Source organism: Neisseria weixii, assembly GCF_002327085.1.
GTDB classification, from domain to species: domain Bacteria; phylum Pseudomonadota; class Gammaproteobacteria; order Burkholderiales; family Neisseriaceae; genus Neisseria; species Neisseria weixii.
The window spans coordinates 576,713-634,383 of the sequence record NZ_CP023429.1 but is presented as its reverse complement, the minus strand read 5'-3'; the positions used below and the strand labels follow the sequence as shown (position 1 = coordinate 634,383).

Sequence of the window (57,671 nt, the reverse complement as noted above, 5' to 3'; positions counted from 1 at the left end):
TGCGCCGCAAACGCAAACCACCAGCCTGCCGCTGGCTCAATACGTTACCCCGAACGCTGGATTAACCGTCTGCCCGGTTTCAAAATCAGCGAAAAAAAAGCTGCCGCGCTATGGGATTTGGCCGGAAAAAGCGCGGACGGCCTAATCCTCGATAAAGCCCTACCCGCAGAATGGCAGCAATGGCGCAGTATTCCGGCCAATTTGTCGCTTTTAACAGTCATGCGGCAATTTTTACAACATATGCCGTCTGAAACCGATACAATAACGGAATCCCGCCCAAGCGGCCTGTCCGGCAAAACATTCGTCCTGACCGGCACACTGCCGACACTGAAACGCGACAAAGCACAAGCCATGATTGAAGCCGCCGGCGGCAAAGTCTCCGGCAGCGTGTCGAAAAAAACCGATTTCGTGGTTGCGGGCGAAGCGGCTGGCAGCAAGCTGGAAAAAGCCCATGCCTTAGGTGTGGCCGTTATCAGCGAAGCCGAATTGCTGACTTGGTTCAACCCGTAAAAAAAATGAATTTTTAGATATTGTCGGGTCAAACAGCCGAGACCCGAAATTTTAAACTGTGGAGACATCATGAAACCGATTAAAAAAGCCGTTTTCCCCGTTGCCGGTATGGGCACACGTTTTTTGCCCGCCACCAAAGCCAGTCCGAAAGAAATGCTGCCGATTGTCGATAAGCCTTTGATTCAATACGCGGTGGAAGAAGCCGTTGCCGCAGGCTGCACCGAAATGGTGTTTATTACCGGCCGCAAAAAACGCAGCATTGAAGACCATTTCGACAAAGCCTACGAGCTGGAAAACGAATTGGAGCAGCGCAACAAAGAAAAACTGCTGGCGCATGTTAAAGACATTCTGCCGCCTGAAATCACTTGTCTGTATATCCGCCAAGCCGAAGCCTTGGGCTTGGGTCATGCCGTGTTGTGCGCCCGTGCCGCCGTTGGAGAAGAGCCGTTTGCCGTAATTCTGGCCGACGACCTGATTGACGCACCGCAAGGCGCATTGAAACAGATGGTCGATATTTACAACCGAAGCGGCAACAGCGTATTAGGCGTTGAGACCGTCGATCCGTCGCAAACCGGTTCATACGGCATTGTCGAAGTGGAACAGCTCAAAAGCTTCCAGCGCATCACCAATATTGTGGAAAAACCAAAACCGGAAGAAGCCCCTTCCAACTTAGCCGTGGTTGGCCGCTACATTCTGACCCCGCGCATTTTTGATTTACTGACCAATCTCCCACGCGGTGCAGGCAATGAAATCCAACTTACCGACGCCATCGCCCGCCTGCTGGATCACGAATTCGTGTTGGCACACGCTTTTGAAGGCAAACGCTACGACTGCGGCAGTAAATTAGGTTATCTGGAGGCCACTTTGGCTTATGGTCTGAAGCACCCCGAAACCGCAAAAGACTTTGCCGAATTGTTGAAGCAATACGTTAAATAATCCGCTTAAAAGCAACAGGCCGTCTGAAAAATGATTTTCAGACGGCCTGTTTTATGCCAACACTTATTTCTTCCAATACGCGGGTGTAAACAGAATCAACACCGTGAAAATTTCCAAGCGCCCCAACAGCATCACGATCGTACACAACCACTTTTGCACATCATTCAAGCTGGCATAATTATGGGCCGGCCCGACTTCGCCCAAACCCGGACCCGCATTGGTGATACAGGCAATTACCGCCGTGAACGCGGAAACAAAATCCAAGCCGGTGACCATCATTAAGAAGCTGAACAAAACCACGGTCATAAAATACACAAAAATAAACGACATCACCGTCAGAGCCATACGCTCGGAAATGCTGCGGTTGTTGACCTTCACTGTGCGTACCGCACGCGGATGCAGCAGAATCATCATTTCGCGCAAGCTGAATTTGAACAGCACCAAACCACGCACGTTTTTAATACCGCCGCCCATCGAGCCGGAACATGCCAATACGTTAGACAAGAAAAACATCCATAGCGAAATCAGCAGCGGCCACTTAGCAAAATCGGTATTGGAAAAGCCGCTAGCCAAACCAATCGACATAAAGTTAAAGCTGACAAAGCGAAACGCATCAGCCAACGACGGATAAAATTCTTTGTGCCACAAATACAGGCTGGCCATGATGATGCTGCAGGTCATCACCAGTAATAGCACACGGCATTCTTCATCTTTCCAATACACTTTTAACGAACGCCCGCCCAGCGCAGCAAAGTGGCTGGCAAAATTAATGCCGCCGAACAAGGTGAAAAACATAATCGTCCATTCGATTTTCATCGAATTGAAATAAGCGATGCTGTCATCGTGTGTCGAAAACCCGCCCAAAGCCACCGACGACATCGCATGGCAAAGGGCATCAAACCAACTCATCCCCGCCCAATGCAAGGAAAAAAATGCCGCTACCGTGGTTAAAAGATAAGCGCCCACAACTTTTTGGCAACTTGCGAAATCCGCGGCGCCATCTTGCTTTCTTTATCCAAACCCGGAATTTCCGCCTTGAAAAGCTGCGTACCACCAACCCCCAACATAGGCAAAATCGCCACCGCCAACACGATAATACCCATACCGCCCAACCAGTTGAGCATGTGCCGCCAAAAATTGACCGACGGCGCCAAGGTATCCAAGCTGGTGATGACCGTTGCCCCCGTAGTGGTTAAACCCGACATTGCCTCAAAAAACGCATCGGTAAAACTCATGTGTGGCACATATAAATAAATCGGCACCGCCGCCACCACCGCAAACGCCAGCCACAGCATAATCACCAGCGTAAAACCGTCGCGCGGGCGCAACTCACGGTTATAGCGTAGCGTCAGCAGCCAGATGGTGCAGGAAGAAAACGTTGTCACCAGCGCGGTGCGTGCAAATGCCGGGAACGCACTGTCGAGAAAAAAATACGACATCAGCGTCGGCACCATCAGCAACAGCGAAAACAACACGCCGAGCTTAGACAGCACATGAATAATCGGTATGACTTTATACATATCAATCTTTTAAGCACAAGCCGTCCGAATACGGCCTGCAGAAACAATTCAAAAATTTCAGACGGCCTTGCTATTGATAAGGCCGTCTGAAAGCGTATTTTATCAAATTCTCTACAAATGGATATGGATATTTCCAGCCTACGCCGTCTGAAATGATAATAAATCTCAAAGTAAAACAGATGATTAGGCTTGATGCTGGAATTTTGGCCGATCACAAACTTGTCTTTTAGAAAAATAGGTATATAATGTTATACTATAACGTTTTTCTAGTAAGCTTATGAAACCCGATATTCACCCCGATAATTACCGCACCGTTTTATTCTACGACAGCGGTACCAACGAAGGCTGGCTCATCAGTTCATGCGCCAATACCCACGGTAAAACCATGGTTTGGAAAGACGGTAACGAATACCCATTATTTTCTTTGGATACGTCTTCCGCTTCCCACCCTATTTATACCGGAAAACAGCGCAACGTAACGACCGAAGGTCGCGCCAGCAAGTTCCATCAACGTTTCCAATCGATGATGGGTTCTTTAAGAAAGGATAAATAATGCAGGTTTTATCTTCCCTGAAAACAGCTAAGAAACGCCACAGCGACTGCCAAATCGTACGCCGTAAAGGTAAAATGTATGTGATTTGCAAAAGCAACCCGCGTTTTAAAGCACGTCAACGTTAACCTTTTTGCTGTGATTTTTTATGTAACTCTCTCTGGCTATTGAGATTTGGCCGCACCATTTCCTATCGGTGCGGCATTTTTTTTTATTTTTCATGAGTGCCATTCAAATAATGACAAGGCCATCTGAATATTTCAGACGGCCTTGATGCTAGGCTGTTGGAAATAGCCAACCGATCTGTCAGACAGCCTCAGTCAATGCGGCAATAGTCGACCGATAAAATCTCAATTTCTTCACCACCTTCCGGCCCATAAAGCACCACTTCATCGCCTTCGCGTGCTTTAATCAGACAACGTGCCAAGGGAGAAACCCACGAAATTTTGTTTTTTGCGGCATCAATTTCATCAACACCAACGATTTTCACGGTTTGTTCACTGCCATCGCCACGCAATAACCCGACTGTAGCACCGAAAAATATTTGATCCGTCGCTTCACGTGCTTCCGGATCGACCACTACCGCCGCTTCCAAACGTTTGGTTAGGAAACGGATGCGGCGGTCGATTTCACGCATGCGGCGTTTGCCGTAAAGGTAATCGCCGTTTTCACTGCGGTCACCGTTGCTCGCTGCCCAGTTGACGATTTGTACGATTTCGGGGCGCTCTTTGTTGACGAGGTGATAAAGCTCGTCTTTTAACGCCTGCCAGCCGGCGGGTGTGATGTAATTTTTGATTTCTGCTGTCATGATGAATCCTTTGTGGGCTTTATTGCCACGAAATCAAAAGGCCAAGACCTCTGTAAAACTCCTTGAAAAGCCAGTGCACAACAAACCGAAGTCATTACCGCGTAGGCAGGAATGTATTTTTACAACGATAAACGATTGAATAAAATATTTATATTAAACAATAAGATACATTAAAACTTACGAAGAAATGACGGCTATTTGGAGTATGTTGGTGGTTTATGGGGTTTTGCAAAGCTCTAAGCCGTCTGAAAACTTTTTTAGTTTTCAGACGGCCTTTTCTTCCTAACTTATTCTTCGTCGCTGCTGCTGATGGTAATGCTGTGTTCCATTTTGCTTGGCATGACTTTCAAGCCGCCGCAACCGGTTTTACCTTCCGATAAACGCTGCAAATAGGCTTCATCGATGTCACCGGTCAGATAAATGCCGTTAAAGCAAGAAGAATCAAAGCCTTCGATTTTCGGATTTAAGGCTTTGACGACGGCTTCCAAGTCGTTCAAATCTTGAAATACGATGCCGTCGGCACTAATTTCCTGTGCGATTTCAACCGGTGTGCGGCCATTGGCAATCAGTTCTTCACGCGTCGGCATGTCGATGCCGTACACATTCGGGAAGCGTACTTCCGGCGCGGCAGATGCAATATAGACTTTGCGTGCCCCCGAAGCACGAACCATTTCAACGATTTCACGGCTGGTGGTGCCGCGCACGATGGAGTCATCCACCAACAACACACTTTTGCCTTTGAATTCGGTTTCCATCGGGCTCAATTTTTGGCGAACGGATTTTTTGCGCGTCGCCTGCCCCGGCATAATAAAGGTGCGGCCGATGTAGCGGTTTTTAATCAAGCCTTCGCGGTAAGGTTTGTTCAAGTGCATGGCCAATTCCATCGCGCTCGGGCGGCTGGTATCGGGAATCGGCATAATTACGTCGATGTCGTCAACCGGCAATTCGCGCTTGATTTTTTCTGCCAGCGACACACCCATATCCAAACGCGCCTGATACACAGATACTTCGTCAATCACCGAGTCCGGACGGGCAAAATAAACGTATTCAAACAAACATGGTTTCAGTTGTGATGCGCTGCATTGGCGTGAGAAAAACTGGCCGTCGAAGCTGATGAACACCGCCTCACCCGGCTCAATATCGCGTTCCAAATCGTATTCCAAAGCATTGAAGGCCACCGATTCGGAAGCCACGGCATAGGACTTGAAGCCGTTTTCATCGGTTTTCGACCCCAACACCAGCGGACGGATACCGTACGGATCGCGGAAAGCCACCATACCGTAACCGGCAATCATCGCCACCACACCATACGCACCACGCACCAATTCATGTACGGCTTTAACGGCGGTAAATACATTGTCGGTGCTCAACACTTTATCGCTATTTTTCGAGACTTCATGGCGCAGCTCATGCGCAAACACATTCAACAGCACTTCCGAATCGGAGCTGGTATTAATGTGGCGCAGGTGCTTGTGGCACACGTTTTCATACAATTCGGCGGTATTGGTCAAATTACCGTTGTGCGCCAACACGATGCCGAAAGGCGAGCTGACGTAAAACGGCTGCGCTTCGGCGCTGCTGCCTGCGTTGCCTGCTGTCGGGTAACGCACATGTGCAATGCCGGAATGGCCGATTAAATCGCGCATATTGCGGGTGCGGAACACTTCGCGCACCATGCCTTTGCCTTTGTGCATGTGGAACATGCTGCCTTCCGCCGTCACAATGCCCGCCGCATCCTGACCGCGATGCTGCAGCATTTGTAAACCGTCATACAAAAGCTGATTGACCGGTTCGTTACTCACCAACCCTAATACACCACACATTTGTGTTCTCCGAATAAAAGAATTAACCCAATGAAATAAAATAAGATTAAACCGGTTTCAGACGGCCTGTATCAAAAGGCCGTCTGAAACCGGTTGTGTTATGAAGGAATGCCCGTATCGTTTAATCTGTTGCCAATCGTCGGCAAATAAGGCATCACCACATCATGCGCCAAGGTTTCGAAATAAGGAATGCTGCGTGAGACTTGCCAGCCTTCCGTTTCCGGTAAATCGGTGTAGGAGCAAACCATCACCGCCAAGGTCACCAGCAGCACGCCTTTGGCTGCGCCGAATACACCGCCGAGCAAGCGGTTGACACTACCCAACCCAATGGCTGACACACCGGCGGTCAGCAACGAGCGCAGGAAGCGCTGCACCAGCCATGCCGCAAGAAACAGCATGATAAAGGACAATGCTACACCCAAGGCTTGCGGTTCGAAAGATTTAAAAGCAATGTCAGCGAACGGTACAGCAAACCACTTGGCAATCAAAAACGCCACAATCCAAGTAATCAGCGAGCTGATTTCGGCAATCACACCACGTATGAGCGACATGATAATACATGCCGCAATCACGCCGAAAACCAACAAATCCGCCAAAGGAATATTACTCATTCACAATCTGTCCTGCGATGCCGTTTTTAGAACGCAATTTTTCCAAATCTTTCGCAGCTTCTTGGCGACTCTTATATGAGTTTGATTTCACACGGTAAACCACGCCTTTGTCGGTTTTGATTTCGCTGACGGTGGCATTGATACCGGCAGCTTTCATTTTGCGTTGCAGGCTTTGTGCGCGTTCTTTATCGGAATAACCGGCCTGAATGGCGGCTTTTTGACCTTTGGAACCATTATCGGCTGCTTTTTCGGTCGGCTTAGGCTTAGCCGGTTCCGCTTTTTTAGCGGCAGCTTTTTTCTCGGTTTCTTTAGATTTGGCCGCAGCTGCTTTTTTGTCGGCTTCTACTTTGGCTTTGGCCGCAGCTGCTTTTTTCTCTTCAGCTTGTTTGGCTTTACGCTCGGCAGCGTCTTTTTCTGCCTGCTTGCGTTCGGCTTCTGCGCTCCGCTCTGATTTTTCAGCTTTGGCTGCCGCAACGCGTTTCTTAGCTGCTTCTTTTTCTGCCGCTAAACGCTTCTCTTCGGCACGTTTGGCCGCACGCTGCTCTTCCAAACGTTGGTGACGTGCTTCGGCTTTCTGCTCTTCCGCTGCACGCTTTTCTTCTTCGGCCTTGCGAATGCGCTCCGACTCCTCCAAACCTTTGATATCGCTGTCAACCAATTTATCGTTAATCAACACCAATGGCGCACCGATATCTTGCGGCGGTGTAGCGGCAGCAGGTCTCAACACTTCCACCGGTTGCTCAGGCTCACTGCTCTGTGCGGCTGCTTGCTCTTGTGCGGCCGCTTGTGCTTCTTCCTTATTACTCGGCTCCAATACGGTGGCATTGGCGGCATCACCTTGCGCATCATTTTGCGCCACCGCGGCCGTTGGTACGGCTGTTTTTTCTTCGTCGTCGCTGCCTGTACTCAATACGGAAGCCAACAGAATACCGGCAACCACAACCAATCCTGACGTCATCACCAAGCGGCGGCGGTTACGGCGCTTGAGCTGCTCATAACCGGTTAAAACTTCTTTTTGCTTATCGTCAGACATGAAATTTCCTATTTACAACGTCGCCATCACATCGGCAACAGTATGAAACGAACCGAAAACGACAATTCTATCATTTTCAGAAGCTTTCGCCAAAGCTGCTTGGTAAGCGCTTTGAACATGGTCGAATACTTTGATTTTATCGATGCCGTGCCCCACCAGTTTGTCTTGCAAAGCATCAATCGTCATGCCGCGCGGCATATCCAAGGGCGCGATATACCATTCGTCAAACTGGTCTTTCACTATATCCAACACGCCGTCGATATCTTTATCGGCCAACATGCTGAACACGGCAATGCGGTTTTGCGCAAACGCCAGATTAATCAGGCTGAGGCGCAAGGCTCGGGCGGCATGCGGATTGTGGCCGACATCCAAAATGGTGAGCGGACGCCCCGGCAACACTTGGAAGCGTCCCGGATTTTCCACCAGCAGCAAGCCGCGCTTAATCGCACCGATATCAATCGGCAGCTTGTCGGCCAAACATTCCAACACCGTCAGCGCCACGGCGGCATTGCCGGTTTGGTACGCACCGCGCAAAGCTGGGAACGGCAAAGCATTGCGGCGTTTGGGTAAGAGGCCGTCTGAAACTTTCGGATGGAACTGATAATTCCATTGTACATTTTCCAAGGTGTTGAAATCAAAATCTTCTTTAACCAACAGCAAATGCGCGCCGATTTTTTCAGCGTGTTGGCGCAACGATTCCGGCGGCGGATTCTGACCGCAAATCGCCGGTTTGCCACTGCGGAACACACCCGCTTTTTCAAAACCCACCTGCTCGACCGTATCCCCAAAAATGCCTGATGGTCCAAATCCACGCTGGTGACCACGGCGCAATCGGCATCAAACACGTTTACCGCGTCCAAACGCCCGCCCAAGCCGACTTCCAACACCATCACATCCACTTCGGCGCGTATGAAAATATCCACCGCGGCCAAAGTGTTGAATTCAAAATAAGTCAGCGAAACATCACCGCGCGCCGCTTCAATACGCTCAAACGCCTCCACGATGGTTGCATCGCCAACCGGTTCGGCATTCACGGCAATGCGTTCGTTAAAACGCAAAATATGCGGGCTGGTCAGCGTGCCGACTTTAAAACCGGCCTGCTTGTAAATTTGCGATAAATAGGCACACACCGAACCCTTGCCGTTGGTGCCCGCCGCCACCACCACAGGACATTGCGGCGTCAAGCCCATGCGGTTTTTCACTTCGCCCACACGTTCCAAGCCCATGTCGATGAGCCCGGTGCTGTGGGCGGTTTCTAAATAAGAGAGCCAGTCTTGCAGTGTTTTCATTATTTTTCAGGTAATTATTATTCAAGGCCGTCTGAAACAGACAGCATTTTATGATGCTCAATGCACATCAGATTTTTTGTTTAAACGGATTTTGCTCCGCCTGACACCAACGCGCCCATACGCGTAAACGGCGATGCGCTTCCTTATCCAGCATATCAGGCAACACCAATTGCCAAATAGTGCGGCTGCCGGTGTGCCATTGCAGAAAGAGCACATGACGTGTCACCAACGAGGCGCCACCCAATACCGCTTCAAAAGCGGTCTGCTCGCGCCCGATAAAAATGGCAGCCTGCTGCAAACGGTTTACCGCAATCTGCTTTACCGTTTGATGGCCTCTTAAATCGGCATGATACCAAGCGAAAACCGAGCTTAGCGCCAGACCAAACAAACCCAGCCCAAACATCGCGCCGTAAAACCACACCGCACACATCACCGCTGCCAGTAAGTGTAAAGCCAACACCATGATTTTCAGGCTGCGCGAAGGTTTCAAGGCCGTCTGAAATGCACGCATGGCTTACATCATATTATCGAACACGGGGCTGACATTTAAATCCGCGTCTTCCATGTCCAAAACCATGTCATGGATTTCAATTTCAAAAAATTCCCAAAACGCCTTCAAACTCATATCTTGCGGCCATTTGGCTTTATCCACGTCCCAACCGGCGATTTCTGCTTCAAAAATCTGCTGGTAACGCTCGTCAAAATACGAAATCACCGCTTCCGGTTCATCAAATTCCGGCACCAGAAATATCGAGCAATTGATGCGGATTTGCTCCACCGTCAAATCCGGCATATTTTCATCCGCCGATTTCAGCCATTCCAAAAAACGCGCGGTCGGTTTCAACACCACGGCGGTGCGGTCAACAAAATACATGATTATCCTTTGGTTTCCATTGTATTTCTCATGCCGTCTGAACGCTTTTCAGACGGCCTATCACATTGATTAATGCGTCATCACCTGCTGTAAAAACTGCTTGGCGCGCTCGTGTTTCGGATTGGTAAAAAATTCTTCCGGCGTGGCTTCTTCGATGATTTGGCCGTGATCGACAAAAATCACACGGTCGGCCACTTCGCGGGCAAAACCCATCTCATGCGTCACGCACATCATGGTCATGCCGCTCATCGCCAAGTCTTTCATCACGCGCAAGACTTCGCCGACCATTTCCGGATCCAGCGCGGAAGTCGGTTCGTCAAACAGCATCACGCGCGGCTCCATCGCCAAGCCGCGGGCAATTGCCACACGCTGTTGCTGACCGCCGGACAATTGGCTCGGCAGGGCATCTTTTTTGTGCGCCAAACCCACGCGCTCCAGCAATTCCATCGCCTTGGCTTCGGCTTGGGCACGGCTCTGCCCTTTTACTTTCATCGGCGACAAAACAATATTTTCCAACACGCTCAAATGCGGATAGAGATTGAAACTTTGAAACACAAAGCCCACTTCTTCGCGTACTTTGTTTAGATTGGTTTTCGGATCGGCCACATTTATACCGTCCACCCAGATTTCACCGCTCTCGATGCTTTCAAGTTGGTTGACGGTACGGATCAAGGTCGATTTACCGCTGCCCGACGGGCCGCAAACCACCACCACTTCACCTTGCTTGACTTCCAGATTCACACCGTTAATCACGTGCAAATCTTTAAAGTGTTTGTGTACGTTTTTGAATTTAATCATGTTTTACTTTCAGACGGCCTTATTCACCAAATAATTGCTCAAGGCGACATATTTTTCCGGCGCGATGTGTTCGGCACGGTCTTGCGGGTTGATGCCCACGGCCTGCAAATCTTCATCGGCGGCAATGTCTTTCAGATTATTGCGTATGGTTTTGCGGCGCTGGGCAAACGCCTGTTTGACCAGTTTGGCAAAATATCCGAAATCATCGGTCTTGCCGATGCGGTGTTTCGCCGGAATCATGCGCACCACGGCAGAGTCGACTTTCGGTACCGGGTCGAACGACTTAGGCGGCACGTCAATCAGGGATTCCATCTCGAAAAAATATTGCAGCATCACGCCCAAGCGGCCGTAGTCGTTGGTTTTCGGTTGAGCCACCATACGCTCGACCACTTCTTTTTGCAGCATAAAGTGCATATCAATCACGTCATCGGCTACTTCGGCCAATTTAAACAGCAGCGGCGTGGAAATATTATAAGGCAGGTTGCCCACGATTTTCTTTTTGCCCGCAATACTGTTGAAATCAAATTGCAGCACATCGCCTTCGTGTATCACCAATTTTTCGGCAAACGGCAGCGTTTTCAAGCGCTTGACAATATCACGGTCGATTTCGCAAACGTGCAGTCGGTTGAGTTTTTTCGCCAGCGGCTCGGTAATCGCGGCCAAACCCGGGCCGATTTCGATAACGATATCATCGGCTTCGGGGCGAACGGCATTGACAATATCGCTGATGATGCGCGTGTCTTGCAAAAAGTTTTGCCCAAAGCGTTTGCGGGCTTTGTGTTCTTTCATACGGCGTCTTTAATTCGGGGATTTTTCAAGAACGTATTGTAACTGAAAATATACGCCGGTTGAGAAAATGCCCTCTGAAAACGGAATTTTTTTGCGGCACATTCAGACGGCCTATGTTTTTTTCGGAAACGGCGGCACAGCCAAACCGAATTGCGCCAAAAGTTCGATTGTTTCAAATACAGGCAGCCCCATTACGCCGGTAAAACTGCCGTGCAAATGCGTGACAAACACGCCGCCCAAACCTTGAATACCATACGCACCGGCCTTATCCATCGGTTCGCCGCTGGCAATATACGCCGCGATTTCCGCCGCACTCATGGCTTTAAAGGCCACATCGCTCTGTTGCAGCAGCGTGCGCGTTTTACCCTGCCAATACACGCTTACGGCAGTATAGACCTGATGTGTGTTAGCGGATAATTGCGCCAACATTTCCGCCGCATGCTCTTCGTTTTCGGGTTTACCCAAAATTTGGTTTTGATAGGCGACGGTGGTGTCGGCGGTGAGAATCGGGAATTCGGGTGGTTCGTTATGCGTGACGCGCCATTGCGCTACTGCACCGGCATTTTTCTCACGAGCCAATCTTTGAACATAATCAGCCGCTTTTTCTTGCGGATACGGTGTTTCGTCTATTTCGGCATACAAACGCTGCACCGTATAGCCTAAATTTTCTAAAATTTCGCGGCGGCGCGGGCTGCCGGAAGCGAGATAAATGTGGTTCAAAATATTTCCTTTTTTATTTGTATTCAGCCTAAAATATTACAAATACCAAAAATCGAATTATAGTTAATGGCATAGCAATTAATAAATAATCAAATAACATTTAATAAAATTAACTTTTTTATGATTTAAATTACAAAAAAACTGATACAGAAAAAAATTGTCCACTAAAACAGTAGGCAGACTGAAGCCTACTTTTTTCTTTATCTTTACTAGGAGTTAACTATGAAAACATTATCTATGAATCAATTGCATCAAATTTCAGGTGGTTTTGACTTTTAAAAAACCATCGTATCAGATGTATGCGGTTATACAGGCATTGGTGCCGGCGCTTTGGCAGGAGGTTTCACAGGTGCTGCCTTAGGTGCAATCGGAGGCCCCGGCGGCATGGTAGTAGGTGCCAAGGTGGATATGGCTGTCGGCAGGTATTTGGGACAGAAGTTAGGCCACCTGCAGCCGAACGCTCATTCGGCTATTAAGCCATCGTTTAATAATTCCGCACCTGCCAAACATATTTGGCCGGGTACGGATTCTCATCAATGCTTCAAAAGGATTATGATGATGCCCATGAAAAATTTTTGGGAAAATTATAAAAAGAATTTCTCATTATTAATAAAGTTTATGAAAAAACATTGGAAAGCATTAGCCATTATCTATGTTTTATGCGGTTTTGCCGTATACACAGTTAATTTTATTTTAAGTTTTTACCTTATAGCTCCTACCATCTTGGAAATAGTCATTTTATCCCTGATTTCGTTGTCGTCATTTTTATACTCTTGCTGACCGAGTTTTTCTTTATGAAATATATTAAGAAAAAGAACCGATAGCTTGATTTTTTATTAAATCAACATTATTTTTAGACAACTTTAGATATTTACTTGTATTCCTGTGCGAGATTAATATAATTTACAGCCGATTGCACTAAAAACGCTTTTTCTTCATCGGTTAAAGGGCGCACCTGCTTGACAGGTGAGCCAAGATACAGAAAACCGCTTTGTAGGCGTTTGCCCGGCGGCACCACACTGCCTGCGCCGACCATCACGTCATCGTCAATCACCGTATCGTCCAAAACAATCGCACCCGTGCCCACCAACACGCGGTTGCCGATGGTGCAGCCGTGCAGAATCACTTTATGGCCGATGGTTACGTCTTCACCGACAATTAAAGGCGAACCTTCCGGCTTCTGCAAACGCGCGCCGGTAACGTGCAACACACTGCCGTCTTGAATATTGGTACGTGCGCCAATCCGTATATGATTTACATCCCCACGCATCACCACCAGCGGCCATACGCTGACCTGCTCGGCAAGACTGATTTGGCCGATTACCACGGCGGTATCGTCGATAAAACAAGTTCCGTGAATATCGGGGGTATGGTAGGTATAAGGTCGAATCGGCATGGCGTATTCTTTTTTTAGTTAGTAGAAAGGGATTTATAACATAATCAAGGCCGTCTGAAAAAGCGGTAATTTTTTCAGACGGCCTTGGATTGCATGATTTTTGTCAAGCTCCGACAAAGCCGCCTGAAAATCACCTCATCTATGTTCAGACGGCCTCATTCTGGGTAAACTGTTCTTTTATTTCATAAAGCCCGCTATTCTACAAGGAAAGCCCATGCCCAACCGCCTGACCCAATTGCTCGGCTGCCGCTTGCCCGTCATTCAGGCACCGATGGCCGGCGTGCAAAACAGTCGCCTGACTATTGCTGCCTGCCGTGCCGGTGCGCTCGGTTCGCTGCCTGCCGCCATGCTCTCGCCCGAGCAATTGCATGCCGAAATCTTGGCAATCCGCGCTGCCGTCGATGCGCCGTTTAATGTCAATTTTTTTGCACACCGCCAACCTGAAACCGATACCGACAAAATGCAACAATGGCTTGCCAAGCTGGCACCTTATTATCGCGAACTCGGTATCGATGCCGACAATATTGCGCAAGGTAACGGAAGACAGCCTTTCGGTGCGGCACAAGCGGAAATTATTGCCGAACTCAAACCTGCAGTAGTCAGCTTCCATTTCGGCTTACCGGAAGCAGGTTTGCTTCAGCAGGTGAAACAAAGCGGCACAAAAATCCTGGCTTCCGCCACAACGGTTGACGAAGCACGCTGGTTGGCAGAAAAAGGGGTTGATGCGGTGATTGCGCAAGGCTTGGAAGCAGGCGGGCACCGATCGATGTTCCGCAGCCAAGTGCATGAGCAAGTCGGTACTTTTGCACTGTTGCCGCAAATCCGTGCGGCGCTAAATGTACCGGTGATTGCGGCAGGCGGCATCAGCAATGCTGCCACCGCACACGCCGCGCAAACATTGGGCGCAGACGGCATTCAAATCGGCACGGCTTTATTGCTGGCCGATGAAGCCGACACCAGCCCCCTGCACCGCACTGCTTTGCAAAACCCGTGCGCGCAAACCACTGCTTTAACCAATCTATTCTCCGGCGGCTTGGCGCGCGGCATCGTCAACCGCTTTATGCGTGAAAACGGCTGCATTCACCCTGATGTCCCTCCGTTCCCACTTGCCCAAAACGTATCCGCACCATTACGCAGCGCCGCTGAAAAACAAGGCAGCGATGAATTTTCGCCCTTGTGGGCTGGACAAAATGCACCGCTTGCCCGCAGCGGCAGCGCAGCGGACATTATTATGGAAACCGCAAGCGGGTTTATGGCATAGCTTGAAAGAATTTATTCTGTTTTAGGGTCTGTTGACAATTGACCGGCGAAGCGGTTTTTTGAGGCAAAACCCGTGTATGCAAGGCAAAAAGCGCAGCAAAGTTGGACACCTTGCGGGCATTTTTAACGCCGCAGACAGGGATTTTTGACCAAAAACACCGCCGTTGCGTTAATTGTCAACAGACCCTAGCAAACAAATATGAAATAGGCCGTCTGAAAGCAATATCCTTTCAGGCGGCCTGAGACCTTTGCAATCAGAACAACTTATTCAGCCAACAATTTTTTCCAACGTGCGGCTTGGAAGCGCACTTGCTCCGGCGCGGTGCCGCCTAAGTGGTTGCGGGCATTCAAGCTGCCTTCCGGCGTGAGCACTTCATAAACATCCTCAGCCACCAAATCGGAAAAGCCTTGCAATACGTCTAACGGCAAACCGCTCAAATCCACGCCTTTTTCGTCGGCATGGCGCACGGCTTTTGCCACCACTTCATGCGAATCGCGGAACGGCATGCCTTTTTTCACCAGATAGTCGGCCAAATCGGTGGCGGTGGCGAAACCCTGCATCACGGCGGCGCGCATGTTTTCCGGTTTCACGGTCACGCCGCGCATCATGTCGGCGTAAATACGCAAGGTGTCAATCAAGGTGTCAACCGTATCAAACAGCGGTTCTTTGTCTTCCTGATTGTCTTTGTTATACGCCAAAGGCTGCGATTTCATCAGCATAATCAGGCCGGTGAGATGGCCGATTACGCGTCCGGATTTGCCGCGTACCAGCTCCGGCACGTCGGGGTTTTTCTTCTGCGGCATGATGCTTGAACCAGTGCAGAAACGGTCAGCAATATCGATAAAACCGAAACGCGGACTCATCCATAAAATCAGTTCTTCACTCAAGCGGCTCAAATGAATCATCACCAAAGACGCAGCGGCAGTAAATTCGATGGCGAAATCGCGGTCGGACACGGCATCGAGTGAGTTTTGGCAGATTTGTTCAAAACCCAGCAGTTCGGCGGTAATTTCGCGCTGAATCGGATAAGTGGTGCCGGCCAGCGCCGCCGCGCCCAAAGGCATGCGGTTGACACGCTTGCGGCAGTCGGCCATGCGCTCGAAATCGCGGCCGAGCATTTCGACATAAGCCAACATGTGGTGGCCGAAGCTCACCGGCTGGGCAACCTGCAAATGGGTAAAACCGGGCATCACCACTTCGGCATTGGCTTCGGCCAATTCCACCAAGGCCGTCTGAAGATCTTGAATCAGCGTTTGAATGTCGGTGATTTGGTCGCGCAACCATAAGCGGATGTCGGTAGCCACTTGGTCGTTGCGGCTGCGGCCGGTATGAAGACGCTTGCCGGCATCACCGATTTTATCGGTCAGGCGGCGCTCGATGTTCATGTGTACATCTTCCAAATCCAGCGACCATTCCACTTTGCCGGCTTCAATTTCTGTTATAATCTCGGTCATACCTTGCCGGATGGCAGATAAATCATCGGCACTCAATACCCCGCTTTGCTGCAGCATTTGCGCGTGTGCCAGAGAGCCTTGAATATCCCACTTGGCCAGACGCTTATCGAAGCCGATCGAACCGGTGTATTTTTTCACTAATTCGGACACCGGCTCGTTAAAACGGCCCGACCAGGTTTTATCATTACCCATTACACTGTTCCTCAGATATAAAACAAAAAGTTAACCGCAAAAATCAGGTTAACATTATAAAAAACGAAAACGGCTAAGGTTCACATATGTCCATTATACGTCAATTGTCCCAGAAAATATCCCATACTTTCGCCGTACCCAATTTGCGCAATTCAGCCACTATGGCCCGCCTGCTGATTATTGTGATTTTATCGCTGCTGTTGTTTCCATTAATCAGCGAATCTTCGTTGGGCTATACCGAAGAAATCTATCACCATCTGCTTTGGGTGGCGCCGGTGCTTTTTTTGATTTTGCTGAAAGCTTTTTTTGTGAGTAGTTTTCTGCCCTCGCTGCAACATACAAAATATGCTTTCTTCATTTCTTATATTATCAACTTGTTGATTTTTCTGTTTGTTGAGCTGGTGCTGCTGAATAATTTCAACTATCTGGATTCTTTTCTTCAGCATTTTTGCTTATTTAATATTTTCGTACTCGGCTTTATGTTCACCGAAGCTTCGCGTCTCAACAGCTTGGCACCATCGGTTTCCGAAGCCCGCTTGAGTGCACTTACTGCCCGCATTCGCCCGCATTTTCTGTTCAACAGCCTTAATGCCGCCATCAGCTTAATCCGCTTGCGTCCGTATGATGCTGAGGTGTTACTGGAAAATCTGGCCAATTTGTTCCGCGCCCAATTACGTGACGGCAGCCAAAGCAGTACGCTCGGTCAGGAAATCGAATGGGCGCAGGAATATATCGCCATTGAACAAATCCGCATGGGGCATGTGCGCGTGCAAGTGATGTGGCAACATCAAGCACCTGACGACGCGGAAACGCCACATCTTTTGCTGCAACCTCTATTGGAAAACGCCGTTTTTCACGGTGTCGAATCCACCCACCGTCCGGGTATGATTACAGTATTAACCAAATTGAACAAATCATCGATTTATATCCGTATTGAAAATCCATACGCCCCGCCCGATAGTGGTGAAAACCTGAAACCGCATAAAGGCAACTCAATGGCGCTACGTAACCTGAAAGAGCGCTTGGCCTTGATGTACGACAACGATGCCAAAATACAAAGCCGTGAGCTGGACGGCATATTCCGAGTCGATATCCGTCTGCCTTACCGCAAGAAAACATCTGATGTAAACCGTTTATTCGGCGGTTAACAATCAATCTTAACCAAAAAGCCGTCTGAATAGTTTCAGACGGCTTTTTGGTTAAATGTGAAACCGATGTCCAGAACAGCTTAAAACCCTTTTGCTACCCATAAGGCCGTCTGAAAATCCTATTCAATATTCTGTACCTGCTCGCGCATTTGCTCGATTAACACCTTTAATTCTACGGAAGCCTGTGTACTTTCGGCGGCGATGGCTTTGCTGCCCAAGGTATTGGCTTCGCGATTGAGCTCTTGCATCAAAAAATCCAAACGCTTGCCGACGCTGCCTTTGCTTTCGGTCACAATACGGCGCACTTCGCCGATGTGGGTGCGCAGGCGGCTGAATTCTTCATCGACATCGGATTTTTGAATAAACAGGGCAAACTCTTGCTGCAAACGGTCATTGTCGATGTTTGCCACAGCATCGGCCAAGCGTGTACGCACTTTTTCCATATGCGCTTCCAGCAGGTTTGGGAACAATTCGCTCAAAGCATCGACAATGCCTTCCATTTTTTCCAAACGGTCGAGCAGGTGGTCGGCCAGTTTTTTACCTTCTCGTTTGCGGGCGGCGGCAAACTCTTTTAAAGCCTGTTTCAACAAATCCTGCACGGTTTGCGCAAAAGCCTCTGAATCTTCGCTTTGGCTGGCCAATACACCCGGAAACTTCAAAATATCCGCCACGGTCAGTTTGCCTAAGCCGTCAAACTCATCACGCCATTTCTCATTTAAGTCGGCCAGTTGCGCCACTAATTCCTGATTCACTTCCAAGCCTTGCGTACCTTGGGCGATGTCTTGGATTTGAATGCGGCACTCCAATTTACCGCGCACGGCTTCGGCCGCAATCTGCTCGCGCAACGCGCCTTCCAAATGGCGCAAATCATCAGGCATGCGGAATTGCACGTCTAAATAGCGGTGGTTCACCGCACGGATTTCCAAATTAATGCGTTTGCTGCCACATTCACCGGCGGCGTTGGCAAAGCCGGTCATACTGCGAATGGCCATGGTTTTACTCCGTTTCTATATGAATTACGAGTGAAAGTGGTTTCAATATACCATAGCGACCCGGCAGATGATAGGCCGTCTGAAAGAAGCTGCTATAATCGCCCTATAGTTTTAATTAAGGAATGTTTCTATGACCCACCCTATCCGCACCAACCGCGCCGCCGACAGCCTGCGCAACATCCGCATCACACCGAATTTTCTGCCGCACGCCGACGGCTCGGTGCTTATTGAATGCGGCAACACCAAAGTGATCTGTACCGCCTCAATTGATGAGAACGTACCGCCGTTTCTGCGTGGCAAAGAACAAGGCTGGGTAACGGCGGAATACGGCATGCTGCCCGCTTCCACTGCTTCGCGTATGCGCCGTGAAGCGGCTTCGGGCAAACAATCGGGCCGCACACAGGAAATTCAGCGTTTAATCGGCCGCTCGCTTCGTGCGGTGGTGGACATGAAAAAACTGGGCGAGCGCCAAATCCTAATCGATTGTGACGTCATTCAAGCCGATGGCGGCACGCGTACCGCTTCGATTACCGGCGCATATGTCGCGCTGCAAATGGCAGTGAACAAATTACTTTCAGACGGCCTGATTTGCGAAACACCAATTCTCGAAGCGGTAGCTGCCGTATCTGTGGGCGTGGTGGCAGGGGTACCGCTGTTGGATTTGGATTATCCCGAAGACTCCGGTTGCGACAGCGATGTGAACATCGTGATGACTGCTTCAGGTAAAATCATCGAAATCCAAGGAACAGCAGAAGGTGCGCCGTTTACGCTTGATGAATTGGGCAAATTGATTGCCTTAGGCCAAAAAGGCATTGCCGAATTGGTACAACACCAGCTAGCTGCTTTACAGGCTTAATTCAGATAACAAAGCCGTCTGAAACTGTTTCAGACGGCCTCTTTATATATTTTTTACAATCAATGGATATTTTTCATTCACTTTTTGCGCAATACCAAGGTGTCGCTGCCGAACTGGTTGCATTGGAACTGGTCGCCGTAATCTTCGGTATGGTCAGCGTGTGGCTAATCCGCAATGGCAGCGTGTGGGGTTTTCCGGTCGGCATTGTCAGTACCGCGGGGTTTGTGTGGCTGCTGTGGGTTTATGCTCTCTACGGCGATATGCTGATTAATGCTTATTACACGGTTTTAAGTGTGTATGGCTGGATAAACTGGTCGAAGCGGCAGCAGGCAGATAAAACCTTCCGCATCTCCCCTTTTGTACACAAAGACTGGTTGGTCTGCATGGCTTTGAGCCTCTTCAGTGTGCTGTTTGTCGGCTTGGTTTACTGGTTCAAGCCCTACATCAACAATAGTTTTTCCTGGCAGGGTGTCAGCGCAGGATTTGCGCATTTCACATGGCCGGATTACACCGATATTTTCACGACCGCGCTGTTTCTGGTGGCCATGTGGCTGATGGCGGAAGGCAAAATCGCCCACTGGATTTTATGGATCATTGCCGATGCCGTATCGGTGCCGCTTTATTTCCATAAAGGGCTGACCTTCAGCGCCTTTCAATATATCGTGTTTACCCTCATCGCCATCAGCGGATATGTCTCATGGAAAAAAATCTCAGCCAAACAAACACAAGCCTCCACCGCGTTGCCGTAATCGGGCCGGAATCAACAGGCAAAACCACGTTATCGCAAGCATTGGCAGCGCATTTCCAAACCCATTGGGTACCGGAATACATGCGCGGCTACTGCCAAATTTTGTGGGATGAATCACGGCAAATCTGCCGCCAAGAAGATTTACTGCCGATTGCGCAAGGTCAAATAGAATCTGAAAACCGGCTGGCACAAATCACGCGTGATGTACTGATTTGTGATACTTGCCTGTGGGAATTGGTGGTATATGCCTATCTCTATTTTGGTGAATGTCCGCCCGATTTGGAAGCTGCCGCACTGTCTTCACATTACGACACTGTTTTACTGACCGATATTGATGTGCCGTGGGTAGCCGACGATTTACGCGATAAGCCGCAAGAACGCGAAAAAATATTGGCTTTATTCCAAGACTTCCTTAAGCGCAACCATATCGCGTTTACCCTCTTGAGTGGTTCGCATGAGCAGCGTTTGCAACAAGCCGTCGATCTGATTGAAAATGCTTTAATCAAATAAGTCATCAAAGGCCGTCTGAACATCATTTTTCAGACGGCCTTTGATGACTTTCCAGCCGCTATCATTCACACAAAAACAAATACTAACATTGTCAACAATGTTATGAAACTGCCCCATTTCACAAAGGGTTAGGCCATGAAGCTGAATTAATCTGGTTGCAATCTTGAATTTTATGTAAAAAATAGTAATAATAACCGAACTTTTCTCACCAACGCAGCAACAAACCGCTGCCCCAACTTCCAAAGAAAGCACGAAAAAAATGGCGTTAATCGTACAAAAATACGGCGGCACCTCAGTCGGTTCCGCCGAACGCATTAAAAACGTAGCCAACCGTGTTGCCAAAGCCCGCGCCGATGGCCATGACGTTGTTGTCGTGGTATCGGCCATGAGCGGCGAAACCAACCGCTTGGCCGCCTTGGCACACGAAATGCAAGACACGCCCGACCCGCGCGAGTTAGACGTCGTATTGTCCACCGGCGAACAAGTCACCATAGGTTTGCTGGCCATGGCCTTGAAAAACATCGGCGTGGATGCCAAGAGCTACACCGGCTGGCAAGTTGCTTTGAAAACCGACACCGCCCACACCAAAGCCCGCATCGAAAGCATTGATGACGAAAAAATGCGTGCCGACTTAGATGCCGGCCGCGTGGTGATTGTGGCCGGTTTCCAAGGCATCAGCAACGAAGGCAATATTTCCACCCTGGGCCGCGGCGGTTCGGATACTTCTGCCGTTGCCTTGGCTGCTGCTTTGAAAGCAGACGAATGCCAAATCTATACCGATGTAGACGGCGTGTACACCACCGACCCTCGAGTGGTGCCTGAAGCACGCCGCTTGGATACCATTACTTTTGAAGAAATGTTGGAACTGGCCAGCTTGGGTTCGAAAGTTTTGCAAATCCGCTCCGTAGAATTCGCCGGAAAATACAAAGTACGCCTGCGCGTATTGAGCAGCCTGCAAGATGGCGGTAACGGCACCTTAATTACCTTTGAAGAGGACGACAACATGGAAAGAGCTGCCGTAACCGGTATCGCCACCGACAAAAACCAAGCCCGCATCAACGTGCGCGGCGTACCTGACAAACCGGGCGTAGCCTACCAAATCTTGGGCGCGGTAGCCGATGCCAACATCGAAGTCGACATGATTATCCAAAATGTCGGCTCGGAGGGCACCACCGACTTCTCATTTACCGTTCCGCGCGGCGATTATAAAGCCATACTGAGCCTGCTGAACAACTTGAAGGACAGCATCGGCGCAGCGGATATCGATGGCGACGACACCGTATGCAAAGTTTCCGTAGTAGGCATGGGTATGCGTTCCCACGTCGGCGTGGCAGCAAAAATCTTCCGCACTTTGGCTGAAGAAGGTATCAATATCCAAATGATTTCGACTTCGGAAATCAAAGTATCAGTATTGATTGACGAAAAATACATGGAACTGGCTACCCGCATTCTACACAAAGCCTTTGAATTGGAAAAATAATTTTTCTGATTAAATAAAAGGCCGTCTGAAAGATTCATCTTTCAGACGGCCTTTTAGCATTGAATCAAACTATTATTTTTTCAAACGTGCCGTTGCTGTTTTATCCAATAAGCAACCGCGGGTCACGATTTGATCGACCACTTCGGCTTTGCCGTTGACTTGAGTCGTGCCACGGATTGTCAGCATACCGCCGTCAACTTTATCCACGTTGGCTGGTGTTGCTTTTTCGGCAAACCAAGCTACGTTTTCGCCCCAAAAGATATTCTGGTCGTTGGCACCGATTACGCGGAACAGATTCGGTGTCAGCTCGTTTTTAAAGCGAACTTGTGCCGCTACCAACTGATTGTTTTTCACACCATACATCACGGTCAGTTTCTCTTCACCTTTAGCGCCGCATTTATAGGCAACTTCTTTAGTTGAATCAATAGAATCCACTTTAACCGTTTGCGGGCCACTCGCAGCTTGTGCTTGCTGTTGCGCCGGTTGGGCTTGGGTTTGAGCCGGCTGCTTGGCAGGGGTCGGTTTGGTGCCGGTGCTACTACATGCCGACAAAGCCACAGTAGCCGCAAGAGCCGAAGCGATCCATTTCAAATTTGCATTCATGTGTTTACTCCTATTAATATGATTCTGATTAATGTGCCTGTCACCTTAGCAGAAAAAGCCGTATTTGTATTTGGATTTGAATGAAAATATCCAAACCTTGTCCCCACAAAACCAATTGGGCCAGCTACCATAAGAAAAATAAAACCACGAAAACAAGCCTCTAAACCAAGAATTTACATACGAAAAACTTAATTAATTTTAGTAAAGGTATATTTTACATAAATCATTTGACCCTAAGCTGCCTAAAAAAAGCTGAATTCAGACGATTTGGTAAAACAGTATGACATTAAAAATCATGTATGTATGCCTGTATTTAAAGATGTTTTTTCATGCAGTCTAAAAACCGGATTGACTAAAATGCATCGCTACAGCCTGAAAGAAATACAAAAAATTAAAGCCTTGCTGAAATCAGTAAGGCTTTAATCAAAATCTGGCACGCCCACGGGGAATCGAACCCCGGTTACCGCCGTGAAAGGGCGATGTCCTAACCGCTAGACGATGGGCGCGGAATAAAGGATTTTTCTTAGCTGGCGCACCCGGAGCGATTCGAACGCCCGACCCTCTGGTTCGTAGCCAGATACTCTATCCAACTGAGCTACGGGTGCGCTGCAAGAAAGATTTAAATTATAGGGATACGCTCAAAATCTGTCAAGCATTCAACTGGAAAAAAATCTCAAAAAGTGTAGAATGCGCGTTTGTTTGTTGAATTTACAGGAAAAGAAGAATGGCGCACGCTTCGCGTTGGCCGCGGTTGGCTGCTGCTTTTTCCCGCATAGGGTTGCCGGTGGCGGTGGTGGATTTGGAAACGACCGGCGGCAATCTCTACCAAGACCGTGTGACGGAAGTGGCGGTATTAAGTTTTGATAACGGCCAAGTCAAGCGTTATGAGTGGCTGGTCAATCCGCAGCAGCCGATTTCAAGCTTTATTACCCGCTTAACCGGCATTGATAATGAGTTGGTCAAAGATGCGCCGTTTTTCGGTCAAATTGCGGCCGATTTGCTGCCGCTTTTGCGTGGTACGCTGCTGCTGGCACACAACAGCCGCTTTGACTATTCTTTTTTACGGCATGAATTTCAACGCATAGGCATCGATTTTGCGGCACCGGCTTTGTGCACGGTGCAATTGTCGCGCCGCCTGTATCCGCAATTTCACAAACACAATCTCGACAGCATCATCGAACGTATGGGGATTTCGGTGGAAAACCGCCACCGTGCCATGACCGATGTTTTGGCTTTGGTGGATTTTTTGGAAAGAAGCTTGGAGGAAAAAGGCGAAGAAGAATGGCTCAATCACAGTCGTGCATTACTGAATCCGAAAATGCTTCCGACTTGGCTGCCGGATACATTGGCCGAACAGATCTACGCCCTACCCGACAGCGAAGGCGTGTTGGTATGGCTGGATAAATACGGTCAAGCACAAGCGCTGCAATCGCATACGCGCGCTTATTTTGAAGTGGCGGCCATGTTAAACGGCAAAAAAATTCCGAGTTTTGTACAAAGCGCGGTTTCGATTCATTTTATGCCGGCCATCGGGCCTGTGCATGCTTTGTGGTTGAAAGCGCAAGCCATGGTGCAATTTAATCTCAGCCCGTCGGAAACTTTTCGCACGTTTACCACGGTGCAATTTTCACCGGACGAACACGGCGTATTGCAGGCTCGATTAGTGCCGATGAGCAACGGCATTCACCCTCATCGCCCTTATGGTTTTTTCCTGCACAGAAAAGGCGCCAAACGCGCTTTGGCCGCATGGGCGCAGGAACACGGCCTTTGTCCCGATTCGCTGAATATCCTGCCGGAAACCCATGCCAAAAACGAACCTTGCCCGATTCAGGCCATCGGCCAATGCGACGGCTCATGCCAAAATGCCAACGGTGTATCGCAGCAAAACCGCCGGATCCTCTCGCTCGCGCCCTTGCTGCCGGTGGCCGATTGGGGCAGAGCGCACGAAATCGATATTCGCGAAACAGACAAATTATCCGGCCAAACGCTGACTTTCCGCTGCACTGCCAATGCCGTCGCCCTGCCCGACGGCCGCTGGTATTTCGATGACACACTGCCCGCTATTATCAAAGCCAAATTCAAACAAGGCAAAACCGTCATCAAGATTCTAAATTGAGTTTCAGACGGCCTTGGACGATGGTTTGAAAAACCCATCAATCTTTTCCCGTCCATAATATCGTCAAATGCAAGGAGTGTTATACAATAGGCCGTCTGAAACCATTTCCCCACGGCCTTTTCCCATGCAAAATCCCAAAATCGTTTTTTTCGATATCGACGACACCATTTACCGCAAATACACCGATACCCTACGCCCATCGGTCGGCGAAGCCTTGGCCGCCTTGAAACAGCGCGGTATCCTGACCGCCATTGCCACCGGCCGCCCGCCCGTTGCTATTCCTGCCAAGGTCAAAGCCTTGATTCAAGAAGCCGGCATCGATATGCTGGTGACCATCAATGGCCAATATATTGAGTTTCAAGGAAAAACCTTGCAACATTATCCGATAGCAGCCGCTGAAGCAGCCGCGGTGTGCGACTTTTTGGCTCAGCAAAACATCGCTTATGCGTTTGTAAACAATGCCGAAATCTCCGTTTCTGAAGAAACCGGATGGGCCAGAGAAGCTTTATCAAGAATTGTCTCGTCTTATCAAGTTGATGCCCATTATTACCGCCGGCAACCGGTGTATCAATTATTGGCTTTTTACACACAGGAACATGACTCGCCAATCGATGCCGCCGTTGCACAAATGGGTTTCAAAACCGTTCGCTGGCACGAAAACGCGGTGGATATTCTGCGTCAGGAAGGCTCCAAGGCGCGCGGCATTGGCCATGCGATTGGTAAGCTCGGCATAGACATGAAAGACGTCATGGCCTTCGGCGACAGCTTCAACGATGTGGAAATGATGCAGGCCGTCGGTTTTGGCGTGGCGATGGGCAACGGCGAAGAAAGCGTGAAGGCATTGGCCGATTATGTCTGTCCGAGCGTGGATGAAGACGGCGTGTTGCGCGGCTTGCAGGATTTGGGTGTCATTTAACCATATAGATTAATGCCGAACCCAAGATCCGGCTCCTTTGCTACCCGCCCTTTTCTCTCCGCCACTACCTACTAAAGTAGGTAGTGGCATTTTTATTTGTGATTGAACAACATTTTGTCCAATCACAGCTTTCAGACGGCTTTTTGTTGATTTTTCGCTGTTTAGCACGCTTTTTCTTTTAAACATAACTTTCATATTCACAATTCATTTGGAATAGCAAGCCATTTTTTATTCCTGACCATACCGCCGAAAGTCGGTTTTGGCTACCACTGTTTTATACCTTCCTCTCATGCTTTAAGCGCGTGGCGGTCTTTTACCTCACGATTTATATTGTTAATCGACAATAAAACATCCGGCAATCATCGCCAGTGAGGACACGACCATGAGCCATTTCTTAGACCGATTGAAATTTTTCACCCAAAAGCACGAAACGTTTGCCAACGGCCACGGCGCCGTGACCACGGAAGACCGTAAGTGGGAAAATGCCTACCGCAGCCGCTGGGCGCACGATAAGGAAGTGCGCTCCACCCACGGCGTGAACTGTACCGGTTCATGCTCGTGGAAAATTTTCGTGAAAAACGGTTTGATTACTTGGGAAGTTCAGCAAACCGACTATCCGCGCACCCGCCCCGACCTGCCTAACCACGAACCGCGCGGATGCCCGCGTGGCGCTTCGTACAGCTGGTATGTGTATTCCGCCCAACGCGTGAAATATCCGATGCTGCGCGGTGTTTTGGCACAAATGTGGCGCGATGCCCGTCAAACCATGCCGCCGGTAGAAGCATGGGCATCGATTGTGGAAGACCCTGCCCGCGCCAAAGCCTATAAAACCCAACGCGGCTTGGGCGGTTTTGTGCGGTCGACTTGGGACGAAGCCTACGAATTGGTGGCCGCGGCCAATGCCTACACCATCAAGAACTATGGTCCCGACCGCGTAATCGGTTTCTCACCGATTCCGGCCATGTCGATGGTGAGCTATGCCGCCGGTGCGCGTTATCTGGGTTTAATCGGCGGTGTGCCGCTGTCTTTCTACGACTGGTATTGCGACTTACCGCCGGCCAGCCCGCAAACTTGGGGCGAACAAACCGACGTGGCCGAATCGGCCGATTGGTACAACGCCAACTATCTTTTGGTGTGGGGCTCCAACGTGCCGATGACGCGTACACCTGATGCCCACTTCTACACCGAAGTCCGCTACAAAGGTACCAAAACCGTGGCCGTGTCTTCCGATTACGGCGAAATGGCCAAGTTCGGCGACATCTGGCTGGCGCCGAAGCAAGGCACTGATGCGGCCTTGGCGATGGCGATGGGTCATGTGATTTTGAAAGAATTCCATGTCGACAAGCCGTCTGAATATTTCCAAGACTATGTCCGCCGCCTGACCGACATGCCGATGCTGGTGCGCCTGAAAGAAGACGGCCGAGGCTTCCAGCCGGAATATTTCCTGCGCGCTTCCGCCCTTGACGATAATTTCGGTGAACAAGAAAACCCCGATTGGAAAGTATTGGCTTGGGACGAACTTTCAGACGGCCTGATGGCACCCAACGGTTCGGTCGGCTTCCGCTGGGACGGCAGTCAAAAATGGAATCTGGAAACACGTGCGCAAGGTCAAGACGTAAAAGCCGCCCTGAGCCTGAAAGAGCGTGCCGATGAAGTGGTCAATGTCGGTTTTACCTATTTCGGCAGCGACAACGACGAGCTGATTTACCGCAAAGTGCCGGCCAAACGCATTCAATTGGCCGACGGCGGCAGCGCCTTGGTGGCGACCGTGTTCGACCTGATGATTGCCAACTACGGTGTCGATCACGGCTTGGATGACCCGAATGCCGCCAAAGATTACAGCGAAGACAAACCATACACCCCTGCTTGGCAGCAAAAACACACCGGCGTCGATCCGAAACTGGTGATTCAAGTGGCGCGCGAGTTTGCCCAAAACGCACACGATACCGAAGGCCGCTCGATGGTGATTCTCGGCGCGGGTCTGAACCACTGGTACCACATGGACATGAGCTACCGCGGCATCATCAACATGCTGATGATGTGCGGCTCGATCGGTAAATCCGGCGGTGGCTGGTGTCACTACGTGGGTCAGGAAAAACTGCGTCCGCAATCCGGCTGGACACCGCTGACTTTTGCCCTCGACTGGCAGCGTCCGGCCCGTCAGATGAACGGTACCTCTTTCTTCTATGCCCACACCAGCCAATGGCGGCATGAGAAATTGGGCGTGAACGAAATTCTGGCACCGGGCTTCAGCGACAGCATGCCGAATATGTCGATGATTGATTACAACGCCAAAGCCGAACGCATGGGCTGGCTGCCTTCTGCGCCGCAACTGACGCAAAACCCGCTCGATGTGGTGGATGCCGCCGAAGCTGCGGGCGTGAATCCGGCCGATTATGTGGTCAACGGCCTGAAAGACGGCAGCATCGACATGGCTTGTAACGATCCCGACAACCCGCTGAACTTCCCGCGCAACCTGTTTGTGTGGCGTTCGAATATTTTAGGCTCGTCCGGCAAAGGCCACGAGTATTTCCTGAAATACCTGCTCGGCACGCAAAACGCAGTATTGAGCGACGAAGAAGGCTGCATCACGCCGTCTGAAATCACCGTGCGCCCTGCTGCGGAAGGCAAACTCGATTTGCTGACCCTGCTCGATTTCCGCATGAACACGACTTGCCTCTACGCCGATGTGATTTTCCCAACGGCTACTTGGTATGAAAAAGACGATCTGAATACCTCCGACATGCACCCGTTCATCCATCCGCTGACCGAAGCGGTGCAGCCTTTGTGGCAAAGCAAATCCGACTGGGAAATCTACAAAGGTTTGGCGAAAAAATTCAGCGAAATAGCCAAAGATTATCTGGGTGTGCGCAAAGACATCGTGCTGACCCCGCTCATGCACGACAGCCCGCAGGAAATGGGGCAGCCGTTTGACCCGAAAGATTGGAAACACGGCGAATGCGAACCGATTCCGGGCAAAACCATGCCGGCCATGACCGTGATCGAGCGCGATTACGGTGCGGTATATGACAAATTCACCTCTATCGGTCCGTTGCTGGAAAAAATCAACAACAACGGTAAAGGTTTGGCATGGCAAACCGGCCATGAAGTGGAATTCCTGCGCAAACTCAACGGTACACGCAGCGAAGGCGTGGGCAAAGGCCAGCCGAAATTGGAAACCGCCATCGATGCCGCCGAAATGATTCTGACCTTGGCACCGGAAACCAACGGCCATGTATCGATGAAAGCTTGGCAGGCTCTGGGCAAAGCCACCGGACGCGACCACACGCATTTGATTGCGGCGAGCGAGCATACGCAAATCCGTTTCCGCGACATCGTCGCCCAGCCGCGCAAGATTGTGTCCTCACCGATTTGGTCGGGCGTGGAAAGCGAAGAAGTCTGCTACAACGCCGGTTACACCAATGTGCACGAACTGATTCCGTGGCGCACCATTACCGGCCGCCAACAGTTCTACCAAGACCATCATTGGATGCGTGCGTTTGGCGAGCATTTATGTGTGTACAAACCGCCGGTGGATTTCAAAACCACGCAGAAACTGTTGGGCAAATACCCCAACGGCAATCCGGAAATCACGCTTAATTTCCTGACACCGCACCAAAAATGGGGCATCCACTCCACCTATTCGGAAAACATCCGCATGTTGACGCTCTCGCGCGGCGGCCCGCATGTTTGGGTATCTGAAGCCGATGCCAAACGCGCCGGTTTGGTGGATAACGACTGGGTGGAAGTGTTCAACGCCAACGGCACCATCGCTTGCCGCGTGGTCGTGAGCCAGCGGATTCCGGAAACCATGATTCTGATGTATCACGCGCAGGAAAAAATCGTGCATACCCCTGCGGGCGAAGTATCGAAAAAGCGTGGCGGCATCCACAATTCCGTGACCCGCACCGTGTTGAAACCGACCCACATGATCGGCGGCTACGCCCAACAAGCTTACGGATTCAACTACTACGGCACCGTCGGCTCCAACCGCGATGAATGGGTGATTGTGCGCAAGATGAACAAAGTAGATTGGATGGACGATCCGGCCTGAGTTTCAGACGGCCTTAAACCAAGCTTCAAGGCCGTCTGAACACACTTCCTGCACGCAAACATACCCATAAAAAATCTTTCAGACGGCCTCTGAAAAGGCCGTCTGAAACATAAAACACAAGGAACACCATTATGAAAATCCGAGCGCAAATCGGCATGGTTTTGAATCTCGACAAATGTATCGGCTGCCACACCTGCTCCGTAACCTGCAAAAACGTCTGGACTTCACGCGACGGCGTCGAATACGCATGGTTCAACAACGTGGAAACCAAGCCCGGTATCGGCTTTCCGAAAAACTGGGAAGATCAGGAAAAATGGAACGGCGGCTGGGTGCGCAAACCCGACGGCAAACTGGTACCCAAACAAGGCGGCAAGCTGAAGATTCTGGCCAATATTTTCGCCAACCCGAACATGCCGCAAATCGACGATTACTACGAGCCGTTTACCTACGACTACGAGCATCTGCAAAATGCGCCGAAAATGAAAACGCCACCGACCGCACGCCCTGTTTCCGTGCTGACCGGCAAGAAAATGGACAAAGTCGAATGGGGCCCCAATTGGGAAGACGACTTGGGCGGCGAATTTGAAAAACGTGCCAAAGACGTATTGTTCGAAGGCATTCAAAAAGACATGCACGCCGCATTCGAGCAAACCTTCATGATGTATCTGCCGCGCCTGTGCGAACACTGCCTGAACCCGACCTGCGTGGCCTCCTGCCCGTCGGGCAGCATCTACAAGCGCGAAGACGACGGTATCGTATTAATCGACCAAGACAAATGCCGCGGCTGGCGCATGTGCGTGTCCGGCTGTCCGTACAAAAAAATCTACTACAACTGGACCAGCGGCAAAGCGGAAAAATGCACTTTCTGCTACCCGCGCATCGAAAACGGCCAACCGACCGTCTGCTCGGAAAGCTGTGTCGGCCGTATCCGCTATTTGGGTGTGCTGCTGTATGACGCCGACAAAATCGAACAAGCTGCTTCAGTAGAAAACCCTCAGGATTTGTATGAATCACAACTGGGTGTATTCCTGAATCCGAACGATCCCGAAGTGCAACGCCAAGCACTGGAACAAGGCATCAGCCAAAGCTGGCTTGACGCAGCCAAACGCTCGCCGGTGTACAAAATGGCGATGGAATGGAAAATCGCCTTCCCGCTGCACCCCGAGTACCGCACCCTGCCGATGGTTTGGTATGTACCGCCTTTGTCACCGATCCAATCAGCCATCGAAAACGGCTTGGTCGGCGAAAACGGCATTATTCCGAGCGTGGACGAAATGCGTATCCCGCTGCGCTATCTGGCCAACCTGCTCACTGCGGGCAAAATCGAGCCGATTAAAGATGCGCTCGAACGCATGATTGCCATGCGCCGCTTCAAACGCGGCCAAGTCGTGCACGGCGAAACGCTGGAGCAAACCTTAGACGGTACCGGCCTGACTCCTGCCCAAGTGGAAGAAATGTATCAAGTGATGGCGATTGCCAACTATGAAGACCGTTTCGTGATTCCGACCAGCCACAAAGAAATGGTGGAAGAAACCTTCAACGAAAAAGGCTGCGGCTTTACCTTCGGCAACGGCTGCTCGGGAGGCGAAAGCAACGAAAGCCTGTTCGGTAAACGCAAAGCCGCACCGATTGTGTTCCACGGTTTGCGCAAAGACAACGAGAAAAACCGGGAAGAAGGAGTGCACTGATGAGCAACCCTTTGGTTTACAAATGGCTTTCGTCCTTGATGTGTTACCCCGAGCAAGAACTGATTGATTTCCTGCCCGAGTTTCAGACGGCCTTGAACGAATGGCCTGAATTAAATCCGAAACGCGAAGCATTACAAGCCTTTTTGGATTATCTGGGCAACACGCCTTTGCGCGAATTGCAGGAATATTATGTGCTGAACTTCGACCGCAACCGCCATCAGGCGCTCTATCTCTTCGAACATGTGTATGGTGAAGACCGCGACCGCGGCAGCGCGATGGTGGATTTAATCGAAGAATACCGCCGCCACGGCTTTGAATTGGGCGATGAAGAATTGCCGGACTACCTGCCTGCGGTGTTGGAATTTCTGTCGTTTATTCCGGAAGCGGAAGCACAAAAAATCCTCGGCGATGCGGTACACGTGATTGCGCATATTGCCGGCAAACTCGAAACCGCCGATTCGCCTTATGCAGCGCTGCTGCAAGCCGCAGTGGCGCTGACGCCGGTCGAACCGAAAGCCTTAATCGAACCGCCGGTGCGCGACATGGACGAAGCCATGGAAATGTTCGGCCCCGATATGGCCGGCATTGAGCCTTTGTTGAAACCGGCCATCGAAACCGTACAGTTTTACCCCAAGGGCAGCCTTGGCGCATACCCTTAAAGGAGGATAAATCATGAATACCTTCAATCAATTTTTCTTCGGCATTTACCCGTATATCTGTCTGGCGGTATTTTTCCTGGGCAGCTTGGTCCGCTTTGACCGCGAGCAATATTCGTGGAAAAGCGATTCCAGCCAATTGCTGTTTCACGGCCAATTGCGCTTGGGCAGCATTTTGATGCACGTCGGCATTTTGGCAGTATTTTTCGGCCACTTGTTCGGCCTGCTGACCCCTCTATGGTTTTGGGATGCCATCGGTGTGAGCCACGGCGCAAAACAGGTGTTTGCGATGGTGATGGGCGGCGTGTTCGGGTAATGGCGCTGGTCGGCCTGATTTTATTGATTTTGCGCCGTTTCAAAATCGACCGCATCAACGCCAACAGTTCTTGGCAGGATAAATTGGTGCTGGTTTGGCTCTTGATTACCTTGGTATTGGGCTTATGCACCATCTTTGTCAGCATGGGCCATCTCGACGGTCATGAAATGGTGAAACTCATGCACTGGGCGCAACACATCGTCACCTTCCGCGGTGATGCGGCGGCCTATCTGGCAGACGTGAATTTCCTCTTTAAGCTGCATATCTTCATGGGCATGACCTTCTTCTTCATTTTCCCGTTCACCCGTATGGTGCACGTTTGGAGCGGTTTTGCCAGCGTAGCTTATATCGGACGCGCATGGCAGTTGGTGCGCCGCCGTTAATCCCATCTTTCAGACGGCCTGTTTTGTGGTATGAGTTCAAGGATCAGGCCTCTTTGCAAGACTCGTATATTGCCGGAAACCTGCAATCCGTCATTCCCGCCTAGGCGAAAATCCGGATTCATCAGTTTCAGAAATACAGAGTTTATAAAGACAAAGCTCCGAATTCCCACCTACGCGGGAATGACGTGGATAGAGTTCTTGGTTTAAATTGGGGATTACCAAGATCTTTAGGCCGTCTGAAAACCAAATCTGAATTTGTATCAAACACTAAGAAAGGCAGGGGGACAATGGCCTCCGAAACGTATAAACGCTATTCCGTGCTGATTAGCAGCACTTTCGCATTCACCGTCTGCTTCATGATTTGGATGATGATGGCGGTGGTCGGCATTCCGGTAAAAAACGAATTGGGCTTGTCGGAAACCGAATTCGGTATTTTGGCGGCATTGCCAGTATTATCCGGCTCACTGATTCGCGTGCCGTTAGGCATTTGGACCGACCGTTACGGCGGCCGTATTGTGATGTTTGTGCTGATGATGTTGAGCGTGCCGGCTATTTTCCTGATGAAGTACGCCGATGCCTACTGGCAGTTTCTGATTATCGGCCTGATGATGGGTTTGGCCGGCGGTTCGTTTTCGGTCGGCACACCTTATGTCGCACGTTGGTTCCCGAAAGACCAGCAAGGCTTGGCAATGGGCGTGTTCGGTGCGGGTAATGCCGGTGCCGCGGTCAACAAATTCCTCGCTCCTGCCCTCATCGCTTACGGCACGTGGCATTTCGTGCCGACCGTTTACTCGGCAGTGATGCTGGGTACGGCGATTTTGTTCTGGTTCACCAGTTACCACGATCCGAAACATTTGGTGTCTTCCAACACCAGCCTCAAACAGCAATTGCTGCTGCTGAAAGATCCGGGCGTATTGCGTTACAGCCAATATTATTCGGTGGTATTCGGCGGTTATGTCGGTTTGTCGCTGTGGATGACCAAATACTACATCGACGAATACGGTTTGAGTATTCAGACGGCTGCGTTTTTAGCTGCCTGCTTCTCGCTGCCGGGTGGTGTGCTGCGCGCGTTGGGCGGGTATCTTTCCGACAAATACGGTGCCTATAAGGTGACTTGGGGCGTGATGTGGGTATTATGGGTATGTTTTTTCATCTTGTCTTACCCACAAACCGAAATGGTGATTCAGACGGCCAATGGCCCGATAAGCATGAGCATAGGTTTAAATGTAACCATATTTACCCTATTGATGTTTGCTGCCGGCATTGCGATGGCGGTGGGTAAAGCATCGGTATTCAAATTCGTGGCTAATGACTACCCCGACAACATCGGCGCAGTTTCCGGCGCGGTCGGCTTGGCCGGCGGCATGGGCGGTTTCTTACTGCCTATTATGTTCGGCGCGCTTTTAGATTTGACGGGTATCCGCTCGACAGCGTTCATGCTGCTTTACGGTACGGTGTGTATTTCGCTGATTTGGATGCACTTCTCGTTCAAAGGCAAACGCCAAGAATAAACCTTTTAAGTAAGGCCGTCTGAACGATTATCTTCTCTTTCAGACGGCCTTTGTCAAAATATCATAAGGAGCAACGCGATGTCGCGTTTAATTCAAGACTGGCGGCCGGAAGATTCTGATTTCTGGCAAAACAGCGGCAAGAAAACCGCTTCCCGCAATTTATGGATTTCCATTCCTGCGCTGATGCTGGCATTTGCCATTTGGCAGGTGTGGAGCGTGGCGGTGATTAATCTGCCGTCTATCGGTTTCCAATTCAATGAAAACCAACTCTTCTGGCTGGCGGCCATGCCGGCTTTGTCGGGCGCGACCTTGCGCATTTTTTACTCGTTTTTAGTGCCGATTTTCGGTGGCCGCCGTTGGACGGCGATTTCCACCGCCAGCCTGCTCTTGCCCGCCGTCGGTTTGGGGCTGGCCGTACAAAATCCCGACACCAGCTACACCACCATGCTGATTTTGGCTTTACTGTGCGGCTTTGGCGGCGGCAATTTCTCATCCAGCATGGCCAATATCAGTTTCTTCTACCCGAAAGCGGAAAAAGGCACGGCCATGGGTTTAAACGCAGGTTTGGGCAACTTGGGCGTATCAGTGGCGCAGTTTCTCGTGCCGCTGGTGATTACCGCCGCGTTGTTCGGCAACTTGGGCGGCGAACCGCAGACCTGGGTCAAAGACGGCGTAACCAAACAGATCTGGCTGCAAAACGCGGGCTTCGTCTGGGTACCGTTTATTATCTTGTCGACCATAGTCGCCTGGTTCGGCATGAACGATTTGGCCAGCGCGAAAGCCAGCTTCAAAGATCAGGCGGTGATTTTCAAGCGCAAACACAACTGGATTATGTGCATCATTTATTTGGGCACGTTCGGCTCGTTTTTGGGCTTTGCCGCCGGTTTCCCGCTCTTGACCAAAAGCCAGTTTACCGGCGTCGATCCGGTGAAATACGCCTTTATCGGCCCTTTGGTCGGCGCGCTGGTGCGGCCTTTCGGCGGCTGGTTGTCGGATAAAATCCAAAGCGGCGCGAAAATCACACAATGGGTGTTTGTCGGCATGATTATCGCCGTATTCGGAGTATTGTTTTTCCTGCCCGTCAACGGACAGGGCGGCAATTTCTGGGGCTTCTTCGCCTGCTTCATCGCCCTCTTTGCGCTGACCGGCATCGGCAACGGCTCAACCTTCATGCAGATTCCGATTATCTTCTTGATTCAGCAGCAGCGTTTGGCCGAACAAGGTATCATCAGCCGCGAACAAGCCTTAATCAACGCGGGTAAAGAAGGCGCGGCGGTGGCCGGTTTTACCGGTGCGTTTGCGGCTTACGGCGGCTTTTTCATCCCCAAAAGCTACGGCACATCCATCGCGCTTACCGGCAGCGTCAACATGGCTTTATACGGATTTATCGCGTTTTACGTCATTTGTCTGTTGCTGAATTGGTGGTATTACACCCGTGCGCAAGCGGAAGTGAAATGCTAGTCCAGTCATGTTTTTCAGACGGCCTTATGCACAGGCCGTCTGAAAATGATAAGATAGTGGGAAGTATCTGATCAATGACGAAATATGTTCCCACAACGCCTTTCCACCCGTTTGAAATTGTTGACGCTGCTGTGGCTGGTTGCAGCTACCGCGTCAATTGTATTGACGCTGGTTTTGTCGTGGCGTTTGGAAGGCGGTGCCGCCGCCATCAACGACACCGGCAGTCTGCGTATGCAGACTTACCGTTTGGGTCTGCTGCTGGAAAGCCGTGCACCGCAATCGAAAATCGACCGTTACATTGAAGATTTCGACCAAACACTTGCCAATTTGAGCAACGGCGTGCCCGAACGGCCGCTGTTTCTGCCTAATGACAAAGACGTGCAAGCCAATCTGGCTACTTTGAAGCACACTTGGGCTAACGATATCAAACCGTGGTTTCAAACCATTTCAGCTGAACGTTTGGCTTTCAATCGCAGTAAAATCCCACCTTTTATCCAATCCATCGATACTTTGGCTAAGTCGATTGAAATCGTCAACAACCAATACATCAATAAATTACGCCTTTTCCAATTAATGTTGCTGTGCATGGTATGCATAAGCTCGATCATTATGGTTTTACTGCTTTACCGCTGGATTATTCTCCCGCTGACCCATCTTCAAAACGGCGTGACTGCCATTCACGACGGCCAATTCGGCAAGCAAGTACCGATTGAAAATGTGACCGAATTTGCCGAAGTCGACCACGGCTTCAACCAAATGAGCACCCGTCTGCACAACCTTTACCAAAACTTAGAACAGCAGGTCGCGGATAAAACCCGCGATTTAGCACAGAAAAACCATACACTGGAAACGCTTTACTATTTCAGCCATTTATTGAGCCAAGCGCAGACCGTTGCCGAAGCTTCGGAAGGCTTCCTGAATAAAATCATGGATATGATTCCCGCCCAAGCAGGCAGCATCCGTCTGATTGATTTCCAGCGCAAACGCATGGATTTGATTACCCACCGCGGCCTACCGGAAAACCTCCAAACCGCCGAAGCCTGCCGCAAATTGGAAAAATGCACCTGCGGCGAAGCTGTAAACCAATCCGGCCGTCAAACGGTCAACTTCTACAAAACGCCGCCGCAAAATCACGAGGTGGCCGAGCCATTGTGCAGCCAATCGGGTTTTCACTTTTTACGCGTATTTAAAATCAGCAGCAACGGTGTGGATTTGGGCATGATGACGCTATACTTCAATCATGCCGGCGCAGACAACGGCGATGATCATTTGCTCGAATCCCTTTGCCAACAATTGGGCATCACCGTGAGCAATTTACGTTTGGGTATTGAAAATCGCCAATTGGCCGTTTTGCAAGAGCGTAATCTGATTGCGCAAGGGCTGCACGACAGCATTGCCCAAACACTGACCTTTTTAAACCTGCAAATCCAAATGCTCGACAAAGCCTTGAAAAAATCCGGCTTGAATCAAGATGCCAGGGTCAATGAAAAGCTGCAATTCATCAAAGAAGGCGTGCGGGAATGCTATGAAGACGTACGTGAATTATTATTAAACTTCCGCACTAAAATCACCACAACGAATTCAACGATGCAGTTGAACGTTTGATTGCCCGCTTCCGACAGCAAACACAAATCGACACCGTCACCGACTGGCAGGACAACGGCCCGCTGTTGACCTCCGAGCAGCAATTGCAGTTTATCTTCATTTTGCAGGAAAGCCTGTCGAATATCCGCAAACACGCGCAGGCGACACAGGTCAACGTTTCATTCCATAATCAAGACGATTTTGAAATGAAAATCGAAGACAACGGCTGCGGCTTTGATACCGCCGATTTAAATGATTTTGCCGAAAACGGACACGTCGGGCTAAATATCATGTTTGAGCGCGCGCAACGTATCCATGCTGATTTAAATGTAGCGTCCCAACCCGGCAATACCGCGATTTCACTGCTACTACCGAAAAAGAAAGAATTTTAGAATGAGTACAAGCATTGTTTTAATTGACGATCACACGCTGTTTCGACGCGGTATCAAATCCGTGTTGGGTGAAGCGGATTTTGAAATCATCGGTGAGGCCGAAGACGGTTTGAGCGGTGTGAAATTGGTTGAACAGGTTCACCCCGATGTGGTGCTGTTGGATTTGGATATGCCGGTGATGAACGGCCGCGAAGCGCTCGGTCAAATCCTCAGCAGCAACCCGTCACAAAAAGTGGTGATGCTCACCGTGTCGGAAGACAGCGACGATTTAATCGAATGTATGAAATTGGGTGCGCAAGGCTTTTTACTGAAAAACATCGATGCCGACTTTCTCATCAGTGCCATCACCAAAGCCGCCAACGGCGACAGCGTGTTCTCACCAGAAATGACCGCACATCTGGTACAATCACTCATCAATCCGGCGCAGGCAAATACCCCTAATGCACTTGAGTCCCTCACTCCGCGTGAATTGGAAACCTTAAAATATCTCGCCATCGGCCACAGTAATAAAGTTATTGCCAAGCATTTGAATCTGGCCGAGTCCACCATCAAGGCTTATGTGCAAAGCATCTTGAGAAAACTTAATTTAAACAGCCGAGTTCAAGCCGCCGTTTATGCCACACAGCATAATTTGGTTTCCGAAACCGATAAACAGCATAAAGACCGAAGCCTTTGCAAAACTTCATGACCCACCAATAAAAACCAAAGCACCGTCATTCCCGCGCAGGCGGGAAGCCATTTTTGAGCATGGCAAACTATTGAATAAAATAAGTTTCTGAAATTTTAAGATGGATTCCCGCCTGCGCGGGAATGACGTCGGTTCTTTGTTCAGTGGCTTTTCAGGGAGTTTTTTTTGGGGGGTGGGGGCGTAGAAAACCCTAGCGTTGTTGACACTTTTGTTTTCTTGCTTAAAGACCCATTTCGGAATTTTTGAGTGCTGCCAAGAATGCCGACAGGCACGGCAACGCCATATGGTTCTTGATAATGCTCAAAAATCCTAAAACAATCATTCGGGCAAAAAATAAAAGCTGTTTTGCATAAAAAGTGTAAACAATGCGGCTATTTCTTACATCAAAGGCCGTCTGAATATTCAGACGGCCTTTGCCTATATTGAATCTACAGTATTAATAACGTGCAGGAATGGTACCCATACGGCGTTTCAATGAAGTTTCTGGCTCATTAAACAATGACGCATAGTAAGTCGCATTGGTCATCACTTTTTCACATAATCGCGCGTTTCACTGAAGGGAATGGTTTCAGCGTAAATCGCGCCTTCCAGAGGCGTTGAAGCCTGCCATCTGCGTGCCCGGCTCGGGCCGGCGTTATAACCGGCGGTTGCCAATACTTCGTTGTTTTGCAGATTGCGGCGGGCATCGGCCATGTACCATGTACCCATGCGTATGTTGCCGTCCATGGTGTAGAGTTCGCTGCTGCTCATGCCGATTTTACCGGCGATTTCGCGGGCGGTGGCGGGCATCACCTGCATCAAGCCCTGTGCACCTACATGCGATTGTGCACCCAATACAAAGCGGCTTTCCTGACGAATCAAACCATAAACCCAAGCCGGATCTACGCCCACTTGATTGGCGTAACGCACGGTGGTGTCTTTAAACGGCGACAAATAGCGCAAATTGTAATTCAGCTTATTATCGGTGCGGTCGGCGGTGTTGATGGCCATGTCGTAAAACTGGTTGTCATAAGCCACTTGGGCGGCGGTAAGCAGATTGTCTTCGCTGAAACCGCGTGTGGCATAGCGCCATTCCGCCTGTGCCTGACGGCGCATTTTGCTGTCGCCGTTGGCTTGGCTGGTTTTAAACAAAGTCAAAGCACGGTCGATGGCACCGTCTTTCGCCATACGGCTGACATCCCTGCGGCTGGCTTGGCTGACGTTGCTTTTGGTATTGATGCGGCGGCCGAGTTCTTCGGTTGCCAACACGGCGTAGAAATTGCGGCCGGAAGCGGCGGCTTGTTCATACAACGATTTTGCGCGTACGCTGTTGCCCTGTGCGGCATAGCTGCGTGCCAACCAATATTGCCAAGCCGGCGATTGTTGCAACTTGACCGGCATGTCTTGAATCACATTGGCCAATTCGTTCCAACGTTGCAGACGCAAAGCGGCACGGGAATACCATTCCCATTGCTCGTCAGTCAACTGGCTGCGGTCGGTCACTCGGCTGTAGTAGCTCAATGCGGCGGCCATGTTTTGGCTGTAGGCATGATACTGTCCCAATACTGCCCAGGCGAAGCTGCTTTGTGCGCGGGTCAGGCTGCCTTCCATGGCCGACAGATTGACCGCGGCAGAAGACGATTTGCGCGCTTCACTGCCGATTACCGACAGCAGACGGTATTCCTGCATGCCCTGCGCCCCGCTCTCAAACGGGCTGCCCAATGCGGCGGCCAAATTGCGCGCATCGGTGATTTGATTGTTGCTTAACAACCCGCGTACCCGGCGCCAAGCGCCATCGCTTTTCAGACGGCCTGAGGCGGCTGCGGCCTGAACCAATAAAGTACAGCCTTGCGGCAAGCGGGCGGTTTCGCGCACCAAATCAGCAGCTTTGGCATAATTGCCGCTGCTCAAATCAGCATAGCATTCCACTTCTTGAGAACGGCCTGCCGCTTCTAATTTTTTGTATTCTTGTTGGAACACCGGCCACTGACCGCGTGCGCCTAAACTTTTCAACCACTCATTGCGCACGGTTTCCGCCATGGCACTGTTGCCGGCTTGTGCCAAATATTGCTGCGCCCATGCGTCATCACCGCGTTTGGCGGCGTTTAATGCGCTTTCATATTGGCTGAAATCAGATAAAATTTTCGATTGGCTGTCGGCACGGCGTGACGGAATCGATGCCGGCGACTGACTCTCTGCGCGTGACTCCCGGGTCACGGTCGGTTTGCTGCTTTGCGAAGCGCAGGCAGCCAATACGGCCAATGCCATTGCGCTCAGCGACAGGGTAAATGTGCGTTGTACGTTCATGTCGTCTTTCTTTATCAGATCTTCAGGTATGATTTATTATCGGTATAGTTGCAGCATTCTAAATGATTTATGGCAAATATCCGAATTGCAAACTGATATTTACATTTTTTGCCGGGTTGAATACCACAATAGTAAGGCCGTCTGAAAAGCGTATGGCTTTTCAGACGGCCTTTTGCCCGTTACCGTTTACATAATTACATGCAGCCCTCGTTTTGACACAATGTAAACAGCGGCACACCAGCATCACGAATTTTCTTACCCCCGGTCAAATCGGTAAATTCCAAAATTGCCGCTGCTTCGATCACGTTACCGCCGAGCTTGCGAATCAATTCTACACCGGCCAACATAGTGCCGCCGGTCGCCACCAAATCATCCACCAGTAACACGCGTGCACCGGGTTTAATCGCATCGGTGTGGATTTCCACCGTCGCTTCGCCGTATTCCAATGCATAGCTTTGCGACACAGTGTCAAACGGCAATTTGCCTTTTTTGCGAATCGGCACAAAACCCACATTCAATTGATAAGCCAAGGCTGCGCCGATAATGAAACCGCGGGCATCCAAGCCGGCCACTACGTCGATTTTCTGGCCCATATAGCGGTAAACCAACAAATCCACCAGCAGACGAAAATACTCCGCACTTTGCAAAACCGGCGTAATATCATGAAACAAAATACCTTTTTGCGGCCAGTTTTCAATTTTACGGATTTTTTCCGCCAAGGCATCAACGCCCATCACTTCAGGATGAATCAACATGCTTAATTTTCCAAGATTGAATATTTTTAACACCATATTGTAACAAATTTATGCTGTCGGTGTTGAGGCCGTCTGAACATCCAAATCCGCTAGGCATTGTGTTATAATTTCTTGAAAATATCCCATGGCAAAACATCATGCAACACAATAAAAACGGCAATATTTTCATCATCTCCGCCGCTTCCGGTACCGGCAAGACCACTTTGGTTTCCCGCCTGTTGAAAAACAACAGTGATTTACGCGTCTCGATTTCCCACACTACCCGCCAGCCGCGCGAAGGCGAACAACACGGTGTGCATTATCATTTTGTTCCCAAAGAAGAATTTGAATCTTTAATCGCACAAAAAGCCTTTCTGGAACACGCCAATGTGTTCGGCAATTACTACGGTACGAGCATCGCCGCAGTCAATCAATTGAGCGAACAAGGCTTTGATGTGATTTTGGAAATCGACGTACAAGGCGCCGAACAAGTGCGCCGTGCATTGCCGGAATCTGTCAGCATCTTCATTCTGCCACCGTCGTTTGACATCTTGGCAGGCCGCCTGAAAAGCCGCGCGAGCGACAGCGAAGAAGTCATCGCCACCCGCTTGGCTGAAGCACGTCATGAAATCGAGCAAGCTTTTGATTTTGATTACATTGTAGTCAATGAAGACTTAGATGCTGCCGAAGCCGATTTGCTGCACATCATCAAGTCAGGCCGTCTGAAAAAATCCGCCCAACAAGGTTTTCTCACAAACCTGTTGGAAAATTCTTAAAAAACAGCGAAAATACGCTATCCGATTTATTTTTTGAAAGAAAGCAATATGGCACGTATCACCACCGAAGACTGCACCCCGAAAATTCCCAACCACTTCGATTTGACCTTGGTTGCCGCCCGCCGCGCACGCCAATTGGAAAACGGCAACCAACCTTTGGTTGACGACATCCGCAACAACAAACCGACCGTGACCGCATTACGCGAAGTAGCCGCCGGCCAAATCGGCGTGGAATTGCTGTCTCGCAACAAATAACACTTGCGCCGCCGCCAAGGCCAAGCAACCATTCAACCGCGCTTCCATGCGCGGTTGTTTACCCACTTCACTTTGACATAACAATATGGCAAGCCTTATTTTTTTATTCCGCAACAGCCTGCCGATAATATTTACCGCTTCTTGAATCACCTGATAACACCCCCACCATTCAAGTTATCCAACTCGAGAGAGGCCGTCTGAATATGTCCGCCCCCCTACCTACCGCTCCCTATGATGCGCTGACAGCCGAAGCCCGCGAATTACTCTTTAAAACGGCATCCTATCTCAGCAAAAAAGAACAGACACAGCTTGAAAAAGCCGTGGCCTACGCTTTTCACGCCCACGAGGGCCAAACCCGCAAAAGTGGCGAGCCTTACATCACCCACCCGATTGCCGTGGCTACCCAATTAGCCGTTTGGCACATGGATGTGCAAGGCTTGTGCGCCGGCGTAATGCATGATGTCTTAGAAGACACCGGCGTATCCAAAGTCGAAATGGCGGCAGAATTCGGTGAAACCATTGCCGAAATGGTAGACGGCTTGTCCAAGCTGGAAAAACTCAAATTCGAAGATCACGAAGAGCATCAGGCCGAAAGCTTCCGCAAGCTGATTCTCGCCATGACCAAAGACGTGCGCGTCATCATCATCAAGCTTGCCGACCGCCTGCACAATATGCGCACGCTTGGCTCGATGCGCCCCGACAAACGCCGCCGCATCGCCAGAGAAACACTCGATATCTACGCCCAAATCGCCAACCGCATCGGCTTAAACAATGCCTATCAGGAATTGCAGGATTTATCGTTCCAAAACCTGCATCCGAAGCGCTACGAAACGCTGCAAAAAGCGATGGACAACAGCCGCAAAAACCGCCGCGACGTAGTCGGTAAAGTATTACGCGCATTCAGCCACCGCTTGATCAATGCCAACATCGAAGCCAAAATCAAAGGCCGTGAGAAAAACCTTTACAGCATTCACCAAAAAATGCTGCAAAAGAAACTGCGTTTTGCCGACGTGATGGACATTTACGCCTTTCGCGTCATCGTCAACAGCATGCCGGCCTGTTACGCCGCCTTGGGCGCGTTACACAATCTCTATAAGCCCAAACCCGGCCGTTTCAAAGACTACATCGCCATTCCGAAAAGCAACGGTTACCAAAGTTTGCACACCACGCTGGTCGGCCCTTACGGTTTGCCGATTGAAGTGCAAATCCGCACGCACGAAATGGATGCCGTTGCCGAAGGCGGTGTAGCCGGCCACTGGATCTACAAATCGGGTGAAAACACCATCGATCAAGCCATGTTACACACCAACCAATGGCTTAAGAGCATTCTCGATCTGCAGGCCAGCAGCGCCAATGCGATTGAATTTCTGGAACATGTCAAAGTCGACCTATTCCCGAACGAAGTTTATATCCTGACCCCAAAAGGCAAAATCCTTACCCTGCCTAAAGGTTCGACCCCGATTGACTTCGCTTATGCCGTGCACACCGACATCGGCCACAAAACCGTTGCCGCACGCATCAACAACACCATGATGCCTTTACGCACCAAGCTGAAAACCGGTAACTCGGTCGAAATCATTACATCCGAGCACGCCAAACCGAATCCGGCATGGCTCAATTTCGCCGTATCCAGCCGCGCCCGCAGCGCCATCCGCCAATACATCAAAACCATGAACCGCCATGACGCGGTTGTATTGGGTGAAAACCTGCTGCAAAAAGCCCTGTCCAGCCTTTTGCCAAAAGATGTCTTGATTTCAGACGACCTCAAAGAAAAATATTTGAACGATTTGAGCGACAAGAAAACCTCGTTTGAAGAAGTGTTATACAACGTCGGCATGGGCAATACCCAGCCCGTTTCCGTAGCCATGCACATTGCCGACCTCGCAGGCCAACACTTCGGCAGCGAAGTCAAACTGAGCCCGATCAAAGTCAACGGCCAAGAAACCGGCCGCGTGCATTTGGCCGAATGCTGCCACCCGGTCGCAGGCGATGCTGTCCGTGCCTTGTTGGTGCAAGGCAAAGGCATGATTATCCACCGCGATACCTGTAGCGTGTTGCTCAAATCCGATCCGGAGCAGCAACTAGATGCCGATTGGGACAGCCTCAACAATCAAAGCTACCGCCTCAGCCTCAACATCCAATCGGAAGACACTCACGGCCTGTTGGCACAGATGGCACAAGCCATTTCCAGCTCCGGCGCCGACATCGAATCGGTCAATACCCCTTCCTCCAACCGTGCCGGCAGCGAAGGCTTTGTCGAATTCGGCTTCATCATCAAGGCCAAAGATTTGGCTCAGGTCAACCAAATCATTCACAAGCTGCATACCATTCCGCATGTGCGTAAAGTGATTCGCGGTTAAGCGTTAATCTACCATTTCAGGCGTCTGAAAAATTTCAGACGGCCTGTTTTTATAACTTTAAACACCCTATCCCGTCACTCCAAAATGACACAACGCCTCTTAAAATCCCTTACCCAAACTTGACACAAGAAAGCAATTTATAAGATAATCTCGGAATTGTTTCCAGTCTTTTACCCAAATATTTTTACCCAAATATAAAGACCCCTATCCGGCACCAAGCCGACTTGTTAGGAGGTGATGTTTACATCACGGCGCGTATCCCGCCAGCTTGTTTATAAGCACCAGCGATACAGACAAACCCCTATTGATAAAGGCCGTCTGAAACCAACTTAAATCAATCTTTTCAGACTGCCGTAAACTTAAAGAATTTTGAAGGAAATAACATGCCTGCAATCCGTGTAAAAGAGAATGAACCATTTGAAGTTGCCATGCGTCGTTTCAAACGCGCCGTAGAAAAAACCGGCCTGCTGACTGAACTGCGCGCCCGTGAAGCTTACGAAAAACCAACTACCGAACGCAAACGCAAAAAAGCTGCTGCTGCCAAACGCTTGCAAAAACGTCTGCGCAGCCAACAACTGCCTCCTAAAATGTACTAATACGGGCGCAATCCCGTATCTGAGCAAGACACACCGTAAGGCCGAATGCCCTACGGTGTTTTTGCCTTTATAAATCCATTATAATACTGTCATTAGCTAGATTGTCTGCAATCCCACGGAGCCCGTCATGAGCCTGAAAACCCAGATTACCGAAGACATGAAAACCGCGATGAAAGCCAAAGACCAATTGTCTTTGAGCACCATCCGCCTGATTAATGCCGCTGTCAAACAATACGAAGTCGATGAACGCATCGAAGCCGATGATGAAAAAGTCATTGCCATTCTGACCAAAATGGTCAAACAGCGCAAAGACAGCGCCAAAATTTACGCCGAAGCCGACCGCTACGATTTGGCACAAAAAGAAATCGACGAAATCGAAGTGCTCAACCGTTATCTGCCGCAAATGATGAGCGAAGAAGAAATCAAAACCGCCGTCGATACCGTCATCACCATGACCGGCGCTACCTGTATGGCCGATATGGGCAAAGTCATGGGCGTCTTGAAAACCCAGCTTGCCGGTAAAGCCGATATGGGCGAAGTCAATAAAATCTTAAAAGCCGCCCTGACCGCCGAATAAAAATCAAAGGTATGAGGCCATCTGAATTTTTTCAGATGGCCTCATACCCCCTAATCAAACCTATTAAGCTGCTTGCGCATTAACCGCCCCATGATACCTTCCGATTTCATAGACGAACTTCTCGCCAAAGTCGATATCGTAGATATTATCGACGAGCAGGTGCCGCTCAAAAAAGGCGGGGCCAACTATATGGCGTGCTGTCCGTTTCACAAAGAAAAATCGCCGTCGTTTTCAGTGAGTCCGAGCAAGCAGTTTTACCATTGCTTCGGCTGCGGGGCGCACGGTTCGGCCATCGGTTTTATCATGGAATATCAGGGCTTGTCGTTTACCGAAGCGGTACAATATCTGGCCGACCGGGTGGGCATGGCCGTGCCGAAAGTGCGCGGGCAAAACGACAACCCCGAAGTGCGTGCCGAGCGCAAGAAAAAGCAGCAAACCTTAGAAGAAACCACCGCTTCCGCCGCTTCGTTTTACGCGCAGCAGCTTAAATTTCAAAAAACGGCGCAGGATTATCTGGCCGGACGCGGTTTGAGTGCAGAAATCATCGCCCACTATGGCTTGGGCTACGCGCCCGACGGCTGGCAGCCGCTGGCGCAAGTATTCCAACCCTACCCCAATACCGCCTTGGTCGACAGCGGCATGGTCATCGACAACGAAGGCAAGCATTACGACCGTTTCCGCCACCGCATTATGTTTCCGATTCGCGACCAACGCGGTCAGGTTATCGGCTTCGGCGCGCGCGTGTTGGACGATTCCAAACCGAAATACCTCAATTCGCCCGATACACCTTTGTTCGACAAAGGCCGCAACCTTTACGGCTTATACGAAGGCCGCGCGGCGATTAAAGATGCCGGCCGAATCCTGGTCGTCGAAGGTTATATGGACGTGGTCGCTTTGGCGCAATTCGGCATCGGCTACGGCGTAGCATCGCTCGGCACCTCCACCACCGCCGACCATGTAAAAATCTTGATGCGGCAGGCCGACAGCATTTATTTCTGCTTCGACGGCGATGCCGCCGGTAAAAAAGCCGCATGGCGCGCACTGGAAAATGCCCTGCCGCAGTTGAAAGACGATAAATCGCTGCATTTTCTGTTTCTGCCCGAAGAACACGACCCCGACAGCTACATCCGCGCGTTTGGCAAAACCCAATTTGAAGATGCCCTGCTCCATCAAAGCAAACCTTTGTCGGAATATTTTTGGCAACATCTTTCAGACGGCCTCAACCTGAATACGCAGGAAGGAAAAGCGGAATTGGTGAAAACCGCCTCGCCGCTGTTGGCGCAAATCACCGCGCCCGCGCTGAACTTTTTATTGAAACAGACACTCAGTGAATTGGTCGGCATCGATCCGGCCAATTTGGCGCAACTGCTCGGCCAAGAATCGCCCAAGCGCCATGTGAAGCAAAAAAGCTACAAACTGCCGCAAGAAACCCTCAAGCGACCGGTGATGCTCACTTTGGTGCAACGACAAATCCGCAGCGTCTTGATAAATCCGAATTGGGCTTCATATATAGACTTGCCGGAATATCTCCCGCTGGAAGGCGATTTTGCCTGCTTAGCCAACCTAGCCGAGACCATCAAAAGCTTTGCCCAGCCGCCCAGCAGCGCACAGATTTTAGAGCATATGCGCGGCTCCCCTATGAAGCCGCGTTGAACCAAATCTTCCAATCAACCCGTCATGCCGATGACGAAGTGGCGGAAGACAACGAAGAAGCCTACCAAGCCGAATGCGAGAATTTCAAAATTGGCATGAAAAAGCTGTTAAATGAGTTAAAATACAGCCAAATTGAATCACTCAAACAAAAAAACCTGCAAAATGGTTTGAATGATTATGAAAAGAAACTTTTGGTATCCTTATTGATGTCAAAAGCAAATTAACTCTGAATTCCTTCTTAGGCCGTCTGAAAACATTGTCCCATGCTGCGAACCAATTAAGCGCAGAACGCCCGTTTTCTTAAAGTTTCAGACGGCCTCAGCGTGAATATCCCGATGATATGCGCTGCTCCGCCCTCAGGTGCCGGCCTTGCGGCAAACCGTTGGCATTTTTCACTAAACAACGAGATATCTATGTCTAAAAATCACGAAGAATACCAAGATCAAGATGATAACCGTCCGTTAACCGTAGAAGAGCAACGTACTCGTCTGCGACAGCTCATCATCATGGGTAAAGAGCGCGGCTACATCACCTATGCGGAAATCAACGATGCCCTGCCGGACGATATGTCTGATGCCGACCAAATCGACAACATCGTCAGTATGATTACCGGCTTAGGCATCCAAGTTACCGAACAAGCACCCGATGCCGAAGACATTCTGCTCAGCGATAATGCCGCTACCATTACCGATGATGATGCCGTTGAAGAAGCCGAAGCGGCGCTCTCCAGCGCAGATTCCGAGTTCGGCCGCACCACCGACCCTGTGCGTATGTACATGCGCGAGATGGGGCAGGTTGACCTGCTGACGCGCGAAGACGAAATCATCATTGCGAAAAAATCGAAAATGCATTTAAAAACATGGTACAAGCCATTTCTGCCTGTCCGGGTTCGGTCGCAGAAATCTTGGCCTTGATAGATCAAATCCGTAATGATGAAATCCGCGTCGACGAAGTGGTTGAAGCCATTATCGACCCGAATGAAGTATTACTGAACGAATTGGGCTTGGGTCATTTGGAAAGCAATGCTTCCGACGACACCGCAAGCAGCGATGATGATGACGACGAAGACGACAACGATGATGACAGCGCAGCCGATGCCGAAAGCATGACCGCTGCCAACTTGGAAGAGCTGAAGCAAAAAGTCTTGGATCATTTTGCCCAAATCGAAGTCGATTATGCCGAAATGACCGCGCAATTGGCCAAGCATCACAGCCAGCATCCGGCCTATTTGACCCACCGTGACGCCATCGCCAACAAATTGTTGGAAGTGCGCTTCTCAACCCGTCAAATTGAAAACCTGAGCAACAACCTGCGCGGCCGCGTCGACCAAATCCGCAAGCTTGAGCGAGAAATCCGCGACATCTGCTTAGACCGCGTACACATGGACCGCGAATACTTCATCAACAACTTCCTGACGAATATCACCGATTTAAACTGGGTGGAAGAAGAAGTTGGCAAAGGCCGCGTATGGAGCGATGCACTCGACCGCTTCCGCCACGCTATCATCGAGAAACAAACCGCGCTTTCCGATATGCAAAAAGAAACGCAAATCTCGATTGAAGAACTGAAAGAAATTAATAAAAACATGGCTGCCAGCGAGCGCGAAACCGCGGCAGCCAAGCAGGAAATGATTCAGGCCAACTTGCGTCTGGTGATTTCGATTGCCAAAAAATACACTAACCGCGGCTTACAGTTCCTTGATTTGATTCAGGAAGGCAACATCGGCCTGATGAAAGCGGTGGATAAATTCGAATACCGCCGCGGCTACAAATTCTCGACTTACGCTACTTGGTGGATTCGTCAGGCGATTACCCGTTCTATTGCCGACCAGGCACGTACCATCCGTATTCCGGTACACATGATTGAAACCATCAACAAGATGAACCGCATTTCGCGCCAATACTTGCAAGAAACCGGTGAAGAACCGGATTCAGCTAAATTGGCCGAGCTGATGGAAATGCCGGAGGACAAAATCCGCAAAATCATGAAAATCGCCAAAGAACCGATTTCGATGGAAACCCCGATCGGCGACGATGATGATTCACACTTGGGCGATTTCATTGAAGATGCCAACAACGTGGCACCGGCTGATGCCGCCATGTACTCCAGCCTGCACGAAGTAACCAAAGAAGTGCTGGAAAGCCTGACCCCGCGCGAAGCCAAAGTATTGCGTATGCGCTTCGGTATCGACATGAATACGGATCACACGCTGGAAGAAGTCGGCAAACAATTTGACGTCACGCGCGAGCGTATCCGCCAAATCGAAGCCAAAGCCCTGCGCAAACTGCGCCATCCAACCCGCAGCGACCGCCTGAAGAGCTTCTTAGACAGCGAAGACAACAAGCAGTAATGCTTGAATCCACAAAGCCGCAGATGATCATCATCTGCGGCTTTGTTTATCATTAATAAAAGGCCGAGACCTTTGCAAAAGCTCATAAACCACCAACACACCAACAAAACCAAAAAGCCGTCATTCCTGCGCAGGCGGGAATCCATCTAAAACTTCAGAAACCTATTTTATTCAATAGTTTGCTATATTCAAAAATGGATTCCCGCCTGGGCGGGAATGACGTCGGTTTTGTGTGCTGGCTTTTGAAGGAGTTTTGGCAAAGGTATCGGGCCGTCTGAAAGATTAACTTTCAGACGGCCTGTTCAATATCCATCAAACCGTTTGCACCCGCTGGCGATACTGACGGTATTTGCGCCACAGCCAAAAGCCAATCAGCAACAACACCGCCACCGCCAAAAACGGCACAAACAAACTCAATACCGCCATCACCGTTGCGATACCGGTTTCTGCTACCGACACCACCGGATTAGCCAAGCCAGCGGTGGCCGCCGTACTCGCCGCACGCGTAGTCGCGTTCACGCCTTTAATCGCCGCAGCCGCACCACCCCTGCAATAATGGCCAATGTCCAAGTCACCGCAGGACTTAAGTCTGCCGTAGTAGAAGCCATCACCGCCGTCCCCGCCAAACCGGCCAGCGGCACGGCCAAGGTATCCAACAAATTATCGATAAATGGAATCAGATAAGCGCCGATTTCGACCACTGTTGCCACACCCAAAATAATCAGCGCAGGCGTGGAAGCCAGCCATTCAAAACTTTCATTAATCGGCCACAGCCCGAAATAAGCCGACAAACTCAGGGCAAACAGCGGCAAAAATACACGAAAGCCCGAACTCGCCGCCAAGCCTATGCCCAACGCAATACTTAAAATCGTGGTAAAAGTCATGATAAGTTTTCAAAATCAAATAATGCCTACTATACGCGCAAACAGGCCGTCTGAACAATCAAGATAGCGTTTTCAGACGGCCTGAATGCGCTCTGACCGATTTTTATGCGACAATGACCAACACCAACCTGTTCAGACGGCCTGCTGCCTCTTTGATTTTCCCTCATTTTGATTCAGCTATGCCGTGAAAACCACTAAGGAAAGCACATGAAAGCCCTGATCATCGGCGCAACCGGCGCGACCGGCAAGCCCCTTACCCAACAATTGCTGCAACATCCTGATGTTGGCCAAGTCACCGTATTCATGCGCAAACCGCTGGATTTTACCCACCCTCAACTCACGGTCGAAATCATCGACTTTGACAAACCACACTTGGCAGGATAAAGTCACGGGCGACGTATTGTTCAGCTGCCTGGGCACCACCATCAAACAAGCCGGCAGCCAAGCGAAGCAATACCAAATCGATTTCACCTACCAATACCAATTCGCCCAAGCCGCCCGACAAAACGGCGTGGCGCATTATGTGCTGGTTTCCGCCGGCATGGCCAATCCTAACTCTAAATCGTTTTACATGCGCATGAAAGGTGAATTGGAACAAGCCGTTAGCGCGCTGGATTTTGAATACACCAGCATCCTGCGCCCGCCATTGTTGAAACGCCCCAACAGCGACCGCAGCGGCAAAGTCTGGGCAGAAAAAGCTTTAGAATTTTTAAATGGCTTTGGCTTGCTGTTGGCACAAAAACCTTTGCCGACCGAACAACCCGCCACCGCCATGATTAAAAGCGTCACGCTCAAACGCACCGGCATTTTGGAAAAAGAAGATATTTGGGCATTGCTTGAAGCGTAAATTCAATTGATTGATCAAAGTAACATTCAATAAAAAGGCCGTCTGAAAACATGGGTTTCAGACGGCCTGTGTTTCACCTGCTTCAAATACAAAGCATCAATTATTCAACGCGTTTGCCCTCTTCAGCTTCTTCCGCTTCCTCATAAGCTTCAACGATTTTCTGCACCAAAGGATGGCGTACCACGTCTTCGCTGGTGAAGGTGTGGAAATAAAGGCCTTCCACGTTGGAGAGTTTTTCTCGCGCGTCCTTCAAGCCGGATTTGATGTTGCGCGGCAGGTCGATTTGGCTGATGTCGCCGGTAATCACAGCTTTGGCACCGAAACCGATACGCGTCAGGAACATTTTCATCTGCTCGGGCGTGGTGTTTTGCGCTTCGTCCAAAATTACATACGCGCCATTCAGTGTGCGGCCGCGCATATAGGCCAGCGGGGCAATTTCAATCAAGCCTTTATCCATCAGCTTGGTGACTTTGTCGAAGCCCATCAAATCATACAGCGCGTCATACAAAGGGCGCAGGTAAGGATCGACTTTTTGTGCCAAATCACCCGGCAGGAAACCGAGTTTCTCGCCCGCTTCCACCGCCGGACGCACCAACACAATGCGCTCGATTTGGTGTTTTTCCATCGCGTCCACCGCTGCGGCCACGGCCAAATAGGTTTTACCGGTACCGGCCGGGCCTAAGCCGAACACGACGTCGTAATTGAGCAAGGCGCGAATGTAACCGTTTTGACGCGGCGTGCGCCCGCCGATGCTGCCGCGTTTGGTGCGGAAATAGTATTGGTGATCGCGGTGTTTTTCTTCATGTTTTTCATCGGCGGTTTTCGCTTCGATGGCTGCCAACTGAATCACATGATCATCCAATTCGCCTTTTTCGGCGGTTTCGGCCAAAGCCAGCAGCGCACGGCGACCTGCATGGGCGAGTTCGCCCATAAAGGTGAAATGTTCGAAACGGCGGCTGATTTCGATATCCAAAGCCTTGGCCAAGGTGTCCAAATTGCCGTCGAGCGCGCCGCACAGGCGTTGCAGCACGGTATTGTCGATGTCTTCAAATTGCAGATGAACGGTATGGCTCATGTTTTTTCTTTTTCCAATCAAATAATTTCTGTTTCATTGTTATAAGGCTTAGTGGGCAAAAATTCAATGCGCGGCGGTGTTTTTTTCATGATAAATTTGGCAATACCGATAAAAATAAAATACAATTCATTATCATTTATACTTTAAATTACCGATAAGCCGTCTGAAAAATTAACATAGAGACCTTTGCAAAACCCTAGATTTGAGTACAGTTCAAAGTTGTAGCAGCGCAGAAAGCGAAGACATATCATAAAAAGGCTAAGCTTTCGAGCAGCGCACAACGAAGAAATGCGCCAAAGATAGGGATTTTGCAAAGGTCTCACACAAGGAGTTCATCATGAATAATCTCTGGCAACAATATCAAGCCAACAAAGCCGCCCGCAAGGGCATGTATTTTCCACGTGAAGGTGCGGCGGATTTGGGCGTCAGCGAAGGCGCATTAATGGCCGATGCGCCTCAAAGCGTGTATTTGGGCAGCAACATCCGTGACGTGGTACTCAAGCTTCACGCTTTGGGCGAAGTGCAATGTGTGGTGCGCAATGATGTGTGCGTGCATGAAAAACAAGGCGTGTATGAAAATGTCAGCTTGGCGCCGACTTCGGGCATCGCGCTCAATATCGGCGGCATCGATTTACGGATTTTTCCTGCGCGTTGGCAACATGTTTTGGCGGTGACCAACCGCGACGGCGATAAGGTTTCGCGCTCAATTCAGTTTTACGATGAATTCGGCACCGCGCTGCAAAAAATGAATTAGGGAAAAATCATCGCCACCAGCACACCGCAAGACGTGAGGCGCGAAAATTTGCTGCAACGGCTTTATCATTGGCCCATACGACGCATCCACGATGAAACAGGTTTGTACTTCCGTGTATAATAAAAAGCCGTCTGAAATATTAATATTCAGACGGCTTTTATTACTTTTGTTAATGGTTGGCAATTTTACCTTAAATATATGAAAAATTAATAAAGTAATTCATCGTATTTGCATACGCATTCATCAATCATCACAGTCCAACATTCAAACGCTTCAAAGCCACACGCGATTCTTTATCACCGACTGCGGCAGATTTTTGATACCATTCAATGGCTTCCTGCAAATCTTCGCTTTCCGACATACGGCCCAAAGCAGTCATGGCAGAAGCCGAATAAGTGTCGCCTTGGCGGGCAGAAAGTTCATACCATTTTAAGGCTTGTTCACGGTTTTGCGTGACACCAATGCCTTGTTCGTAACAATAACCTAGCCAGAATTGGCCGGTCGCATCACCCCATTGGGCGGCTTTACTGAATTCGGCCACGGCGCGGCGGACGTTTTTCTTTACGCCGTAGCCGTTTAAATACATGATGCCGATGTAACGCGGTGCACTCATGTGTCCGGCGGCGGAAGCTTGGGTGAAATAAGTCATGGCTTCGACATAATGTTGCGCTTCATAAGCATCCTTTCCTTTTTCAACCAAATCAAAGGCTTGATGTTGCGCTTGGTTTGCAGGGAGGTTATTGGCTTGCGTATTTTGGTTGGGTGCGTGGCAGGCACTGACGGCCAATGCCGTAATCAATAGTGGTATCCATTTCATTGCATTCCCCCTGAAATTTGTTTATCAGCTTTCGCTATTTATTGAACATTATAAGCCGTCTGAAAAAATATTGTCGTCAAAATAGCTGTTTTTATGCGCTTTTTATGTTACATTACAATTCTTTGCGCGCATCGCCGCATTGATAACACAGCATGTTGCATTTGCATTATCAATAAAACCTGCGAAAACTAAATACCTGCCAATCAGCATATCAATTTAAGGAACCGCCATGTCTACGCTTGATTTTATCCGCGATGACGTGAAAGCCATGACCGCTTATCACGTCGCCGACCTGCCCGAAGGCTTTATCAAATTGGATGCGATGGAAAGCCCGTATCACCCGTTTGCCGGTCCGCCTGAGCTGTTAAACGAATGGACGGCGCTGTTGGCTCAGGCCGATGTACATCTCTATCCCAATCCTGCCGCCAGCGGCTTGCAGGAAGCGTTGCGTGAAGCTTTTGCCATTCCTGAAGCAGCAAGTGTCGCTTTGGGCAATGGTTCGGACGAATTAATTCAATTCATTACCCTACTATTGGCCAAACCCGGCGCAACCATGCTGGCGGTGGAACCGGGCTTTGTGATGTATAAGCAAAATGCAGCTTTGTTCGGCATGAATTATGTCGGCGTGCCGCTGAATAACGATTTCACGCTTGATTTAGCGGCCGTTTTAGCTGCCATTGAAGCACACAATCCCGCGCTGACCTTTATCGCCTACCCCAATAATCCGACCGGCGTGCATTTTACACGCGAAGAAGTCGAAGCAGTGATTCGTGCAGCAAAAGGTATTGTGGTGGTGGACGAAGCCTATGGCGCGTTCAGCGGCGACAGTTTCCTGCCGCAAGCCGGCAGCATGGATAATTTGGTGGTGATGCGCACTGTCAGCAAAATCGGTTTTGCCGGTATCCGTATCGGCTACGCCGCCGGCAGCGCAAACATCATGAACGAATTGGCCAAAATCCTACCACCCTATAACATGAACCAATTAAGCTTGGCCACGGCAAAATTTGCCATGCAACACTTTGAAATTATTAATGACAATGTGTTAAAATTAAAAGCCGAACGCGAACGCATGTTTGCCGAATTATCTACCATAGGCCGTCTGAAAGCCTTTCCGAGCGAAGCCAATTTCATTACCGTCCGCGTACCTGATGCGGTCGGATTATTTAACACTTTAAAACAAAACAACATTCTGATAAAAAAGCTGCACGGCAACCATCCGCTCTTGGATCAATGCGTCCGCCTGACCATCGGATCTCCCGAGCAAAATGATGCCGTCTTAAACATTATCCGCAAGCTTTACGCTTAAACACGAGACTTGTCACCATGAATAAAACCAAACGCCATTTAGACAATCTGTATTTACTGATTGAAGAAGCCGGTTCGCTTACCAAGCTGGCGCGCCAATGCGGTTATGAAAACGCCGCCTCCCTGTCCCAACTCAAACGCCGCTTGGAAGAACAAGTTGACGATGAAAAAGCACGCGGCATCCGCCCGAGCTTGGCACAGAAATTAGAACAAGGCATGAGCAAACGCAAAGGCTGGCTTGACCGCGACCACGGCAAAGACAAAGAAAAAGCCGCGGCGCAAGAGCAGGCAGCAGAAACCGCTAACCTTACCCTGATTCAAGGCGGTATGCCGTCTGAAAACAGCGTGGTACAAATCGCCACCGAAGGCCGCTATGTCAGCGTGACCCGCAACACCAGCGAAACCCAAATCAGCGTACAGCTCAATCTGGATGGCAGCGGTATCGGCCGTTTCGATACCGGTGTGCCGTTTCTCGACCACATGCTCGACCAAATCGCCCGCCACGGTTTAATTGACTTGGATATCGTGTGCAAAGGCGACTTACATATCGACGACCACCACACCGTTGAAGACATCGGCATCACCGTAGGTCAAGCCTTGAAACAAGCCTTGGGCAACAAAATGGGCATACGTCGCTACGGCCACGCCTATGTGCCGTTAGACGAAGCCTTAAGCCGCGTGGTGCTCGACCTCTCCGGCCGCCCGGGTTTGGAATACAACATCGAATTTACCCGAGCCATGATTGGCCGATTCGATGTGGATTTATTCAGCGAATTCTTCCACGGCTTGGTAAACCACAGCATGATGACGCTGCACATCGATAACCTGCGCGGCAAAAACGCCCACCACCAAGCCGAAACCGTGTTCAAAGCCTTCGGACGCGCCCTGCGCATGGCAGTAGAATACGATGAGCGCATGACCGGTAAAATGCCTTCGACCAAAGGCACATTGACTGCTTAATCCAGCCATTCAAATTCAAACCGTATTTCAGGCCGTCTGAAATACGGTTTTTTTAATTTAGTGAGATTTTTAACATTATACGTCTAAAATAACCTTATATTTATCAAGGTTATTTCAATAATCTATACAATGAATTGAAACAAACATCGCAAATATTTTCTAATTTCCATATTAAATCTGTTTCACTACAGATTAACCATTCCTTAATATTATTACTTTGTTTGTCATTTTAACCATATTAAATATGATAAAATTTTTGAATTTTTATCAAGATGTATGCCTATAATTAATTAATTTAATTTCCGACACTTAATATTTATCTTTACCATTTCATAAAATAGACATGTCAATAACCACACTTTTTTTATGATATTTAGTTTTTATTCGTTTAAAATAATTCATATTATAACATTAAAATTAGTTTAAATTAAACGTCCAAATATGAAATCCGCCTATCAAAATACTTGACCGAATATCTAGTAAAGAGTTACCATAAATACACTTAAATCTTAAATTAATTCCATATTATAAAAATATTAGCATAATATTACAAAAATTAAAAAATAATTGAAATTTAAATTCAATATTACTACTATTTAATCAAAATACATTCTCAAGCACATGAAAACGTTCTTTTTTAAATGATAAAAGATTTTTAATTTATTAAATTTTAAATAAAGGAAGATTTTATGTCTGGAACTGTGAATCAGATTCCCACCTTTCAAACGCTAATCAGTGCTTCAAAGACCCAACGCAGCAATGATTCAGTCTTAGCT

The 57,671-nt window shown here is 49.7% G+C and carries 49 protein-coding genes, 2 tRNA genes and 8 pseudogenes (2 of these 59 running past the window's edge); 35 read left to right on the top strand and 24 right to left on the bottom strand.

Going from position 1 to position 57,671, the window contains the following annotated elements; all coding sequences use genetic code 11:
• Together ligA and galU are read left to right on the top strand one after the other, a co-directional pair.
• Positions 1 to 510 (top strand): annotated as a pseudogene (ligA, locus tag CGZ65_RS03130) (NAD-dependent DNA ligase LigA); it begins 1,958 nt to the left of the window's first position.
• 69 nt (positions 511 to 579) lie between these two features.
• Positions 580 to 1,446, top strand: coding sequence for a UTP--glucose-1-phosphate uridylyltransferase GalU (galU, locus tag CGZ65_RS03125; protein WP_096294786.1), 867 nt, complete (start codon positions 580 to 582; stop codon positions 1,444 to 1,446).
• A 63-nt stretch (positions 1,447 to 1,509) separates the two neighbouring features.
• Here galU and CGZ65_RS03120 read toward each other — a convergent pair.
• Positions 1,510 to 2,966, bottom strand: a pseudogene (locus CGZ65_RS03120) (TrkH family potassium uptake protein).
• 277 nt (positions 2,967 to 3,243) lie between these two features.
• Between CGZ65_RS03120 and CGZ65_RS03115 the strand changes: the two are divergent.
• Together CGZ65_RS03115 and ykgO are read left to right on the top strand one after the other, a co-directional pair.
• Entirely contained in the window at positions 3,244 to 3,519 is a 276-nt protein-coding gene (locus tag CGZ65_RS03115) for a type B 50S ribosomal protein L31 (RefSeq protein ID WP_096294785.1), read from the top strand.
• Positions 3,519 to 3,644, top strand: coding sequence for a type B 50S ribosomal protein L36 (gene ykgO, locus CGZ65_RS03110; RefSeq protein WP_096294784.1), 126 nt, complete (start codon positions 3,519 to 3,521; stop codon positions 3,642 to 3,644). Before CGZ65_RS03115 ends, ykgO begins: the two co-directional genes overlap by 1 nt.
• A gap of 188 nt (positions 3,645 to 3,832) precedes the next feature.
• On the opposite strand, the gene greB is transcribed toward ykgO, so the two are convergent.
• The 10 genes and pseudogenes from greB to CGZ65_RS03060 all read right to left on the bottom strand — a co-directional run bounded on the left by greB (position 3,833) and on the right by CGZ65_RS03060 (position 12,261).
• Complete coding sequence (gene greB, locus CGZ65_RS03105) at positions 3,833 to 4,324, bottom strand: transcription elongation factor GreB (protein WP_096294783.1); 492 nt, start codon at positions 4,322 to 4,324, stop codon at positions 3,833 to 3,835.
• A gap of 287 nt (positions 4,325 to 4,611) precedes the next feature.
• Positions 4,612 to 6,147 carry an amidophosphoribosyltransferase gene (gene purF, locus CGZ65_RS03100; RefSeq protein ID WP_096294782.1) on the bottom strand — a complete coding sequence of 512 codons (1,536 nt, stop codon included), beginning with the start codon at positions 6,145 to 6,147 and terminating at the stop codon, positions 4,612 to 4,614.
• A 98-nt stretch (positions 6,148 to 6,245) separates the two neighbouring features.
• Complete coding sequence (locus tag CGZ65_RS03095) at positions 6,246 to 6,758, bottom strand: CvpA family protein (RefSeq protein WP_096294781.1); 513 nt, start codon at positions 6,756 to 6,758, stop codon at positions 6,246 to 6,248.
• The gene (gene ftsN / locus CGZ65_RS03090; RefSeq protein WP_096294780.1) at positions 6,751 to 7,791 is read right to left on the bottom strand and encodes a cell division protein FtsN; all 1,041 of its coding nucleotides are present in this window, start codon (positions 7,789 to 7,791) and stop codon (positions 6,751 to 6,753) included. The genes CGZ65_RS03095 and ftsN overlap by 8 nt, the downstream gene beginning before the upstream one ends.
• Before the next feature lie 12 nt (positions 7,792 to 7,803).
• Positions 7,804 to 9,080 (bottom strand): annotated as a pseudogene (gene folC, locus CGZ65_RS14845) (bifunctional tetrahydrofolate synthase/dihydrofolate synthase).
• 67 nt (positions 9,081 to 9,147) lie between these two features.
• Positions 9,148 to 9,591, bottom strand: coding sequence for a protein YgfX (locus tag CGZ65_RS03080; RefSeq protein WP_096294779.1), 444 nt, complete (start codon positions 9,589 to 9,591; stop codon positions 9,148 to 9,150).
• A 3-nt stretch (positions 9,592 to 9,594) separates the two neighbouring features.
• Entirely contained in the window at positions 9,595 to 9,954 is a 360-nt protein-coding gene (locus tag CGZ65_RS03075) for a hypothetical protein (RefSeq protein ID WP_096294778.1), read from the bottom strand.
• A gap of 69 nt (positions 9,955 to 10,023) precedes the next feature.
• Complete coding sequence (locus CGZ65_RS03070) at positions 10,024 to 10,752, bottom strand: amino acid ABC transporter ATP-binding protein (RefSeq protein ID WP_096294777.1); 729 nt, start codon at positions 10,750 to 10,752, stop codon at positions 10,024 to 10,026.
• A gap of 9 nt (positions 10,753 to 10,761) precedes the next feature.
• The gene (gene rsmA, locus CGZ65_RS03065) at positions 10,762 to 11,541 is read right to left on the bottom strand and encodes a 16S rRNA (adenine(1518)-N(6)/adenine(1519)-N(6))-dimethyltransferase RsmA (protein WP_096294776.1); all 780 of its coding nucleotides are present in this window, start codon (positions 11,539 to 11,541) and stop codon (positions 10,762 to 10,764) included.
• A 111-nt stretch (positions 11,542 to 11,652) separates the two neighbouring features.
• Positions 11,653 to 12,261 carry a Maf family protein gene (locus tag CGZ65_RS03060; RefSeq protein WP_096294775.1) on the bottom strand — a complete coding sequence of 203 codons (609 nt, stop codon included), beginning with the start codon at positions 12,259 to 12,261 and terminating at the stop codon, positions 11,653 to 11,655.
• A 330-nt stretch (positions 12,262 to 12,591) separates the two neighbouring features.
• Here CGZ65_RS03060 and CGZ65_RS03055 point away from each other — a divergent pair, with 330 nt between their 5' ends.
• Complete coding sequence (locus tag CGZ65_RS03055) at positions 12,592 to 13,041, top strand: hypothetical protein (RefSeq protein ID WP_096294774.1); 450 nt, start codon at positions 12,592 to 12,594, stop codon at positions 13,039 to 13,041.
• A gap of 91 nt (positions 13,042 to 13,132) precedes the next feature.
• Here the strand turns inward: CGZ65_RS03055 and CGZ65_RS03050 are convergent, their stop codons facing one another.
• Positions 13,133 to 13,657 carry a gamma carbonic anhydrase family protein gene (locus CGZ65_RS03050; protein WP_096294773.1) on the bottom strand — a complete coding sequence of 175 codons (525 nt, stop codon included), beginning with the start codon at positions 13,655 to 13,657 and terminating at the stop codon, positions 13,133 to 13,135.
• A gap of 214 nt (positions 13,658 to 13,871) precedes the next feature.
• Here CGZ65_RS03050 and CGZ65_RS03045 point away from each other — a divergent pair, with 214 nt between their 5' ends.
• Positions 13,872 to 14,918, top strand: coding sequence for an NAD(P)H-dependent flavin oxidoreductase (locus CGZ65_RS03045; RefSeq protein ID WP_096294772.1), 1,047 nt, complete (start codon positions 13,872 to 13,874; stop codon positions 14,916 to 14,918).
• Between the two features lie 263 nt (positions 14,919 to 15,181).
• Here the strand turns inward: CGZ65_RS03045 and argH are convergent, their stop codons facing one another.
• On the bottom strand, positions 15,182 to 16,564 hold the full coding sequence (argH, locus tag CGZ65_RS03040; protein ID WP_096294771.1) for an argininosuccinate lyase: 1,383 nt from the start codon (positions 16,562 to 16,564) through the stop codon (positions 15,182 to 15,184).
• An 86-nt stretch (positions 16,565 to 16,650) separates the two neighbouring features.
• Here argH and CGZ65_RS03035 point away from each other — a divergent pair, with 86 nt between their 5' ends.
• Positions 16,651 to 17,712, top strand: coding sequence for a sensor histidine kinase (locus tag CGZ65_RS03035; protein ID WP_096294770.1), 1,062 nt, complete (start codon positions 16,651 to 16,653; stop codon positions 17,710 to 17,712).
• Between the two features lie 119 nt (positions 17,713 to 17,831).
• On the opposite strand, the gene CGZ65_RS03030 is transcribed toward CGZ65_RS03035, so the two are convergent.
• The gene (locus CGZ65_RS03030; protein ID WP_232507498.1) at positions 17,832 to 18,704 is read right to left on the bottom strand and encodes a YicC/YloC family endoribonuclease; all 873 of its coding nucleotides are present in this window, start codon (positions 18,702 to 18,704) and stop codon (positions 17,832 to 17,834) included.
• A 130-nt stretch (positions 18,705 to 18,834) separates the two neighbouring features.
• Between CGZ65_RS03030 and rph the strand changes: the two genes are divergently transcribed.
• From rph to CGZ65_RS03015, 3 genes are all read left to right on the top strand, one after another.
• Positions 18,835 to 19,560 (top strand): ribonuclease PH, encoded by a 726-nt coding sequence (gene rph, locus CGZ65_RS03025; RefSeq protein WP_096294769.1) that lies wholly within the window; start codon positions 18,835 to 18,837, stop codon positions 19,558 to 19,560.
• Between the two features lie 62 nt (positions 19,561 to 19,622).
• Complete coding sequence (gene pnuC, locus CGZ65_RS03020) at positions 19,623 to 20,309, top strand: nicotinamide riboside transporter PnuC (RefSeq protein ID WP_096294768.1); 687 nt, start codon at positions 19,623 to 19,625, stop codon at positions 20,307 to 20,309.
• Positions 20,258 to 20,818 (top strand): AAA family ATPase, encoded by a 561-nt coding sequence (locus tag CGZ65_RS03015; RefSeq protein ID WP_096294767.1) that lies wholly within the window; start codon positions 20,258 to 20,260, stop codon positions 20,816 to 20,818. Before pnuC ends, CGZ65_RS03015 begins: the two co-directional genes overlap by 52 nt.
• On the opposite strand, the gene CGZ65_RS03010 is transcribed toward CGZ65_RS03015, so the two are convergent.
• Entirely contained in the window at positions 20,807 to 21,070 is a 264-nt protein-coding gene (locus CGZ65_RS03010) for a hypothetical protein (RefSeq protein WP_096294766.1), read from the bottom strand. The genes CGZ65_RS03015 and CGZ65_RS03010 overlap by 12 nt on opposite strands.
• A 7-nt stretch (positions 21,071 to 21,077) precedes the next feature.
• Here CGZ65_RS03010 and CGZ65_RS03005 point away from each other — a divergent pair, with 7 nt between their 5' ends.
• Positions 21,078 to 22,298 (top strand): aspartate kinase, encoded by a 1,221-nt coding sequence (locus CGZ65_RS03005; protein ID WP_096294765.1) that lies wholly within the window; start codon positions 21,078 to 21,080, stop codon positions 22,296 to 22,298.
• Between the two features lie 72 nt (positions 22,299 to 22,370).
• Here CGZ65_RS03005 and CGZ65_RS03000 read toward each other — a convergent pair whose 3' ends face one another.
• From CGZ65_RS03000 to CGZ65_RS02990, 3 genes are all read right to left on the bottom strand, one after another.
• Positions 22,371 to 22,901, bottom strand: coding sequence for a hypothetical protein (locus CGZ65_RS03000; RefSeq protein WP_096294764.1), 531 nt, complete (start codon positions 22,899 to 22,901; stop codon positions 22,371 to 22,373).
• A gap of 431 nt (positions 22,902 to 23,332) precedes the next feature.
• Positions 23,333 to 23,407, bottom strand: a tRNA-Glu gene (locus CGZ65_RS02995).
• Positions 23,408 to 23,429: 22 nt separating this feature from the next.
• Positions 23,430 to 23,506, bottom strand: a tRNA-Arg gene (locus CGZ65_RS02990).
• Positions 23,507 to 23,625: 119 nt separating this feature from the next.
• On the opposite strand from CGZ65_RS02990, the gene CGZ65_RS02985 reads away from it, so the two are divergent.
• Both CGZ65_RS02985 and CGZ65_RS02980 read left to right on the top strand, forming a co-directional pair.
• The gene (locus tag CGZ65_RS02985; protein WP_096294763.1) at positions 23,626 to 25,017 is read left to right on the top strand and encodes a 3'-5' exonuclease family protein; all 1,392 of its coding nucleotides are present in this window, start codon (positions 23,626 to 23,628) and stop codon (positions 25,015 to 25,017) included.
• Between the two features lie 124 nt (positions 25,018 to 25,141).
• On the top strand, positions 25,142 to 25,933 hold the full coding sequence (locus CGZ65_RS02980) for a Cof-type HAD-IIB family hydrolase (RefSeq protein WP_096294762.1): 792 nt from the start codon (positions 25,142 to 25,144) through the stop codon (positions 25,931 to 25,933).
• A 9-nt stretch (positions 25,934 to 25,942) separates the two neighbouring features.
• Here CGZ65_RS02980 and CGZ65_RS12705 read toward each other — a convergent pair whose 3' ends face one another.
• The gene (locus tag CGZ65_RS12705) at positions 25,943 to 26,128 is read right to left on the bottom strand and encodes a hypothetical protein (RefSeq protein ID WP_157742688.1); all 186 of its coding nucleotides are present in this window, start codon (positions 26,126 to 26,128) and stop codon (positions 25,943 to 25,945) included.
• Positions 26,129 to 26,315: 187 nt separating this feature from the next.
• Here CGZ65_RS12705 and CGZ65_RS02975 point away from each other — a divergent pair, with 187 nt between their 5' ends.
• From CGZ65_RS02975 to CGZ65_RS02940, 9 genes and pseudogenes are all read left to right on the top strand, one after another.
• Positions 26,316 to 29,987 carry a nitrate reductase subunit alpha gene (locus tag CGZ65_RS02975; RefSeq protein WP_096294761.1) on the top strand — a complete coding sequence of 1,224 codons (3,672 nt, stop codon included), beginning with the start codon at positions 26,316 to 26,318 and terminating at the stop codon, positions 29,985 to 29,987.
• A gap of 131 nt (positions 29,988 to 30,118) precedes the next feature.
• Complete coding sequence (gene narH / locus CGZ65_RS02970; RefSeq protein WP_096294760.1) at positions 30,119 to 31,675, top strand: nitrate reductase subunit beta; 1,557 nt, start codon at positions 30,119 to 30,121, stop codon at positions 31,673 to 31,675.
• Positions 31,675 to 32,334 (top strand): nitrate reductase molybdenum cofactor assembly chaperone, encoded by a 660-nt coding sequence (gene narJ, locus CGZ65_RS02965; protein ID WP_378595217.1) that lies wholly within the window; start codon positions 31,675 to 31,677, stop codon positions 32,332 to 32,334. Before narH ends, narJ begins: the two co-directional genes overlap by 1 nt.
• A gap of 13 nt (positions 32,335 to 32,347) precedes the next feature.
• Positions 32,348 to 33,030, top strand: a pseudogene (narI, locus tag CGZ65_RS02960) (respiratory nitrate reductase subunit gamma).
• Positions 33,031 to 33,317: 287 nt separating this feature from the next.
• Entirely contained in the window at positions 33,318 to 34,541 is a 1,224-nt protein-coding gene (locus tag CGZ65_RS02955; RefSeq protein ID WP_096294758.1) for an MFS transporter, read from the top strand.
• A 78-nt stretch (positions 34,542 to 34,619) separates the two neighbouring features.
• Positions 34,620 to 36,002, top strand: coding sequence for a NarK family nitrate/nitrite MFS transporter (locus CGZ65_RS02950; RefSeq protein ID WP_096294757.1), 1,383 nt, complete (start codon positions 34,620 to 34,622; stop codon positions 36,000 to 36,002).
• 84 nt (positions 36,003 to 36,086) lie between these two features.
• Positions 36,087 to 37,607: a type IV pili methyl-accepting chemotaxis transducer N-terminal domain-containing protein gene (locus tag CGZ65_RS02945; RefSeq protein ID WP_232507497.1), complete on the top strand. Its 1,521-nt coding sequence runs from the start codon at positions 36,087 to 36,089 to the stop codon at positions 37,605 to 37,607.
• Complete coding sequence (locus CGZ65_RS13705) at positions 37,604 to 37,978, top strand: sensor histidine kinase (RefSeq protein ID WP_232507496.1); 375 nt, start codon at positions 37,604 to 37,606, stop codon at positions 37,976 to 37,978. The genes CGZ65_RS02945 and CGZ65_RS13705 overlap by 4 nt, the downstream gene beginning before the upstream one ends.
• Before the next feature lies 1 nt (position 37,979).
• On the top strand, positions 37,980 to 38,666 hold the full coding sequence (locus CGZ65_RS02940) for a response regulator (protein ID WP_096294756.1): 687 nt from the start codon (positions 37,980 to 37,982) through the stop codon (positions 38,664 to 38,666).
• Positions 38,667 to 39,102: 436 nt separating this feature from the next.
• Here the strand turns inward: CGZ65_RS02940 and CGZ65_RS02935 are convergent.
• Both CGZ65_RS02935 and CGZ65_RS02930 read right to left on the bottom strand, forming a co-directional pair.
• Positions 39,103 to 40,952, bottom strand: a pseudogene (locus tag CGZ65_RS02935) (lytic transglycosylase domain-containing protein).
• A gap of 194 nt (positions 40,953 to 41,146) precedes the next feature.
• Positions 41,147 to 41,743, bottom strand: a complete 597-nt coding sequence (locus CGZ65_RS02930; RefSeq protein ID WP_198345331.1) for an adenine phosphoribosyltransferase — start codon at positions 41,741 to 41,743, stop codon at positions 41,147 to 41,149.
• 101 nt (positions 41,744 to 41,844) lie between these two features.
• Between CGZ65_RS02930 and gmk the strand changes: the two genes are divergently transcribed.
• The 7 genes and pseudogenes from gmk to rpoD all read left to right on the top strand — a co-directional run bounded on the left by gmk (position 41,845) and on the right by rpoD (position 50,253).
• A complete protein-coding gene (gene gmk, locus CGZ65_RS02925; RefSeq protein ID WP_096294755.1) occupies positions 41,845 to 42,462 on the top strand; it encodes a guanylate kinase in 618 nt (205 codons plus the stop codon).
• A 48-nt stretch (positions 42,463 to 42,510) separates the two neighbouring features.
• Entirely contained in the window at positions 42,511 to 42,717 is a 207-nt protein-coding gene (rpoZ, locus tag CGZ65_RS02920) for a DNA-directed RNA polymerase subunit omega (protein ID WP_095502195.1), read from the top strand.
• A 203-nt stretch (positions 42,718 to 42,920) separates the two neighbouring features.
• Positions 42,921 to 45,077, top strand: a complete 2,157-nt coding sequence (locus tag CGZ65_RS02915) for a RelA/SpoT family protein (RefSeq protein WP_096294754.1) — start codon at positions 42,921 to 42,923, stop codon at positions 45,075 to 45,077.
• A gap of 383 nt (positions 45,078 to 45,460) precedes the next feature.
• Positions 45,461 to 45,673: a 30S ribosomal protein S21 gene (gene rpsU / locus CGZ65_RS02910; protein WP_003680926.1), complete on the top strand. Its 213-nt coding sequence runs from the start codon at positions 45,461 to 45,463 to the stop codon at positions 45,671 to 45,673.
• Between the two features lie 127 nt (positions 45,674 to 45,800).
• On the top strand, positions 45,801 to 46,250 hold the full coding sequence (locus tag CGZ65_RS02905) for a GatB/YqeY domain-containing protein (RefSeq protein ID WP_096294753.1): 450 nt from the start codon (positions 45,801 to 45,803) through the stop codon (positions 46,248 to 46,250).
• A 90-nt stretch (positions 46,251 to 46,340) separates the two neighbouring features.
• A pseudogene (dnaG, locus tag CGZ65_RS02900) lies at positions 46,341 to 48,127 on the top strand (DNA primase).
• A gap of 183 nt (positions 48,128 to 48,310) precedes the next feature.
• A pseudogene (gene rpoD, locus CGZ65_RS02895) lies at positions 48,311 to 50,253 on the top strand (RNA polymerase sigma factor RpoD).
• Positions 50,254 to 50,565: 312 nt separating this feature from the next.
• On the opposite strand, the pseudogene CGZ65_RS02890 reads toward rpoD, so the two are convergent.
• Positions 50,566 to 51,137: pseudogene (locus tag CGZ65_RS02890) on the bottom strand (DUF4126 domain-containing protein).
• A gap of 207 nt (positions 51,138 to 51,344) precedes the next feature.
• Between CGZ65_RS02890 and CGZ65_RS13160 the strand changes: the two are divergent.
• Both CGZ65_RS13160 and CGZ65_RS02885 read left to right on the top strand, forming a co-directional pair.
• On the top strand, positions 51,345 to 51,521 hold the full coding sequence (locus CGZ65_RS13160; protein WP_198345330.1) for a Rossmann-fold NAD(P)-binding domain-containing protein: 177 nt from the start codon (positions 51,345 to 51,347) through the stop codon (positions 51,519 to 51,521).
• Complete coding sequence (locus CGZ65_RS02885) at positions 51,496 to 51,984, top strand: Rossmann-fold NAD(P)-binding domain-containing protein (RefSeq protein WP_198345329.1); 489 nt, start codon at positions 51,496 to 51,498, stop codon at positions 51,982 to 51,984. The genes CGZ65_RS13160 and CGZ65_RS02885 overlap by 26 nt, the downstream gene beginning before the upstream one ends.
• Positions 51,985 to 52,084: 100 nt before the next feature.
• Here the strand turns inward: CGZ65_RS02885 and CGZ65_RS02880 are convergent, their stop codons facing one another.
• The gene (locus tag CGZ65_RS02880) at positions 52,085 to 53,059 is read right to left on the bottom strand and encodes a PhoH family protein (RefSeq protein WP_096294752.1); all 975 of its coding nucleotides are present in this window, start codon (positions 53,057 to 53,059) and stop codon (positions 52,085 to 52,087) included.
• Positions 53,060 to 53,396: 337 nt separating this feature from the next.
• Here CGZ65_RS02880 and CGZ65_RS02875 point away from each other — a divergent pair, with 337 nt between their 5' ends.
• Positions 53,397 to 53,813, top strand: a complete 417-nt coding sequence (locus tag CGZ65_RS02875; RefSeq protein ID WP_232507495.1) for a ChuX/HutX family heme-like substrate-binding protein — start codon at positions 53,397 to 53,399, stop codon at positions 53,811 to 53,813.
• Between the two features lie 250 nt (positions 53,814 to 54,063).
• Here the strand turns inward: CGZ65_RS02875 and CGZ65_RS02870 are convergent, their stop codons facing one another.
• Positions 54,064 to 54,630, bottom strand: a complete 567-nt coding sequence (locus CGZ65_RS02870; RefSeq protein ID WP_096294751.1) for a tetratricopeptide repeat protein — start codon at positions 54,628 to 54,630, stop codon at positions 54,064 to 54,066.
• 229 nt (positions 54,631 to 54,859) lie between these two features.
• On the opposite strand from CGZ65_RS02870, the gene hisC reads away from it, so the two are divergent.
• The 3 genes from hisC to CGZ65_RS02855 all read left to right on the top strand — a co-directional run.
• On the top strand, positions 54,860 to 55,936 hold the full coding sequence (gene hisC, locus CGZ65_RS02865) for a histidinol-phosphate transaminase (RefSeq protein WP_096294750.1): 1,077 nt from the start codon (positions 54,860 to 54,862) through the stop codon (positions 55,934 to 55,936).
• A 17-nt stretch (positions 55,937 to 55,953) separates the two neighbouring features.
• Positions 55,954 to 56,895, top strand: coding sequence for an imidazoleglycerol-phosphate dehydratase HisB (hisB, locus tag CGZ65_RS02860; protein WP_096294749.1), 942 nt, complete (start codon positions 55,954 to 55,956; stop codon positions 56,893 to 56,895).
• A 689-nt stretch (positions 56,896 to 57,584) separates the two neighbouring features.
• Positions 57,585 to 57,671, top strand: the beginning of a protein-coding gene (locus tag CGZ65_RS02855; RefSeq protein WP_096294748.1) for a right-handed parallel beta-helix repeat-containing protein. It continues 1,956 nt past the right edge of the window; 87 of the gene's 2,043 nt are visible here — the first part of the coding sequence; the start codon lies at positions 57,585 to 57,587; its stop codon lies beyond the right edge, outside the window.

Coding starts and splice junctions, on each gene's coding strand:
- CGZ65_RS12705 (WP_157742688.1), bottom strand. CDS start 26,128: ATGAAAGTTATGTTTAAAAGAAAAAGCGTGCTAAACAGCGAAAAATCA.
- purF (WP_096294782.1), bottom strand. CDS start 6,147: ATGTGTGGTGTATTAGGGTTGGTGAGTAACGAACCGGTCAATCAGCTT.
- CGZ65_RS02915 (WP_096294754.1), top strand. CDS start 42,921: ATGTCCGCCCCCCTACCTACCGCTCCCTATGATGCGCTGACAGCCGAA.
- CGZ65_RS02950 (WP_096294757.1), top strand. CDS start 34,620: ATGTCGCGTTTAATTCAAGACTGGCGGCCGGAAGATTCTGATTTCTGG.
- CGZ65_RS03000 (WP_096294764.1), bottom strand. CDS start 22,901: ATGAATGCAAATTTGAAATGGATCGCTTCGGCTCTTGCGGCTACTGTG.
- CGZ65_RS03005 (WP_096294765.1), top strand. CDS start 21,078: ATGGCGTTAATCGTACAAAAATACGGCGGCACCTCAGTCGGTTCCGCC.
- CGZ65_RS03080 (WP_096294779.1), bottom strand. CDS start 9,591: ATGCGTGCATTTCAGACGGCCTTGAAACCTTCGCGCAGCCTGAAAATC.
- argH (WP_096294771.1), bottom strand. CDS start 16,564: ATGGGTAATGATAAAACCTGGTCGGGCCGTTTTAACGAGCCGGTGTCC.
- CGZ65_RS02870 (WP_096294751.1), bottom strand. CDS start 54,630: ATGAAATGGATACCACTATTGATTACGGCATTGGCCGTCAGTGCCTGC.
- CGZ65_RS02880 (WP_096294752.1), bottom strand. CDS start 53,059: ATGAGCCATACCGTTCATCTGCAATTTGAAGACATCGACAATACCGTG.
- CGZ65_RS02875 (WP_232507495.1), top strand. CDS start 53,397: ATGAATAATCTCTGGCAACAATATCAAGCCAACAAAGCCGCCCGCAAG.
- ftsN (WP_096294780.1), bottom strand. CDS start 7,791: ATGTCTGACGATAAGCAAAAAGAAGTTTTAACCGGTTATGAGCAGCTC.
- CGZ65_RS13160 (WP_198345330.1), top strand. CDS start 51,345: ATGAAAGCCCTGATCATCGGCGCAACCGGCGCGACCGGCAAGCCCCTT.
- greB (WP_096294783.1), bottom strand. CDS start 4,324: ATGACAGCAGAAATCAAAAATTACATCACACCCGCCGGCTGGCAGGCG.
- ykgO (WP_096294784.1), top strand. CDS start 3,519: ATGCAGGTTTTATCTTCCCTGAAAACAGCTAAGAAACGCCACAGCGAC.
- CGZ65_RS03095 (WP_096294781.1), bottom strand. CDS start 6,758: ATGAGTAATATTCCTTTGGCGGATTTGTTGGTTTTCGGCGTGATTGCG.
- galU (WP_096294786.1), top strand. CDS start 580: ATGAAACCGATTAAAAAAGCCGTTTTCCCCGTTGCCGGTATGGGCACA.
- CGZ65_RS02905 (WP_096294753.1), top strand. CDS start 45,801: ATGAGCCTGAAAACCCAGATTACCGAAGACATGAAAACCGCGATGAAA.
- CGZ65_RS02955 (WP_096294758.1), top strand. CDS start 33,318: ATGGCCTCCGAAACGTATAAACGCTATTCCGTGCTGATTAGCAGCACT.
- rsmA (WP_096294776.1), bottom strand. CDS start 11,541: ATGAAAGAACACAAAGCCCGCAAACGCTTTGGGCAAAACTTTTTGCAA.
- CGZ65_RS03070 (WP_096294777.1), bottom strand. CDS start 10,752: ATGATTAAATTCAAAAACGTACACAAACACTTTAAAGATTTGCACGTG.
- gmk (WP_096294755.1), top strand. CDS start 41,845: ATGCAACACAATAAAAACGGCAATATTTTCATCATCTCCGCCGCTTCC.
- CGZ65_RS02945 (WP_232507497.1), top strand. CDS start 36,087: ATGTTCCCACAACGCCTTTCCACCCGTTTGAAATTGTTGACGCTGCTG.
- CGZ65_RS03045 (WP_096294772.1), top strand. CDS start 13,872: ATGCCCAACCGCCTGACCCAATTGCTCGGCTGCCGCTTGCCCGTCATT.
- hisC (WP_096294750.1), top strand. CDS start 54,860: ATGTCTACGCTTGATTTTATCCGCGATGACGTGAAAGCCATGACCGCT.
- narH (WP_096294760.1), top strand. CDS start 30,119: ATGAAAATCCGAGCGCAAATCGGCATGGTTTTGAATCTCGACAAATGT.
- rph (WP_096294769.1), top strand. CDS start 18,835: ATGACCCACCCTATCCGCACCAACCGCGCCGCCGACAGCCTGCGCAAC.
- CGZ65_RS03115 (WP_096294785.1), top strand. CDS start 3,244: ATGAAACCCGATATTCACCCCGATAATTACCGCACCGTTTTATTCTAC.
- CGZ65_RS02980 (WP_096294762.1), top strand. CDS start 25,142: ATGCAAAATCCCAAAATCGTTTTTTTCGATATCGACGACACCATTTAC.
- CGZ65_RS02930 (WP_198345331.1), bottom strand. CDS start 41,743: ATGGTGTTAAAAATATTCAATCTTGGAAAATTAAGCATGTTGATTCAT.
- CGZ65_RS02940 (WP_096294756.1), top strand. CDS start 37,980: ATGAGTACAAGCATTGTTTTAATTGACGATCACACGCTGTTTCGACGC.
- pnuC (WP_096294768.1), top strand. CDS start 19,623: ATGGATATTTTTCATTCACTTTTTGCGCAATACCAAGGTGTCGCTGCC.
- narJ (WP_378595217.1), top strand. CDS start 31,675: ATGAGCAACCCTTTGGTTTACAAATGGCTTTCGTCCTTGATGTGTTAC.
- CGZ65_RS02985 (WP_096294763.1), top strand. CDS start 23,626: ATGGCGCACGCTTCGCGTTGGCCGCGGTTGGCTGCTGCTTTTTCCCGC.
- CGZ65_RS03075 (WP_096294778.1), bottom strand. CDS start 9,954: ATGTATTTTGTTGACCGCACCGCCGTGGTGTTGAAACCGACCGCGCGT.
- CGZ65_RS03035 (WP_096294770.1), top strand. CDS start 16,651: ATGTCCATTATACGTCAATTGTCCCAGAAAATATCCCATACTTTCGCC.
- CGZ65_RS03015 (WP_096294767.1), top strand. CDS start 20,258: ATGGAAAAAAATCTCAGCCAAACAAACACAAGCCTCCACCGCGTTGCC.
- rpsU (WP_003680926.1), top strand. CDS start 45,461: ATGCCTGCAATCCGTGTAAAAGAGAATGAACCATTTGAAGTTGCCATG.
- hisB (WP_096294749.1), top strand. CDS start 55,954: ATGAATAAAACCAAACGCCATTTAGACAATCTGTATTTACTGATTGAA.
- CGZ65_RS02975 (WP_096294761.1), top strand. CDS start 26,316: ATGAGCCATTTCTTAGACCGATTGAAATTTTTCACCCAAAAGCACGAA.
- CGZ65_RS03030 (WP_232507498.1), bottom strand. CDS start 18,704: ATGGCCATTCGCAGTATGACCGGCTTTGCCAACGCCGCCGGTGAATGT.
- rpoZ (WP_095502195.1), top strand. CDS start 42,511: ATGGCACGTATCACCACCGAAGACTGCACCCCGAAAATTCCCAACCAC.
- CGZ65_RS03050 (WP_096294773.1), bottom strand. CDS start 13,657: ATGCCGATTCGACCTTATACCTACCATACCCCCGATATTCACGGAACT.